Annotated in this window: 48 protein-coding genes and 1 pseudogene; 24 read left to right on the forward strand and 25 right to left on the reverse strand. The window is 73.0% G+C overall.

Going from position 1 to position 57,671, the window contains the following annotated elements:
- Positions 1-286 precede the first annotated feature (286 nt).
- The 4 genes from fbaA to IEZ07_RS22280 all read left to right on the forward strand — a co-directional run bounded on the left by fbaA (position 287) and on the right by IEZ07_RS22280 (position 4,605).
- Complete coding sequence (fbaA, locus tag IEZ07_RS22265) at positions 287-1,309, forward strand: class II fructose-bisphosphate aldolase (protein ID WP_191896493.1); 1,023 nt, start codon at positions 287-289, stop codon at positions 1,307-1,309.
- A gap of 139 nt (positions 1,310-1,448) precedes the next feature.
- Positions 1,449-1,868, forward strand: coding sequence for a DUF3151 domain-containing protein (locus tag IEZ07_RS22270; protein WP_068897981.1), 420 nt, complete (start codon positions 1,449-1,451; stop codon positions 1,866-1,868).
- Between the two features lie 291 nt (positions 1,869-2,159).
- Positions 2,160-3,443, forward strand: a complete 1,284-nt coding sequence (locus IEZ07_RS22275) for an adenylosuccinate synthase (RefSeq protein WP_191896494.1) — start codon at positions 2,160-2,162, stop codon at positions 3,441-3,443.
- A gap of 202 nt (positions 3,444-3,645) precedes the next feature.
- A complete protein-coding gene (locus IEZ07_RS22280; RefSeq protein ID WP_191896495.1) occupies positions 3,646-4,605 on the forward strand; it encodes a glycerophosphodiester phosphodiesterase family protein in 960 nt (319 codons plus the stop codon).
- Between the two features lie 44 nt (positions 4,606-4,649).
- Here IEZ07_RS22280 and corA read toward each other — a convergent pair whose 3' ends face one another.
- Positions 4,650-5,768 carry a magnesium/cobalt transporter CorA gene (gene corA, locus IEZ07_RS22285; protein WP_068897975.1) on the reverse strand — a complete coding sequence of 373 codons (1,119 nt, stop codon included), beginning with the start codon at positions 5,766-5,768 and terminating at the stop codon, positions 4,650-4,652.
- A 355-nt stretch (positions 5,769-6,123) separates the two neighbouring features.
- Between corA and purD the strand changes: the two genes are divergently transcribed.
- The 4 genes from purD (at position 6,124) to IEZ07_RS22305 (ending at position 11,163) form a co-directional block, all read left to right on the forward strand.
- Entirely contained in the window at positions 6,124-7,359 is a 1,236-nt protein-coding gene (gene purD, locus IEZ07_RS22290; RefSeq protein WP_191896496.1) for a phosphoribosylamine--glycine ligase, read from the forward strand.
- Between the two features lie 69 nt (positions 7,360-7,428).
- Positions 7,429-8,265, forward strand: a complete 837-nt coding sequence (locus IEZ07_RS22295) for a phosphoribosylaminoimidazolesuccinocarboxamide synthase (protein ID WP_191896497.1) — start codon at positions 7,429-7,431, stop codon at positions 8,263-8,265.
- Between the two features lie 116 nt (positions 8,266-8,381).
- Complete coding sequence (gene murA, locus IEZ07_RS22300; protein ID WP_191896498.1) at positions 8,382-9,650, forward strand: UDP-N-acetylglucosamine 1-carboxyvinyltransferase; 1,269 nt, start codon at positions 8,382-8,384, stop codon at positions 9,648-9,650.
- A gap of 283 nt (positions 9,651-9,933) precedes the next feature.
- Positions 9,934-11,163 (forward strand): GTP cyclohydrolase IIa, encoded by a 1,230-nt coding sequence (locus IEZ07_RS22305; protein WP_191896545.1) that lies wholly within the window; start codon positions 9,934-9,936, stop codon positions 11,161-11,163.
- 32 nt (positions 11,164-11,195) lie between these two features.
- On the opposite strand, the gene IEZ07_RS36335 is transcribed toward IEZ07_RS22305, so the two are convergent.
- The 3 genes and pseudogenes from IEZ07_RS36335 to IEZ07_RS22315 all read right to left on the reverse strand — a co-directional run bounded on the left by IEZ07_RS36335 (position 11,196) and on the right by IEZ07_RS22315 (position 13,553).
- Positions 11,196-11,960 (reverse strand): site-specific integrase, encoded by a 765-nt coding sequence (locus IEZ07_RS36335; RefSeq protein ID WP_373868875.1) that lies wholly within the window; start codon positions 11,958-11,960, stop codon positions 11,196-11,198.
- A pseudogene (locus IEZ07_RS36340) lies at positions 11,946-13,094 on the reverse strand (RNA polymerase sigma factor); the annotation flags it as partial. The pseudogene IEZ07_RS36340 and the gene IEZ07_RS36335, both read right to left, overlap by 15 nt.
- Before the next feature lie 135 nt (positions 13,095-13,229).
- Complete coding sequence (locus IEZ07_RS22315; protein ID WP_191896499.1) at positions 13,230-13,553, reverse strand: YciI family protein; 324 nt, start codon at positions 13,551-13,553, stop codon at positions 13,230-13,232.
- Positions 13,554-13,687: 134 nt separating this feature from the next.
- On the opposite strand from IEZ07_RS22315, the gene IEZ07_RS22320 reads away from it, so the two are divergent.
- Both IEZ07_RS22320 and IEZ07_RS22325 read left to right on the forward strand, forming a co-directional pair.
- Positions 13,688-14,356: a DUF998 domain-containing protein gene (locus IEZ07_RS22320; RefSeq protein WP_191896500.1), complete on the forward strand. Its 669-nt coding sequence runs from the start codon at positions 13,688-13,690 to the stop codon at positions 14,354-14,356.
- A 55-nt stretch (positions 14,357-14,411) separates the two neighbouring features.
- Positions 14,412-15,362 carry an EamA family transporter gene (locus IEZ07_RS22325; protein ID WP_191896501.1) on the forward strand — a complete coding sequence of 317 codons (951 nt, stop codon included), beginning with the start codon at positions 14,412-14,414 and terminating at the stop codon, positions 15,360-15,362.
- A 137-nt stretch (positions 15,363-15,499) separates the two neighbouring features.
- On the opposite strand, the gene hisC is transcribed toward IEZ07_RS22325, so the two are convergent.
- A complete protein-coding gene (gene hisC, locus IEZ07_RS22330; protein WP_191896502.1) occupies positions 15,500-16,561 on the reverse strand; it encodes a histidinol-phosphate transaminase in 1,062 nt (353 codons plus the stop codon).
- An 82-nt stretch (positions 16,562-16,643) separates the two neighbouring features.
- Here hisC and IEZ07_RS22335 point away from each other — a divergent pair, with 82 nt between their 5' ends.
- Positions 16,644-17,267 carry a Uma2 family endonuclease gene (locus tag IEZ07_RS22335; protein WP_239320807.1) on the forward strand — a complete coding sequence of 208 codons (624 nt, stop codon included), beginning with the start codon at positions 16,644-16,646 and terminating at the stop codon, positions 17,265-17,267.
- Between the two features lie 56 nt (positions 17,268-17,323).
- On the opposite strand, the gene IEZ07_RS22340 is transcribed toward IEZ07_RS22335, so the two are convergent.
- The 5 genes from IEZ07_RS22340 to IEZ07_RS22360 all read right to left on the reverse strand — a co-directional run bounded on the left by IEZ07_RS22340 (position 17,324) and on the right by IEZ07_RS22360 (position 24,112).
- Entirely contained in the window at positions 17,324-17,989 is a 666-nt protein-coding gene (locus IEZ07_RS22340) for an NUDIX hydrolase (RefSeq protein WP_068898346.1), read from the reverse strand.
- A gap of 22 nt (positions 17,990-18,011) precedes the next feature.
- Positions 18,012-19,880, reverse strand: a complete 1,869-nt coding sequence (locus IEZ07_RS22345) for a DUF4434 domain-containing protein (protein WP_191896504.1) — start codon at positions 19,878-19,880, stop codon at positions 18,012-18,014.
- Positions 19,881-19,934: 54 nt separating this feature from the next.
- Positions 19,935-21,023 carry a glycosyltransferase gene (locus IEZ07_RS22350; RefSeq protein ID WP_191896505.1) on the reverse strand — a complete coding sequence of 363 codons (1,089 nt, stop codon included), beginning with the start codon at positions 21,021-21,023 and terminating at the stop codon, positions 19,935-19,937.
- Between the two features lie 20 nt (positions 21,024-21,043).
- On the reverse strand, positions 21,044-22,306 hold the full coding sequence (locus IEZ07_RS22355; RefSeq protein WP_191896506.1) for a nucleotide sugar dehydrogenase: 1,263 nt from the start codon (positions 22,304-22,306) through the stop codon (positions 21,044-21,046).
- A 129-nt stretch (positions 22,307-22,435) separates the two neighbouring features.
- Positions 22,436-24,112: a glycosyltransferase family 4 protein gene (locus tag IEZ07_RS22360; protein ID WP_191896507.1), complete on the reverse strand. Its 1,677-nt coding sequence runs from the start codon at positions 24,110-24,112 to the stop codon at positions 22,436-22,438.
- Positions 24,113-24,169: 57 nt separating this feature from the next.
- Here IEZ07_RS22360 and wecB point away from each other — a divergent pair, with 57 nt between their 5' ends.
- The 3 genes from wecB (at position 24,170) to IEZ07_RS22375 (ending at position 28,918) form a co-directional block, all read left to right on the forward strand.
- Positions 24,170-25,387 carry a non-hydrolyzing UDP-N-acetylglucosamine 2-epimerase gene (wecB, locus tag IEZ07_RS22365; RefSeq protein WP_373868872.1) on the forward strand — a complete coding sequence of 406 codons (1,218 nt, stop codon included), beginning with the start codon at positions 24,170-24,172 and terminating at the stop codon, positions 25,385-25,387.
- A gap of 62 nt (positions 25,388-25,449) precedes the next feature.
- Complete coding sequence (locus IEZ07_RS22370; protein ID WP_191896508.1) at positions 25,450-27,525, forward strand: glycosyltransferase family protein; 2,076 nt, start codon at positions 25,450-25,452, stop codon at positions 27,523-27,525.
- A gap of 448 nt (positions 27,526-27,973) precedes the next feature.
- Complete coding sequence (locus tag IEZ07_RS22375) at positions 27,974-28,918, forward strand: endonuclease domain-containing protein (RefSeq protein ID WP_191896509.1); 945 nt, start codon at positions 27,974-27,976, stop codon at positions 28,916-28,918.
- A gap of 195 nt (positions 28,919-29,113) precedes the next feature.
- On the opposite strand, the gene IEZ07_RS22380 is transcribed toward IEZ07_RS22375, so the two are convergent.
- Positions 29,114-29,920, reverse strand: a complete 807-nt coding sequence (locus tag IEZ07_RS22380) for an SDR family NAD(P)-dependent oxidoreductase (protein WP_191896510.1) — start codon at positions 29,918-29,920, stop codon at positions 29,114-29,116.
- A 217-nt stretch (positions 29,921-30,137) separates the two neighbouring features.
- On the opposite strand from IEZ07_RS22380, the gene IEZ07_RS22385 reads away from it, so the two are divergent.
- Complete coding sequence (locus IEZ07_RS22385; RefSeq protein ID WP_239320795.1) at positions 30,138-31,049, forward strand: TIGR02452 family protein; 912 nt, start codon at positions 30,138-30,140, stop codon at positions 31,047-31,049.
- Between the two features lie 67 nt (positions 31,050-31,116).
- Here the strand turns inward: IEZ07_RS22385 and IEZ07_RS22390 are convergent, their stop codons facing one another.
- The 3 genes from IEZ07_RS22390 to IEZ07_RS22400 all read right to left on the reverse strand — a co-directional run bounded on the left by IEZ07_RS22390 (position 31,117) and on the right by IEZ07_RS22400 (position 34,242).
- Positions 31,117-32,622, reverse strand: coding sequence for an SPFH domain-containing protein (locus tag IEZ07_RS22390; protein WP_191896511.1), 1,506 nt, complete (start codon positions 32,620-32,622; stop codon positions 31,117-31,119).
- Between the two features lie 53 nt (positions 32,623-32,675).
- A complete protein-coding gene (locus IEZ07_RS22395; protein ID WP_068897941.1) occupies positions 32,676-32,876 on the reverse strand; it encodes an NfeD C-terminal domain-containing protein in 201 nt (66 codons plus the stop codon).
- A 337-nt stretch (positions 32,877-33,213) separates the two neighbouring features.
- Positions 33,214-34,242: an acyltransferase family protein gene (locus tag IEZ07_RS22400; protein WP_191896512.1), complete on the reverse strand. Its 1,029-nt coding sequence runs from the start codon at positions 34,240-34,242 to the stop codon at positions 33,214-33,216.
- Between the two features lie 325 nt (positions 34,243-34,567).
- Between IEZ07_RS22400 and IEZ07_RS22405 the strand changes: the two genes are divergently transcribed.
- The 4 genes from IEZ07_RS22405 to IEZ07_RS22420 all read left to right on the forward strand — a co-directional run bounded on the left by IEZ07_RS22405 (position 34,568) and on the right by IEZ07_RS22420 (position 38,426).
- Positions 34,568-37,054, forward strand: a complete 2,487-nt coding sequence (locus IEZ07_RS22405; protein ID WP_191896513.1) for a sensor histidine kinase — start codon at positions 34,568-34,570, stop codon at positions 37,052-37,054.
- Positions 37,055-37,118: 64 nt separating this feature from the next.
- Complete coding sequence (locus IEZ07_RS22410; RefSeq protein WP_068897935.1) at positions 37,119-37,526, forward strand: roadblock/LC7 domain-containing protein; 408 nt, start codon at positions 37,119-37,121, stop codon at positions 37,524-37,526.
- Entirely contained in the window at positions 37,523-37,870 is a 348-nt protein-coding gene (locus IEZ07_RS22415) for a DUF742 domain-containing protein (RefSeq protein ID WP_191896514.1), read from the forward strand. The genes IEZ07_RS22410 and IEZ07_RS22415 overlap by 4 nt, the downstream gene beginning before the upstream one ends.
- Entirely contained in the window at positions 37,851-38,426 is a 576-nt protein-coding gene (locus IEZ07_RS22420) for a GTP-binding protein (protein WP_068897931.1), read from the forward strand. Before IEZ07_RS22415 ends, IEZ07_RS22420 begins: the two co-directional genes overlap by 20 nt.
- A gap of 185 nt (positions 38,427-38,611) precedes the next feature.
- Here IEZ07_RS22420 and IEZ07_RS22425 read toward each other — a convergent pair whose 3' ends face one another.
- From IEZ07_RS22425 to xylA, 6 genes are all read right to left on the reverse strand, one after another.
- Positions 38,612-39,004, reverse strand: a complete 393-nt coding sequence (locus tag IEZ07_RS22425) for a DUF742 domain-containing protein (protein ID WP_307729035.1) — start codon at positions 39,002-39,004, stop codon at positions 38,612-38,614.
- Complete coding sequence (locus tag IEZ07_RS22430; RefSeq protein WP_189240586.1) at positions 39,001-39,390, reverse strand: roadblock/LC7 domain-containing protein; 390 nt, start codon at positions 39,388-39,390, stop codon at positions 39,001-39,003. The genes IEZ07_RS22425 and IEZ07_RS22430 overlap by 4 nt, the downstream gene beginning before the upstream one ends.
- Before the next feature lie 4 nt (positions 39,391-39,394).
- Positions 39,395-41,797 (reverse strand): sensor histidine kinase, encoded by a 2,403-nt coding sequence (locus IEZ07_RS22435; protein WP_191896515.1) that lies wholly within the window; start codon positions 41,795-41,797, stop codon positions 39,395-39,397.
- Positions 41,798-41,980: 183 nt separating this feature from the next.
- Entirely contained in the window at positions 41,981-42,634 is a 654-nt protein-coding gene (locus IEZ07_RS22440) for a DUF998 domain-containing protein (RefSeq protein ID WP_191896516.1), read from the reverse strand.
- A gap of 123 nt (positions 42,635-42,757) precedes the next feature.
- Complete coding sequence (gene xylB, locus IEZ07_RS22445) at positions 42,758-44,176, reverse strand: xylulokinase (protein ID WP_191896517.1); 1,419 nt, start codon at positions 44,174-44,176, stop codon at positions 42,758-42,760.
- On the reverse strand, positions 44,173-45,324 hold the full coding sequence (gene xylA, locus IEZ07_RS22450; RefSeq protein WP_191896518.1) for a xylose isomerase: 1,152 nt from the start codon (positions 45,322-45,324) through the stop codon (positions 44,173-44,175). Before xylA ends, xylB begins: the two co-directional genes overlap by 4 nt.
- 79 nt (positions 45,325-45,403) lie before the next feature.
- Here xylA and IEZ07_RS22455 point away from each other — a divergent pair, with 79 nt between their 5' ends.
- A complete protein-coding gene (locus tag IEZ07_RS22455; RefSeq protein ID WP_191896519.1) occupies positions 45,404-46,594 on the forward strand; it encodes an ROK family transcriptional regulator in 1,191 nt (396 codons plus the stop codon).
- 71 nt (positions 46,595-46,665) lie between these two features.
- Here the strand turns inward: IEZ07_RS22455 and IEZ07_RS22460 are convergent, their stop codons facing one another.
- Complete coding sequence (locus tag IEZ07_RS22460) at positions 46,666-47,115, reverse strand: MarR family winged helix-turn-helix transcriptional regulator (protein ID WP_191896520.1); 450 nt, start codon at positions 47,113-47,115, stop codon at positions 46,666-46,668.
- An 81-nt stretch (positions 47,116-47,196) separates the two neighbouring features.
- Here IEZ07_RS22460 and IEZ07_RS22465 point away from each other — a divergent pair, with 81 nt between their 5' ends.
- Positions 47,197-47,706: a VOC family protein gene (locus tag IEZ07_RS22465; protein WP_068897922.1), complete on the forward strand. Its 510-nt coding sequence runs from the start codon at positions 47,197-47,199 to the stop codon at positions 47,704-47,706.
- A 252-nt stretch (positions 47,707-47,958) separates the two neighbouring features.
- A complete protein-coding gene (locus IEZ07_RS22470; protein WP_191896521.1) occupies positions 47,959-48,372 on the forward strand; it encodes an anti-sigma factor antagonist in 414 nt (137 codons plus the stop codon).
- Positions 48,373-48,455: 83 nt separating this feature from the next.
- On the opposite strand, the gene IEZ07_RS22475 is transcribed toward IEZ07_RS22470, so the two are convergent.
- Both IEZ07_RS22475 and IEZ07_RS22480 read right to left on the reverse strand, forming a co-directional pair.
- The gene (locus IEZ07_RS22475) at positions 48,456-48,812 is read right to left on the reverse strand and encodes an STAS domain-containing protein (RefSeq protein WP_239320792.1); all 357 of its coding nucleotides are present in this window, start codon (positions 48,810-48,812) and stop codon (positions 48,456-48,458) included.
- Entirely contained in the window at positions 48,791-50,086 is a 1,296-nt protein-coding gene (locus tag IEZ07_RS22480; RefSeq protein WP_191896522.1) for a PP2C family protein-serine/threonine phosphatase, read from the reverse strand. Before IEZ07_RS22480 ends, IEZ07_RS22475 begins: the two co-directional genes overlap by 22 nt.
- Positions 50,087-50,343: 257 nt before the next feature.
- Between IEZ07_RS22480 and IEZ07_RS22485 the strand changes: the two genes are divergently transcribed.
- Both IEZ07_RS22485 and IEZ07_RS22490 read left to right on the forward strand, forming a co-directional pair.
- Positions 50,344-54,522: a SpoIIE family protein phosphatase gene (locus IEZ07_RS22485; protein WP_191896523.1), complete on the forward strand. Its 4,179-nt coding sequence runs from the start codon at positions 50,344-50,346 to the stop codon at positions 54,520-54,522.
- Positions 54,519-54,848, forward strand: coding sequence for an STAS domain-containing protein (locus tag IEZ07_RS22490; protein WP_191896524.1), 330 nt, complete (start codon positions 54,519-54,521; stop codon positions 54,846-54,848). The genes IEZ07_RS22485 and IEZ07_RS22490 overlap by 4 nt, the downstream gene beginning before the upstream one ends.
- Before the next feature lie 642 nt (positions 54,849-55,490).
- Here IEZ07_RS22490 and IEZ07_RS22495 read toward each other — a convergent pair.
- Together IEZ07_RS22495 and IEZ07_RS22500 are read right to left on the reverse strand one after the other, a co-directional pair.
- Positions 55,491-56,246, reverse strand: coding sequence for a response regulator transcription factor (locus IEZ07_RS22495; protein WP_191896525.1), 756 nt, complete (start codon positions 56,244-56,246; stop codon positions 55,491-55,493).
- Between the two features lies 1 nt (position 56,247).
- The gene (locus IEZ07_RS22500; protein ID WP_191896526.1) at positions 56,248-57,534 is read right to left on the reverse strand and encodes a sensor histidine kinase; all 1,287 of its coding nucleotides are present in this window, start codon (positions 57,532-57,534) and stop codon (positions 56,248-56,250) included.
- Positions 57,535-57,671 lie beyond the last annotated feature (137 nt).

Genomic DNA, 57,671 nt, shown 5'->3' on the forward strand with positions numbered 1-57,671 from the left:
CGGCGGTCCCACGAGCGGTCCCACGAGCGGTCCCACGAGCGGCCCCACGAGCGGCACCACGAGCGGCACCGTCGCCCGGGGGCGCGGACCCCGCCCCGGAGACCGCGGGCCCCGCCGCCGGAGGCGGGCGGCCCGGCGTCCGGGCGGACGGATCCGCAGGGATCAAGGAGTGGCGAAGCTACCGGGGCGGGGCGTAAACAGGAATACTGGCCGTCGGGCCGTGTCCCGCGAGGGTCCCGCCAGGCCCGGCCGATCCGCGCTTGCCGTCTTCCAGGGAGTTGAACCGATGCCTATCGCGACCCCAGATGTCTACGCCGAGATGCTCGACCGCGCCAAGGCCGGCGGTTTCGCCTATCCGGCGATCAACGTGACCTCGTCCCAGACCCTGAACGCCGCGCTCCGCGGTTTCGCCGAGGCCGAGAGCGACGGCATCGTCCAGGTCTCCACGGGCGGCGCCGAGTTCCTGTCCGGCACCACCGTCAAGGACATGGTGACGGGTGCGACGGCGCTGGCGGAGTACGCCCGCGTCGTCGCGGCGAAATACCCCGTGACGATCGCGCTGCACACCGACCACTGTCCCAAGGACAAGCTGGACGGCTTCATGCGGCCGTTGATCGACGTCTCCCTGGAGCGGGTGGCCAGGGGCCAGGACCCCCTCTTCCAGTCCCACATGTGGGACGGCTCCGCCGTACCCCTGGAGGAGAACCTGGAGATCGCCAAAGAGCTCCTCGACAAGTGCCGCCGCGCGAACATCGTCATGGAGATGGAGATCGGCGTCGTCGGCGGTGAGGAGGACGGCGTCGTCGGCGAGATCAACGAGAAGCTCTACACCACCGCCGAGGACGCGATCGCGACCGCCGAGGCGGTGGGCGTCGGCGAGCAGGGCCGCTACATGCTCGCCGCGACCTTCGGCAACGTGCACGGCGTCTACAAGCCGGGCCACGTCAAGCTCCGCCCGAGCGTCCTGAAGGACATCCAGGAGGCCGTCGGCGCCAAGTTCGGCAAGGACAAGCCGTTCGACCTGGTCTTCCACGGCGGCTCCGGCTCGCTGCTGGAGGAGATCCACGAGGCGATCTCCTACGGCGTGGTCAAGATGAACATCGACACCGACACGCAGTACGCCTTCACCCGCCCGATCGCCGCGCACATGTTCGCCAACTACGACGGCGTGCTCAAGGTGGACGGCGAGGTCGGCAACAAGAAGGCCTACGACCCCCGCGCGTACGGCAAGGCCGCCGAGGCCTCCATGGCGGCGCGCGTCGCCGAGGCCTGCCGGCACCTGAAGTCCGCCGGCACCAAGCTCACCTGATCCGCCCCACCCCCTCGGCCCGGCGGCGGGCGGGCGCCCACCGGCGCCCGCCCGCCGTTCCGGGCTGACGAGACCTCGAAGAGGAGGGACGGCGCGTCCGGCCCGCTCACCGAGCGGGCCGGACGCGCCGGAGAAACCAATGGAATCCCACGAGAACCTTCTCGCCGGTCCCCCGCCCACCCTGCTGCCGGACCTGCCCGAGGCCCGGGAGGCCCTGGCCTCGGGCGCCAAGGCGTCCGACGTCGCCGCGAGCTTCCCCGCCCATCCGGCGGCCTGGGCCGCCCTGGCCGAGGAGTACTTCGCGTCGGGGCACGCGGTGACGTCCTACGCGTTCGCCCGCACCGGCTACCACCGCGGGCTCGACCAGCTGCGCCGCGCCGGGTGGAAGGGCCACGGCCCGATCCCCTGGGAGCACGAGCCCAACCGCGGGTTCCTGCGCTGCCTGTACGCCCTGGCCCGGGCCGCGCAGAGCATCGGGGAGAAGGACGAGGCCGAGCGCTGCATGACCTTCCTGAAGGACTCCAGCGCCGAGGCGCACGCCGCGCTGACCGGCCGCTGAGGGCCCGGCCCGGCCTGCTCCGGGTCCGGCCCCGCCCGCTCCGGCGCCCGGTCCGGACCCGACGCGGCGCGGCGCGGCGCCTGACCGGACAGGGTCCGCGCCTGATCCGGACCCGGTGCGGCACCCGGCCCGGACCCGGTCCGAACGGGGTCCGCGCCCGGTCCGGACGCGGGGGATCCCCCTCCGGCGGGAGGGGAGATCCCCCTTCCGCGGCCCGTCGGGTATTCTCTCCTCGCAAGAGCCCCTGTCGCGATTGCGCCAGGGGTTTCGTTTTGTGGTGGGAGACTAACGATGCCGGCTGTCGTTCTCTTCGGCGCCCAGTGGGGCGACGAAGGCAAGGGTAAGGCCACCGACCTGCTCGGCGACAAGGTTGACTACGTCGTCAGATATCAGGGCGGGAACAACGCGGGCCACACGGTCGTCATCGGCGACCAGAAGTACGCCCTGCACCTACTGCCGACGGGGGTGCTGTCGCCGAACGTCGTCCCGGTGATCGGCAACGGCGTCGTCATCGACCCGGGCGTGCTGCTGAGCGAGATCGAGGGCCTGGAGGCCCGCGGGGTCTCCTCCGAGCGCCTGCTGATCTCCGCCAACGCGCACCTGATCATGCCCCACCACAAGGCCCTCGACAAGGTCTCCGAGCGCTACCTCGGCAAGGCCCGGATCGGCACGACCGGCCGCGGCATCGGCCCGGCCTACGGCGACAAGATCTACCGGATGGGCATCCGGGTCCAGGACCTGCTCGACCCGGGCATCCTGCAGAAGAAGATCGAGGTCGCCCTCGGCGAGAAGAACCAGATCCTCACCAAGATCTACAACCGCCGGTCGCTCGAACCGGCCAAGGTCCTGGAGGAGTACCTCGGCTACGCCGAGCGCCTCAAGCCGCACATCGCCGACACCTCGCTGATCCTGAGCCGGGCGCTGGACGACGACAAGGTCGTGCTGCTGGAGGGAGGGCAGGGCAACCTGCTCGACATCGACCACGGCACCTACCCGTTCGTCACCTCCTCCTCGCCGACCTCGGGCGGCGCCTGCGCGGGCGCGGGCATCCCGCCGACCCGCATCACCCGGGTGATCGGCATCCTGAAGGCCTACACCACCCGGGTCGGCTCGGGCCCGTTCCCGACCGAGCTCACCGACGAGATGGGCGACTGGCTGCGCACCACCGGCGGCGAGTACGGCGTGACCACCGGCCGCAACCGCCGCTGCGGCTGGTTCGACTCGGTGATCGCCCGCTACGCCACCCGGATCAACGGCGTCACCGACTTCTTCCTCACCAAGCTGGACGTGCTCTCGGGCCTGGAGAAGATCCCGGTCTGCGTGGCCTACGAGGTGGACGGCGTGCGCCACGACGAGATCCCGATGACCCAGACGGACTTCCACCACGCCAAGCCGGTCTACGAGGAGTTCCCCGGCTGGCAGGAGGACATCACGGGCGCCAAGTCCTTCGACGACCTGCCCGCCAACGCCCGGGCCTACGTCAGGGCCCTGGAGGAGATGAGCGGTGCCCCGATCTCCGCCATCGGCGTCGGCCCCGGCCGCACCGAGACCCTCCAGCTCCGCCCGCTGATCTGACCCGTCCCGTACGGCTCCGCCCGCCGATCCGGCCCCGCACCCCGTACGGCTCCGCCCGCCGGCCCGGACCCGTCCCCGTACGGCTCCGCGCCCCGGGCGGAGCCGTACGGCCACCGCGGGAGGGGCGGCCGGGGCGGAGCCGCCGGGAAGAACGCACCCCGGCGGGGAGCCATCCGGGCGCCCCGCTCGGTAGGGTCCCGGTGTGCATGCCGAGATCCACGGTCACCGCGGGGCCCGAGGGCTCCGCCCGGAGAACACGCTGCCCGGGCTCGCCCACGCTCTGGAGCTGGGCGTCGACGCGCTGGAGTTCGACGTCGCGCTGACGGCCGACCGGCGGCTGGTGCTCACCCACGACCTCACCGTCTCCCCGGTGACCAGCGCCGACACCGGCCCGGCCCGGGCGGGTGACCCGCTCTTCCCCTACGTGGGCAGGCCCGTCGGCGCGCTGACGCTGGCGCAGCTGCGCACCCTCGAATGCGGCGTACGGCTGCCGCTCCGCCCCGACGACCGCTTCGCCGCGACGCAGGTCCCGGTGCCGCACACCCGGATGCCGACGCTGGGGGCGGTGCTCGGCCTGGTGGACGCCTACGGCGCCGACGGGGTGCGGCTGCACGTGGAGCTCAAGTCCGACCCGACCCGGCCGGACCTCACCCCCGATCCGCGTGAGTTCACCGAGCTGGTGGTCGCCGAGCTCGACCGGCACGACAGGCTCGGCGGCACGGCGATCCTCAGCTTCGACTGGCGCATCCTGCGGATCGCGCGGGAGCTGGCCCCGGCGGCGCGGCGCTACGCCCTGATCGAGCTGGACACCCTGGAGAGCGTCTGGCTGGACGGCCTGCTCCTTTCGGACTTCGGCGGCGACGTCCCGGCCGCCGCCGCGGCGGCCGGGGGCACCGCGGTCTCGCCCGAGCACGTGATGGTGGACGAGGAGTTCATGCGGCGGGCGGCCGCCGCCGGACTGCCGGTGGTCCCGTGGACCGTCAACGAGCCGGACCGGGCCGCGGCCCTGCTCGACCTCGGCGCGGCCGGGCTCGTCACCGACTACCCCGACCGGATGCGCGCCCTCTGGGCCGGGCGCGGGCTCCCCCTGCCCGCCCCGGTCACCGCGTGCCGCGCCGTCCGGGAGCCGCGCGGAGGACCGTCCCCGGCCCGGACGGCCTGAGAACCGTCCGGGCCGGGAGCGGTGCGGCGGGGCCCCGCCCGGGACTACATCCAGCCGTTGCGGCGGAAACCCCGGTAGAGCAGCGTGCAGGCGATCACCATGACGCCGAGCACGACCGGGTAGCCGAAGACGGAGTCGAGCTCGGGCATGTGATCGAAGTTCATGCCGTAGATCCCGGCGATCATCGTGGGGACGGCCATGATGGCGACCCAGGCGGAGATCTTGCGCATGTCCTCGTTGGCGAGGGCGTTGGAGCGGGCGAGCGCCGCCTGCAGCACCGAGTTGCAGAGCTCGTTGGACGACTCGACCTGCTCGCAGACCCGGGCGAGGTGGTCGACGACGTCGCGGAAGTACTCGCGCATCTCGGAGGGGATCATCCGGCGCTGGGCCAGCGTGGACATCGGCGACTGGAGCGGGGTGACCGCCCGCTTGAGCTCGATCATCTCGCGCTTGAGGTTGTAGATCCGGCTGATGTCCCGGGCGCTGACGTCGGCGAAGACCATGGCCTCCACCTCCTCCAGCTCGGCCTGCATGTCGTCGGCCACGTGCAGGTAGCGGTCCACGACGTGGTCGGCGATGGCGTGCAGCACACCGGTCGGGCCGCGTCCGAGCAGTTTGGGCTTGGCCTCCAGCCGCTCGCGGACCTCCGCCAGCGGGCAGTAGCGGCCGTGCCGCACGGTCACCACGAAGTCGGGGCCGACGAAGGCCATGATCTCGCCGGTGCCGATGATCTCGCTGGTCGCGGTCAGCTCCGGGTGCTCCAGGTAGGCGACGGTCTTGAGCACCACGAAGAGCGAGTCGTCGTAGCGTTCGACCTTGGGCCGCTGGTGAGCCTTGACGGCGTCCTCGACGGCGAGGGGATGGAGGTCGAAGACCTCGGCCAGCCACTCGACCTCGGGGGCGTCGGGCTCGTGCAGCCCGACCCAGACGAAGGCGTCGGCCTTCTCCTGGGCGGCGTTGTGCGCGCGGACGAGCTCCAGGGCGTCCGGGATGCCGAGGGCCTCGATCCGCCTGCCGCCGACGTAGGCGGCGTACTCGACGAGGGAGTCGCTCGGCGGGACGCAGGTGCCGTTCAAGCGGTCACGGACCGGGACGGAGGGAGCGTGGGGCGCACGGACCGTGCGTACGTGCCGAATGCGGGGAAAAAGGAGCGAAGAACGCATGACATGCCTTTCCCGCCCGACCTGACACCATCCACGCGCGAAGCGATGTCACCTCAGTTCAAACGAAATGCGCGCGAGGCAGATCGGGCACCGATTGAAGAAATGGTCGAGATTGCGCACGACCCCGTGCGCGAGCACGTACTGCTGGGATCGCCAGAGGACATCCCGAACCACCTCCAATCGGTAAGAGACATGCAAAGCCGCCCAAATCTACCACAGGACGGGGGAACGACCTCCACCCTACCCCCGCCTTCATGAACGATCAGGCGCGACCCGGGAATCCCCGCCGCCCGCACCGCTCCGTCCACAGCCTGTGGACGGAGTGACGGGCGCCGGGGCCGATAGGCTCTCGCGCGTGCGCGTTCTTGTGATTGGATCCGGCGGGCGTGAGCATGCCCTGTGCCGGTCGTTGACAGCAGACCCCCAGGTCGCCGAGGTCCACTGTGCTCCCGGAAACGCGGGCATCGCGCAGGTCGCGACCCTGCACCCGGTGGCGCCGGCCGACCCGGCCGCCGTCGCCGGGCTGGCGGTGGAACTGGGGGCGGACCTGGTCGTGATCGGCCCCGAGGCCCCGCTGGTCGCCGGCGTCGCCGACGCGGTACGGCAGGCGGGCATCCCCTGCTTCGGCCCGTCCGCGCAGGCCGCGCGGATCGAGGGCTCCAAGGCCTTCGCCAAGGAGGTCATGGCCGCCGCGGGCGTGCCCACCGCCCGCTCCCGCACCTGCGCGACCCCCGAGGAGGCCGCCGCGGCCCTCGCGGAGTTCGGCGCGCCGTACGTGGTCAAGGACGACGGGCTGGCCGCCGGCAAGGGCGTGGTGGTCACCGGCGACCTCGACGAGGCGCTCCGGCACGCCGCCGCCTGCGGGCGGGTCGTCATCGAGGAGTTCCTCGACGGCCCCGAGGTCTCGCTCTTCGCGCTCTGCGACGGCACCACGGCCGTGCCGCTGATGCCCGCCCAGGACCACAAGCGGGCCTACGACGGCGACGCCGGTCCCAACACCGGCGGCATGGGCGCCTACACGCCGCTGCCGTGGGCCCCGCAGGACCTGGCCGAGCGGGTCATGGCCGAGACGGTCATCCCGACGGTGACCGAGCTGGCCCGGCGCGGCACGCCGTACACCGGGGTGCTCTTCGTCGGCCTGGCGCTGACCGCCGGCGGCCCGAAGGTGATCGAGTTCAACGCGCGGTTCGGCGATCCGGAGACCCAGGTCGTGCTGGACCGGCTGGAGACGCCGCTCGCCGGGCTGCTGCTCGCCTGCGCGACCGGCACGCTGGAGGCGTTCGGCCCCCTGTCCTACCGCGGCGGCGCGGCGGTGACCGTGGTGGTCGCGGCGGAGGGCTACCCGGCCGACCCGGTCAAGGGCGACGTGATCGAGGGCCTCGACGAGAAGGTCGAGGGCGCCTACGTCCTGCACGCCGGCACGGCCGCCGGCGCCGACGGCCGGGTCGTCTCGGCCGGCGGGCGCGTGCTCAGCGTGGTCGGCACCGGCCCCGACGTCGCCGCGGCCCGCGCCGCCGCCTACGAGCTGGTCGGCCGCATCCAGTTGCGCGGCTCCCACCACCGCACCGACATCGCCGCCCAGGCCCTGTAGGACCGCGGGACCCCTCTTCCGGGTTCCCCGGGCGAGGGGTCCCGCACGCCCTCCTGGCAGACTTGGGCCGTGAAGCACCTGCACTCCGGCAAGGTCCGCGACCTCTACCAGACCGAAGAGGGTCTGCTGCTGATGGTCGCCTCGGACCGCATCTCGGCCTTCGACCACGTCCTGACCCCCGACATCCCGGACAAGGGCACGATCCTCACCCGGATGTCGCTGTGGTGGTTCGAGCAGCTCGCCGACGTCGTGCCGAACCACGTCGTCGCCCCCGGCCCCGACGGGCGGAGCGTGCTGTGCCGCCCGCTGCGCATGGTGCCGGTGGAGTGCGTCGCGCGGGGCCACCTGACCGGCTCGGGCCTGATCGACTACCGGCGCGACGGCGAGGTCTCCGGGATCCGGCTGGAGCCCGGCCTGGTGGACGGGTCCCGGCTCCCCGAGCCGGTCTTCACCCCCTCCACCAAGGCGCCCGTCGGCGAGCACGACGAGCCGATCAGCTTCGAGCGGGTCGTCGCCGAGGTCGGCGCGGACGTGGCCGCCGAACTGCGCCGGATCACGCTGGAGGTCTACCGGCGCGGCGCGCAGATCGCCCTGGAGCGCGGCATCATCCTGGCCGACACGAAGATCGAGCTCGGCTGGGACGCCGACGGCGTGCTGACCCTCGGCGACGAGGTCCTGACCCCCGACTCCTCCCGCTTCTGGCCCCTCGACCAGTGGGAGCCCGGCCGCTCGCAGCCGTCCTTCGACAAGCAGTACGTCCGCGACTGGCTCACCTCCCCGGCCTCCGGCTGGGACCGCGCCTCCGGCGAGGCCCCGCCGCCGCTCCCGGAGGAGGTGGTCGAGCGGACCCGTGCCCGTTACGTGGAGGCTTACGAGAAACTGACTGGCCGACCTTTCACGGGGTAGTGCCTCGGCGAAGTGACCGGGCAAGGAGTGGCCACCGGCTACTGTTGGGCCGACACTCCGGCTGCCGTCCCCCCGGCGCACGAGTCACACCTCCCCACCTGCAAGGAGCAAGACGCATGGTCCGTTACCGTGTGCGCGGTGGCAACGCGCTGCGTGGAACCGCATTCATCCAGGGCGCGAAGAACGCCGTTCTGCCGATGATCGGCGCGGCACTGCTCGCGGCCAAGGGCCGCACGGTGCTGCGCAACGTCCCCATCATCGAAGACGTCCGCCGGGCGGTGGAGCTGGCCGAGGCCATCGGCGCCAAGGTCGAGCTGCACGAGGCCGAGCGCACGCTGGTGATCGACGCCTCCCGGCTGACCAGCCCGGTGCTGCCCGCGGAGATCGCCCGGCGCTTCCGCGGCTCGGTGCTGTTCGTCCCCGCGCTGCTGCACCGCCTCGGCGAGGCGGTCATCGAGGGCGTGGGCGGCTGCAACCTGGGCAGCCGCAACCTCGACTTCCACTACCTGGGCTACAAGCGCCTGGGTGCGGCCGTGGAGGAGGAGGACACCGTCATCCGCGTCAAGAGCGGCGGGTTCACCGGCGCCAAGCTGTATCTCGACACCCCCTCGCACACCGGCACCGAGAACCTCATCATGGCGGCCGCCCTCGGGCGCGGCACCACCGTGATCGAGAACGCCGCGCTGGAGCCCGAGGTCCTCGACGTCATCGAGATGCTGACCCGGATGGGCGCGAAGATCAGCGGCGGCGGCACCGGGTTCATCACCGTGGAGGGCGTGGAGGAGCTCCAGGCCGTCGAGCACACCGTGATGCCCGACCGGCTCGACGCGGGCGTGTTCGCCATGGCCGCGGCCATCACCGGCGGCGAGGTCAACCTGGTCGGCGCCGACCTGGACCACCTCGGCGTGGTCCGCTACAAGCTGGAGCAGATGGGGGTGGAGTTCGCCGACCACGGCGCGGTGCTCCACGTGCGCCGGGACCGCCCGCTGCGCCCGATCAACGTGATCACCGACACCTACCCGGGGTTCGCCACCGACCTGCAGTCGCCGATCATGACGGTCGCCTGCCTCGCCGACGGCGCCAGCTACATCCACGAGCGCATCTTCGACGGCCGGTTCGCGCTGGCCAGCGAGCTCAACAAGATGGGCGCGGACATCGAGGTGACGGAGAACCGCGCCGTCGTGCACGGCGCCACCCCGCTGAAGGGCACGCAGGTGACCGCGCACGACCTCCGCTCGGGAATCGCGCTCGTTCTCGCCGGCCTCGCCGCCGAGGGGGAAACGGTCATCGAGTCCGGCTATCTCATCGACCGCGGCCACTCATATCTGGCCGAGCGCATGCAGGCCCTGGGCGCGGATGTGGTGCAGGAGATTTCACCGTCATAATCGGCGGGTTTCAACCACTCTATAACCATCTTGACCTGTACGAATAGGACGAGTTAAGGCTTTAGCACCACGGGTTGTCCTCAGGCGGACACTAAATCGGGCGTGACATTACGGTCCCGACGAGCGATCGTTCCAAAAGAGAGCCGAAAACAAACGGACGGCATGATGGGAACGAACATTGGTCGAGCGGGCCGAAGAAGCTCCACGAGTGTCACGCACGGGTGCCCTGACACCGGATCTCACCATCGGTGTGGTGGGCCCCCACGACCTCGTCGAACGAGTGATGTTGATGGGCCACGCGGCGGCTCCCCTGCCCTGCCGCCTCGTGGCCGCCGCCTACCGGGACGAGCAGGAGGCGCCTGACAAGGTCACCCGTCTGGGGGCCGGGGTGGACGCCTGTCTGTTCGCCAGCCCGATCCCCTACGACCTGGCCCGGCGGTCGGGAGCGCTGACGATGCCGGCGACGTACGTCCAGCTCGGCGGGGCCGCGCTGATCGCCGCGCTGGGCCGGGCCGTGATGGACGAGCGGATCGACCCGCGCCGGGTCAGCGTGGACGTGCTGAGCCGGGCGGACGTCGAGGAGGCCTACGCCGATCTGGGCCTGCCCAGCGGCGGGGTGCAGAGCCGCGACGAGCCGGGCGCCACGGGCACGATCGCGGCCTTCCACGAGCGCCTGGCGCGGCAGGGGAGCACCACCGGGGCGCTGACCTGCCTGCCGGCCGTCGCCGAGCGCCTGCAGGCGGCGGACGTCCCGGTGGTCCGGGTCCGCCCGACCTCCGCCGCCGTCCGGACGGCGCTGCACACCGCGGCGCTGCTCGGCGCCCACCACCGGCTGGAGGAGTCGCAGCTGACCGTGGTCCTGGTCGAGGTCCCCACCCTCCGCGAGCCGGTACGGCGGGCCGCGCCCCGCCACTGGCGCGACGAACTGCGCCTGTCGCTCCACCGGCTGCTGGTGCAGGAGGCCAACCGGATCAACGCGACGGTGACGGCGATCGACGACCACAGTTACATGGTCACCGCGACCCGCGGTTCGGTGTCCGCCGCGACCGAGGGCTTCCGGGTGCTCCCGTTCGCCGCGCGGGTCCGCGACGAGCTCGGGCTGGCCGTGGAGGTCGGCGTCGGCATGGGCCGTACGACCCACGACGCCGAGGCCCACGCCCGGGCGGCGCTGGCCCGCACCCAGACGGGCAAGCAGGTCCAGGGCTTCGCGGTGGACCGCGAGGGCCGGGCGCTGGTCCCCGCCCCCAGGACGCCCCTGCACGGCGGCACGGCCAAACCCAAGGGCGTGGAGGTGCTGGCCCGGCTGGCCGCCAAGCTGGAGAACGGGGACACGGTGGTGGACGCCGAGGGCGCGGGCAAGATGCTCGGCGTCACCTCGCGTACGGCACGGCGGTTGCTGCGCACGCTGGTGGACGAGGGACTCGCGTGGCCGCTCCCGCCGAACCGCACCCCGCAGCCGGGACGGCCCCGCCAGCTCTACCGCCTGATCGTGGAGAAGCTCGGCGCCCGTTAGGAGACCCCCTCCGGGCGGCGGCTCCCGGCGGATCAGGTGGGATACCTGAGCCGCCGGAGGGTGTAGCCGTCGCCCGCCGGGTCCAGAGACCTGGTGGCCTGCTTGAAGAGATACTCGGCCCGCTCGTAGGACAGGCGGCGGCGGCCCGTCTCCGGGCACAGGTCGGCCTGCGCCGGCACCCGGGACGGCCCGGGCCGCCGGTCGGTGAGGAAGAGGGGGCCCCGGGTCCGGCCCGCCACAAGATCGGGGAGGAGCCGGGCGGTCCCGGACCGCCAGCTCACCCAGGAGCCGCCCGCGCGGGCCCGGCGGTCGTCCAGATCCAGGTCTTCGACGTTCAGGGACAGAACGGCCGTCACCCCGGCCGCGGACTCGTGCAGGAGCCGCCACAGGGTCCGTTCGCGCAGCGGCAGATCGAGGCGGTCCCAGAGCACTTCCAGCTGTGCCGGGCCGATGCCCCGCGTCCGGGGGCGGGTCTCGGCACGCCGGTCGAGACCCGCCGCGAGATGCTCCATGGACGCCCAGGCGCCGAACGACCGGACCGCCGACCGGTGCCGGTTCCACGTCGCGGCCGCCGCCTCGCCCCAGGCCGCGTTGAACGCCCGTGCCACGTGGTCGGCGGTCAGGGAGGCCAGGGGCGTCCGGTCGCCCACGGCCAGGCGGAGGCGCCGCAGCGTCTGCCCGTACGAGCGGACCGTCCCGGCGTCCAGCCCACCGCGTTCCAGGAACTCCCGGGCGGCCTGCCCGAGAGTGGGCCCGGAGGCGGCGGGAACGGGGATCTCCGCTGCCCGGCGGTGCAGGAAGGCGTGCTCGGCGACGTTCCCGGCGAGGGACGCGGCCCGCTCGAACTCCAGTCTCGCCTCCTCGAGCCGCCCCAGCCGGGCCAGGAGGTCGCCCCGGACGCTCGGCAGCAGGTGGTAGTCCCGCAGCGCGGGATCACCGGTCAGGGAGTCGACCAGAGCGAGCCCCGCCGCCGGCCCGTGCGCCATCCCGAGCGCCACGGCCCGGTTGAGCTGCACGACCGGCGTCGGCAGCAGCCGCGCCAGCGCTCCGTACAGAGCCGCGATCCGCGCCCAGTCGGTCTCCTCCGCGCTCCGCGCCTGCGCGTGGCACACGGCGATCGCCGCCTGCAGCACGTACGGGCCGGGCGGGCCGCCGATCTCCCGCGCGCGCAGCATCGCGGTGAAGCCGCGGCGGATGAGCAGCCGGTCCCAGCGCCCCCGGTTCTGCTCGTGAAGCAGGACGGGTTCGCCCGAGGGCCCGGTGCGCGCGGCGGAGCGGGACGCCTGGAGCTCCATGAGCGCGACCAGCCCGTGCACCTCCGCCTCGTGCGGCGCCAGCCCCGCCAGCAGCCGGCCCAGCCTCAGCGCCTCCAGGCAGAGCTCCGGCCGGGTCAGATCGTCCCCGGACGTCGCCGAGTATCCCTCGTTGAAGATGAGATAGACGACCTCGAGCACCGACGACAGGCGCGCGGCCAGTTCCGGGCCGCCGGGCAGCTCGAACGGCACCCGCTCCTCGGCCAGCGTCCGCTTCGCCGCGGCGATGCGCCGGACGATCTGCGACTCTCCGACGAGGAACGCCCGGGCGATCTCCTCGGTCGTCAGGCCGCCGAGGAGCCTGAGCGTCAGCGCGACCCGTGCCTCGGTCGGCAGAACCGGGTGGCAGGAGACGAACATCAGCCGCAGGACGTCGTCCTGCTCGGTGTCCCCTCCGGAGCCGTGCTCCCGGTCCTGCCGTTCCAGCTCGCAGGCGAGCCGCCCCTGCCCGTGCTCGAGCCGCCGGGAGCGCCGGATGTGGTCGACGGCGCGGCGTTTGGCGACGGCCGTCAGCCAGGCGCCGGGGTTGTCCGGAACACCCGACGCGGGCCACTGTTCGAGAGCGGAGACGAGCGCGTCCTGGGCCAGTTCCTCGGCGAGACCGACATCGTGCACCATCCGCGTGAGCCCGGCGATGATCCTGGCCGCCTGGAGCTTCCAGACCGCGTCGATCGTGCGATGGACGTCCGTCACGGCACGATGACAGCACCGCCCCGGCCCCGTCCGCAAGCCGGGGCCGCGCGGTCCGGCCGGTCAGGAGCCGAAGACCTGCTGGATCACGCTCTCCCCGTCGCCGACGATCCTGCGGAAGCGGCGGGCCACCTCGATCGCCTCCTCCCTGGAGCGGACCTCGACCAGCGCGAAGCCCGCCACGGCCTCCTTGGCCTCGGCGAACGGCCCGTCGGTCACTGTGATCCCGTCACCGGAGGACGTCACGCGGATGCCGCCCGGTTCCAGGCCGCCGGTGGCCAGCAGGACGCCCGCCGTGGTCAGTTCCTCGACGAACTCGGCCATCGCGGCGTACAGCTTCTCGTCGGGAGCGGTGCCGGACGCCTTGGTGGTCATCAGATAGCGCATGGGCTCTTCCTTCTCTCCGTTGTCGTGCCCATGCGTCGATCTCGCGATGTGACACGGAACGGCGGCATTCCCTGTCACATCGCGAGATCGACGCATGGTCGAGAACCGAAGAAGGATCCCGGAAAGGCACGACCATGACCACCGTCCAGTTCCCGTCCGCCCCGGCCGCCACCGCCACCTCTGCCACCACCCGCTCCCTGCTCGCCTGCGCGATCGCCGCCGCCCCCCTGTGGACGGTCGTCTCCCTGGCCCAGGCCGCCACCCGCGAGGGCTTCGACCTGACCCGCCACCCGCTGAGCGCGCTGAGCAACGGCTCCCTGGGCTGGTTGCAGATCCTCAACTTCCTGGTCGCCGGCGCACTGACCGTCGCCGGGGCGAGCGGCCTGCGCCGGGCCGTGCGCGGCACCCCCGGAGGCACGTGGGCGCCACGGCTGGTCCGGATCAACGGATTCGGCATGATCGCAGCGGGGATCTTCGTCATGGACCCGGGTGGCGGCTTCCCCGCCGGCGCCCCCCACGGGATGCCCGCGACGCTCACCTGGCACGGCTACGGCCACCTGGCCGCCGGCTCGGTCGCCTTCACCGCCCTGATCGCCGCCTGCTACGTCCTGGGCCGCCACTTCGGCCGTGCCGGGCACCGCGGCCACGCCGTCGCCTCCCGCATCGCCGGCACCGCCCTGCTGGTCGGCAACGGCTGGTCCATGAGCGGCGGCACGGCCGGGTCCCTGACCCTGGCCGTCGGAGCCGTCACCGCGATGCTCTGGGTCTCCACGGTCGCCGCCCGGTACCGCCGCGGCCTCTGATCCCGTCCGGCCGCCACGAGCGTTCTGTCGCCCGCTACCGGTATCGTCATGTGCCATGAGTCCAGACGCTGCTGACAAGCGCACATCACTTCTCGTCTGGGGCGCGCTGGCGATCGTCTACGTCGTCTGGGGCTCCACCTACCTGGCCATCATGATCGTCATCGAGACGGTCCCCCCGCTGCTCAGCGGCGCCATGCGGTTCACCGTGGCCGCGCTGGTCCTGGCCGCCGCGATCCTGGCCCTGCGCGGCCGGGAGGCCTTCCGGATGACCGCCCGCGAGGCGGGGGGCGCGGCGCTCGTGGGCTTCCTCCTGCTGACCGGAGGGAACGGCATGGTGGCGCTGGCCGAGCAGCACATCTCCAGCGGGCTGGCGGCCCTGCTGGTGGCCTCGGTCCCGCTCTGGCTGGTGGTCCTGCGGATCATCGCCCGGGACCGGCCGCGGGTGCTCACGCTGACCGGCGTGCTCATCGGGTTCGGCGGGGTCGCCGGGCTCTCCCTGGCCGGCGGGGACGCCGCCTCGGACGGCGCGGGCATCGTGATCATCCTGCTCGCGTCCGTCTCGTGGTCGGTCGGGTCGTTCCTGTCCGCCCGGATCCCGATGCCCGCCAACCCCTTCTCCGCGAGCGCGGTCGAGATGGCGGCGGGCGGCGCCGGGCTGCTGCTGACCGGCCTGACGCTGGGCGAGCGCCTGGACCCGGCCGCCGTCTCCGGGCGGTCCTGGACCGCGCTGGCCTACCTGGTCGTGATGGGGTCGCTGGTCGCCTTCACGTCGTACGTGTGGCTGCTGGGCAACGCGCCCATCTCCCTGGTCTCCACCTACGCCTACGTCAACCCGGTCGTGGCGGTCGCCCTGGGCGCGCTGGTGCTGAGCGAGCCGGTGACCGGTTCGATGGTCGCCGCCGGTCTGGTGATCGTCGTCGGCGTCGCGCTGGTCGTCTCCACCGAGCGGCGCGGCAGGCGGGCCGTCCCGGAGCAGGAGGCCGAGCCGGAGCCCGCGACCGCGTAGGCCTTCGGGCGGACGGATCCGAGGGGCGGACGGGTCCTGGTCACGGCGGGAAGCCGGTCCGGGAACGGCCCCTCCCGGCCAGGTCGGGCGCCGGGCCCGGAGGCGGCGTCGTCCGCCGCGCCGGGCCCGGGACGCCGTCAGGCGTTCCTGAAGGCCGCGGCGGCGGCCAGGAAGGTGTCGTTGGCCTCGGGCGTGCCGATGGAGATCCGCGCCCCCTCGCCCGCGAAGGGACGCACGGCCACCCCCTCGGCCGCGCACGCCTGCGCGAAGTCGAGCGTGCGCCCGCCCAGCCGGAGCCAGACGAAGTTGGCCTCGGTGACGGGCACCGTCCAGCCCTGCGCGAGGAGCTCATCGCGGACGCGGGTGCGCTCCTTCACCACCGCGTCGACCCGCTCCAGCAGCTCGTCCTCGGCCGCGAGGGACGCGACGGCGGCGGCCTGGGCGAGGTGGTTGACCGCGAAGGGAACCATCGTCTTGCGCACGGCAGCCGCCACCGGCTCGTTCGCGATCAGGTAGCCCACCCGCAGGCCCGCCAGGCCGTACGCCTTGGAGAAGGTGCGCAGCACGGCCACGTTGGGCCGCTCGCGGTAGACCGTGAGGCCGTCGGTCACGTCGGCGTCCCTGACGTACTCCCGGTAGGCCTCGTCCAGCACGACCAGCACGTCCTCCGGCACCCGGTCCAGGAACGCCGCCAGCTCGCCCGAGCGCACGACCGTGCCGGTGGGGTTGTTCGGGTTGCAGACGAAGACCATGCGGGTGGCGGGGGTGATCGCCTCGGCCATCGCCTCCAGGTGATGGGTCTCATCGGCCAGCGGGACCCGGACCGAGGTCGCCCCGGCCAGGTCGGCCAGGAGCGGGTAGGCCTCGAACGAGCGCCAGGCGTAGACCACCTCGGCGCCCGGCTCGCTCACCGTCTCGAAGAGCTGCTGGGCCACGGTGACCGAGCCCGCGCCGAGCGCGACGTGCTCGGGCGGCACGCCGTACCGCTCGGCGAGCGCCTCGGTGAGGGCGGTCGCCGCGGGGTCGGGATAGCGGTGGATCTCCGCCGCGGCCCGTGCGACCGCCTCGACCACCGAAGGCAGCGGGTCGTAGGGGGATTCGTTGGACGAGAGCTTGTAGGACCGGCCGTCGGGGGAGACCACGGCCTTGCCCGCCCTGTAGGGGGGCATCGTGTCCAGGATCGCGCGGAAACGAGGCATGGCCTTACCTTATGAGGAGCGGACGGATGGGGCATCATCCTGCGAGACTGGAGGCACGAGCATGCCCGACCGGGAGGACGACATGAGCGCCGCACCGCTGTCCGAGACCGGGCTCCGCCCGGAGCCTTCGGTGTGGGATCCTCTGCCCGACTGGGTCCTCCCGCCGCGGGGCGGCTTCACCGCCGACGACCTGGACCGGCTTCCCGGGATCCCCCCGCACACCGAGCTCATCGATGGCACTCTCGTCTTCGTGAGCCCCCAGACCAACTTCCACATGTCGACGCTCTTCCTCCTGGAGAGCGGCTTGCGGCGTGCGGTCCCCCGCGACCTGGCGGTCCGCCGCGAGATGACCGTGACGCTGGGGCGGCGGCAGCGGCCCGAGCCCGACCTCCTGGTCGTGCGCGCCGACGCCGTCCGGGGGGCGCGGCAGACCACATATGAGCCGCAGGACGTCGTGCTCGCCGTCGAGGTCGTCTCCGCCGAGTCGGAGATCCGCGACCGCGAGCGCAAGCCCCGGCTCTACGCGGAGAGCGGCATCCCCCACTTCTGGCTCGTGGAGAACGACGGCGACCGGCCCGTGGTGCACGTCTACGAGCTGGACGCCGCGACCAGGGTCTACGTCGCCACCGGGATCCATCGCAGCAGGCTCAAGCTCGACGCGCCCTTCCCCATCGACGTCGACCTGACGGAGATCGACCGGTTCTGACTCCGGCGGCGGCCGGGTGCGGCCGCGGACGCCGCCCGGCTCCCCCGGGCTCCGGGTCAGTCCTTGAGCGAGCGGAGCATCGGCGGGTGGAGGTTCTCCGCCGGGCCCCGGCGGTAGAGCTTGGCGGGGCGGCCGCCGTCGCGGGTGGTGGTCCGGCCGGTGGGGATCAGGAAGCCCTCGGCCTTGGTGACCTTGCGATGGAAGTTGCGCGGGTCCAGCGGCCGGCCCCAGACGATCTCGTAGACCCGGCGCAGGTCCGCGACCGTGAACTCCGGCGGGCAGAAGGCCGCCCCCAGCGAGCTGTACTCCAGCTTGGCGCGGGCCCGCTCGACGCCGTCGACCATGATGCGCCGGTGGTCGAAGGCCATCGAGGTCAGCGCGGCGACCGGCTGCCAGCTCATGTGCGCCTCGGTGGAGGCGGGCAGGTCGGGGGCGAGCCCGAGGTAGGCGACGCTCAGCACCCGCTGGCGAGGGTCGCGGTCGGGATAGCCGTAGGTCTGCAGCTGCTCCAGGTGGACCGGGGCGCCCGGCAGGCCGGCCCGTTCGGCGAGCACGCGGGCCGCGGCGGCGGGCAGGTCCTCGTCGAGCTGGATGAAGCCGCCCGACAGCGCCCAGTGCCCCTCGTACGGCGGCCGGTCCCGCCGCCAGACGAGCGCGCTCAGCGCCTGGCAGCGCACCGTGAGCACGACCAGGTCCACGCTGACGGGAATGCGGGGCACCACCACGGCAGGCACGTTACACCGCTCAGACGTCGATGCGGACGTGCAGCGGCTCGGCCGCCGTGCGCCCGTCGGGAGCGGCCACCTCGATCCGCACCCACGTGCCGGCGGGCACCTGCGTCCAGTCGAAGGGGACCCAGGCGGTCATCAGCCTGTCGGGGGTGTCGGGGGGCGGCGCCGCCAGGTTCACCCCGGCGACCTCGGCGGTCCTGGGCGCGTCCTGCCCCTCCCAGGTGATCGTCACCTTGCCGCCCAGCTGCAGATCGTAGCCGCGGAGCTCGATGCCGTCGCGGATGTCGTGCCCCGCGCGCACGGCCTCCACCGGGATCGGCCGCCCCGCGTCACCGGCCATCTCCTCCGACAGCGACGGGGAGCCGCAGGTGAAGAAGTCGCTCCACATGTAGGAGACGACCTTGGACACGTAGCGGCCGACCTGCGTGACGGCCTGGTCCAGGCGGTCCTTGTCGGTGCGGCCCCGGGAGCCGGTCCTGGTGCCGCACGCCTCGGTCCCGGACGGCTCGAACGCCTCCACGTTGGCCCAGAGCTGCACGTCGTGGCCCTGTTCGACCATCCGCGTCCGCGCCGCGGCCATCTCCCGGTAGTAGTCGCGGGTCGAGCCGTGGTAGGCCTCCCCGTTGGTCTTCTCGCCGACCACCGGGCGGAGCCGCTCGTCCACCGGCTCGTCCCGCTCGTCCGGCCAGAACAGCCCGACCTTGCCGGTCCCCCGGCTGTCCTGCGGCGCGATGATCCCGACGCCGGTCCTGGCCATGGCCTCGAAGCCCGCCGCCACCTCCTTGGGCGTGGCGCTGAACCCCTTCTCCTTGCGCGCCTCCAGGTAAGGGCTGACCAGGACGGGCTTGTCCGGCATCACCTGCTCCACGATCCGGTGCTGGGAGGCGTAGACCCTGAGCGTCGGGTGGTCCCGCGCGGCCTCCTCGGCGCCCTCCGGCGCACCCGTGTAGACCATGTCCCTCATCTGGAGCTCGAACGGCTGGTAGAAGCCGCCGAGCGAGGCCCGGCCGGCGAAGCGGTCACCGTAGTCCGTCAGGATGCGCCGGGTCAGCGTGGTGAGCGTGTCGATCCCCCGCGCCGAGGCCCGGGTGGCCTGCGCCGGGTCCCGGGGGGCGAGCGGCAGCGCGGGGAAGACCTTCACGCCGAACCGGTCCCCCAGGTCGAGCAGTTCGGCGAGGCTGTCCTGGCGCGCCGCGGCGACCAGGATCACGTGGTAACCGCGTCCCCGGGCGGAGAGGTTCGTGCAGTCGCCGTCGTCGCTGCCGTCCTCGGGCGCGACGATCCGGTAGAAGACCCGCCCGTCCACCTCGATCTTCTTCTCGACCTCGGGGCAGCGGAACAGCTTCGGCCCGAACGCCTCGTCGGTCCGGTAGACGAACGTCCAGCTCACCCGGTTGCCCGGGTTCAGCGCCCGCAGGTCGCGCTCGGCCGCGGCCACGCACGACAGTCCGTCCTCCCGGCACCGCTCGTAGCGGGGATCGGCCGCCTCCCCCCCGGAGTCCAGGATCCGGCCGTCCTCGTCGGTCGCGCGGGCCTGCAGGCCCCAGCCGATCCGGATCACGGTGTCGCCGCCGACGCCGTGGATGGCGGCGAGCTGGCTGCGCCAGGTGCAGTGGTCGGCCGTCGGGATGAGCCAGTACCCGGTCACCGCGTACGGCGCGCGCATCGCGGTGTCGAACGTTCCACACGGGTCGGTGAAGGGAGTGGAGGTGGGAGTCGGGGACGGCGAGGAGGAGGGCGGCGCGGCCGCGGACGACGTCGCCGAGGCGGCCTGTGACCGGTCTGCGGCCGGGCCGCCGGGGTCGCCGGAACGCAGGACGATCACGACCGCCGCCACCGCCGCGAGGATCGCCACGCCGAGGAGAGCCGTGAGCCAGCGCACGTTCAGGACACTACCGTTCTCGTGATCAAGCGGGCATAAACGGCACCGGAGATCTCAGTCCTTGACTCCCGCCCAGGCTTCCAGCTGGGCGACGAAACGGCGGGCCGAGTTCGGCCAGTGGTGGTTCGCACGGGCCGCCGCATACCCCCGGGCGCCCTGGGCATGCCGCTCGGCGACGTCGTCCCGGAGCATGAGGACCGCCTGCGCCACCGCCTTGGGGTCCTGCCAGGGCACGACCATGCCGCTGTTGTAGCGTTCTACCAGCTCCACCGCGCGCGGCGACGGAGTCGTGATCACCGGGATCCCGTGGGCCATGTACTCCACGATCTTCGTGGGCATGGAGTGCCGGTAGTTGGGCTCGTCCCGCAGCAGCGAGAGGCCGGCCAGCGCGCCGTCGAGCCGCTTGAGCGCCTCGTCGTTCGGCATGAAGTCGCGCCACTCCAGCAGGCCCTCGGTCACGGCCTGGTTCAGCACCGGCCGCGACTGCGGGTCGGCGTAGCCGATCAGCTCGACCGCCACCCGGTACGGCTGGAGCAGCCGGGCCACCTCGACGGCCTCCTTCACGCCCCGCGCCTCCGACAGCCAGCCGAGGTAGACGATCCGGTCGTCGCCCGGCGGGGTCACGTCGTCCGGCACCCACGTCTCGTTCGGCACCACCAGGTGGGTCCGGCTGAACCGCCCGGCGTAGGCCGACTCGGCGAGGAGCAGGTGCAGGTGGCGCTCGGCCGTGCCCTCCAGGAGGCGGGCCAGGAAGCGCACCGGCGGCCGCAGGAACGCCGGCAGCCAGGGCTTGAGCGACAGGGTCGCCGGGGTGTCCTCGTGGACGTCCCAGACCACCGGCGGGCGCCCGCGGACCCCCGCGACCGCGAGCAGCAGCTCGGGGTCGTGGATGACGGCCAGGTCGACCTGACCGCGCATGCGCTTGAACACCTTGCGGGCGGCGCGCACCGCGGACAGCCGCCGGCGCTCCGCCGCCCGGGGGAGGTCGACGCCGTTCACCCAGGACCGGGCCATGACCCCGCGGGCGGTGTACGGCGCGGCATACGTGACCTCATGACCGGCGTCCACGAGCGCCCGGATCTGCCGGTGCAGGATCCGGGCGTCCTCGGGGTGATGTACCACCGTCATGACGAGCACGTGCACTGCGCGCAGCCCCTTCGTGCCTAGAGCCGCTCGACGCGTTCACCCTCGGCGAGCACGCCTCGGGTGTCGAGCACGAGCTTGCCGTGGTCCTCGACGATCGCCAGGTCGAAGGCGCCGTGCTGCTGCAGCAGCAGCGTCACGTCGGCTTCGGCGACCGCCTTCGCGAGGTTCTCCTCGCGGGGCACCGGAGTGCCGTCGACCTGCCACTGCTTGACGTGCGGGTCGACGAAGACCAGCTCGGCGCCCAGTTCCAGCAGGCCGCGCGCGACCGGCAGGGCCGGGGTCTCGCGCTCGTCGGCGATGTCGGGCTTGTAGGTGACGCCGAGCAGCGCGACCCTGGAGCCGTTCACCGCCTTCTTGTGGCGGTTGAGCAGCCGCTGCACGCGGGTGACCACGTAGGACGGCATCCGCTCGTTGATCTCCTGGGCCAGCTCCACGAACCGGAACGGGTAGCCCAGCTTGCGCACGGTGTAGGACAGGTAGGACGGGTCCACCGGGATGCAGTGGCCGCCGACGCCCGGTCCGGGCAGGAACTTCTGGAAGCCGAACGGCTTGGTCGCCGCCGCCTCGATGGACTCCCAGAGGTTGATGCCGAGCTCGTCGCAGAAGATCGCCATCTCGTTGACGAGGGCGATGTTGACGTGCCGGTAGGTGTTCTCCAGGAGCTTGGCCATCTCGGCCTCGCGGGTGCCGCTGACCGGCACCACCTGCTCGATGAACTGCGCGTAGAACGCGGCCGCCACGTCGCGGCAGGCGTCGGTGTAGCCGCCGACGACCTTCGGCGTGTTGCGCAGGCCGAACTTGGGGTTGCCCGGGTCGATGCGCTCGGGCGAGAAGGCGAGGTGGAAGTCGCGGCCCGCGACGAGCCCGGAGGACTCCAGCAGGGGGCGGGCCACCTCGTCGGTCGTGCCGGGCCACGTGGTGGACTCCAGCACCACCAGGGAGCCGGCGGTGAGGTTCTTGGCGACCGTCGCGGTGGCGCCCTCCACCGCGGACAGGTCGGGACGGTGGTCGTCGTCCAGGGGAGTGGGGACGCAGATGACGATGGTGCGGCTCTGGGCCAGCACGCTCTCGTCCAGCGTCGCTCGGAAGCCGCCGGCCAGCATGTGCTCGAGGTCGGCGTCGGTCAGGTCGTCGATGTAGGACCGCCCGCCGTTGAGGGCGTCCACCTTGCGGGGGTCGACCTCGTAACCGACGACGCGCAGCCCTGCTGCCGTGGCCTCCTTGGCCAGCGGCATGCCGACGTAACCCAGACCGATCACGGCCAGGTCGTAGCCGGTCACTGGGAGACCCTGGGGAGCCGGAAACAACACTTCATGGTCGCAAAGGTTATCTCAACTCCGCACACCCCACGCCTGATGCGATTAAACGCATCACAAATGCGGTGGCCACGGGTTATCTCCATCGGATCATCAACCGCTGATCGTCCGGTAGAGGTCGCGGTAGGTCTCCGCGACCCGGCTCCAGGTGCGCTTCGCCGCCACCTCGGCCCGTCCGGCCTCGCCCATCAGGGCCCGCCGCGCCGGGTCTTCGCGCAGTCCGGCGACGGCGTCGGCGAACGCCTCGGGGTCGCCCGGGGGGACCAGGAGACCGGCGCCCTCCGAGCCCACGAGCTCCGACAGGGCGGGCAGATCGCTGAGCACGACGGGCTTGCCGAGGGCCATCGCCTCGACGGGTTTCAATGGCGTAACAAGTCGGCAAACCCGCAGGTCCTCGCGGGGGCAGGCGAAGATGTCGATGGCCGCCTGGGCCTGCAGCGCCTCGTCCGGGCCGACCCGGCCGGGCAGGATCGCGAGGTCTCCGAGGCCGAGCTCCTCGACCTGCTCCAGCAGCGCGGGGCGCTCGGCTCCGTCGCCCACGAGCAGCACCCGGACCGGGGTCCCCCGGTCGCGCAGCAGCGCCGCGGCGCTGATCATGGTCCGGAAGCCCTCGTAGGCCACGATGCTGGAGACCGATCCCATGACGATCTCGTCGTCGGCGATGCCGTGGGCCGCGCGGAAGGCCGCCCCGTCGTACTCGGCGGTCAGCAGCGAGTCGTCCACCGCGTTGGGCGCCAGGTAGATCTTCTCCCGGGGCACCCCCCGCTCGACGATCTCGGCGGCCATGGTCTCGGCGAGGGTCACCACGGCGTCGGCCGAGCGCATGATGAACGCCTCGCGGTCGCGCTGGAGCACGTGCCGCTGGCTGCCGATCCGCTTGGGGTCGCGCGAGGCCCAGGTCTCCTCCAGGAACCCCCGGACCTCGTAGACCATCGGCGTGCCGGTCCGCTCCCGCACGGCCAGCGCGACCGACCCGTTGCGGTGGTCGGTGGCGGCGTGGAGCACCTGCGGCCGGAGCGTCCTGACCAGCTCGGTCACCTCTCCGGCCCCGCGGATCATCCGCCCGCGGCTCTCGAACGGCACCTCGCCGCTCGGCAGCAGCCGGTGGTAGGGGATGCCGTCGATCTCCTCGTACGGCGTCGCGTCGGCGTGGCCCTGCATCATCGGCCAGCCCCAGCTGGTGACGACGTGCGGGTCGAGGCCCGCCTCCTTCTGCGCCGTGACGATCCGGTGCGTGCGCACGGTGTAGCCGGCCTGGGTGTACGGCAGGGCGTTGGTGACGCAGTGCAGCACCCGGCCCGTGACCCGCTCGCCCACGATCACCTTGGACTTGGGCGGGATGGGGTTCGGCTGGATGGCGGCCAGCTCGCCGGCGTAGTAGGCGGCCCTGCGCTTGATGAAGGGGTACTTCGCGTGGCCCTCCAGCACCGCGACGGCCTCGGTCATCCGGCCCGCGTCGAAGTGCTCCTTCGCCTCGTTCCAGGGTCCCCGGACCACGCGCATGCCGAACTTGCGCACGGCGACCCGGGCGCGCCGGGCCAGCGGCCAGGCGACCCGGCCCACGACGGGGCGCAGGCTCGGCGGGAGGGTCTCCGCGGCGGCCTGGGCGACGCGCACGGGGTCACTCTTGACCTTGGTCGCGACGACTCGGGAAACGATGATCGGGTGCTGGGCGAAACCCTTGAGGAGTCCGCGCAGGCCGGCACGCGCCGACTTCGCGGAAACCGTCGAGGGCGCCGAGGACTCCGGCCGACTGGCGTCAGGTACCACGGTCGTGACCGTACCATAGGCAACGTTTGCCCCACTCCCACATGAAAGGCGAGGTCAATGAGGGACTCCGCCCCTTCGCCGGCGGCTCCGGCCGGCGAGCAGGCCCCCGGGAAGGCCTCAGAGCAGGCCGCTGAGAAGGCTCCCGGCGACCCCCTCGTCCTGCACGTGCTGGGCGCCCGCCCCAACTTCGTGAAGGCCGCCCCCGTCGTGCGCGCGCTGGACGGGCTGGGAGTGCGCCAGGGCATCGTCCACACCGGTCAGCACTACGACGCGCTGATGTCCGACGTGTTCTTCGCCGATCTCGGACTGCCCGAGCCGGTCGCGAACCTGGGCGTCGGATCCGGCTCGCACGCCCGCCAGACGGCGGCCCTGCTCACCGGTCTGGAGGAGGTCGTGCTGGAGCACGGCCCCGCGCTGGTCGTCGTCTACGGCGACGTGAACTCCACGCTGGCCGCGATCCTGGTCTGCGCCAAGCTGCAGATCCCGACCGCGCACGTCGAGGCGGGCCTGCGCTCCTTCGACCGCGGCATGCCCGAGGAGGTCAACCGGGTCGTCACCGACGCCCTGTCCGACATCCTCTTCGCCACCTCGCCGGACGCGCTGTCGCACCTGTCGAACGAGGGCGTGGACCCGGCCCGCGTCCACCTCGTCGGCAACCCGATGATCGACAGCCTCTTCTCCGCGCTGGACCGCCTCGACCCGGCACCGGTCCGCGCGCGGCTCGGCCTGCCCGAGCGGTACGGCGTGGCCACCCTGCACCGGCCCGCCAACGTCGACGACCCGGCCGCCGCCAAGGAGCTGGTCGACGCCGTCCTGCAGGTGAGCGAGCGGTTGCCGATCGTGGTCCCGATCCACCCGCGCGGGCGCGAGCGCCTGGCCGCGGCGGGGCTGGTGACCGGCGGGAACCTGCTGATCGTCGACCCGCTGGGCTACGTGGACTTCCTCTCCCTGGTCCGGGGCGCGTCCCTGGTCGTCACCGACTCCGGCGGCGTGCAGGAGGAGACGACCATGCTCGGCGTGCCCTGCCTGACCGTCCGGCCCAACACCGAGCGGCCGGTCACCGTCACCCACGGCACCAACCGCCTGGTCACCCCGGACCTGCTCCCGGCCGCCGCCGACAAGGCCCTGGCCGACGGCGCGGCGACGCCCTCGGGCGAGCTGCCCCCGCTCTGGGACGGCAAGGCGGGCCCGCGCATCGCCCGGGTGATCGTCTCCTGGCTGAAGGGGGAGAACCTCTCTCCGGCCTCGCAGGCCGTACCGCCCAAATCCCTCTAAAAGCACCGTTCCGGTACGGCGAAAGCCGTACCCTGGCACGACCCCGGACGAAGGCGACTCCCATGAGCTCCACCTCCCCCCTGAGTGACGAGACCCCCGAAGAGCCGAGGTTCCAGCGGCTGGGACCGGTCAACTGGCTGCCCGAGGAGCGCAAGGTCGTCGAGCGCTTCGAGGAGCGGGTGCGGGACCTGGAGCGGCGCCTGGCCATCGCGGAGGCGCGCGCGGATTACGCCCAGTGGAAGCTGGAGTCGACCCGGGTCCAGCGGCCGTACCGGGTGGCCGAGGCGCTCACCGGGGCCAAGGGGCCGGGGGTGGTGCGGCTGCCGGGCAAGCTCCGCATGGCGCTCAAGCCGCGCAAGGGGCCGGAGGCTCCGCGCCCGGTGGCCGAGGTGGTCGCCGAGCTGGACGAGCGCGGGCCGTCGGTGGACGTGCCGGTGGTGAAGTGGCCCGCCGGGCCGGTCGTCCGGCCGGACCTGAAGGTCGCGGTCATCCTCGACGACTTCTCCCGGATGGCGTTCAAATACGAGTGGGACCAGATCGAGTTCGGGCTGCGCGACTGGCCGGAGGTCTTCGCCGAGCGCCGGCCCGAGCTGCTCTTCGTGGAGTCGGCCTGGCACGGCAACCAGGGGCGCTGGCGCTACCAGATGACGGGGACGAACGCCCCCAAGCCGGAGCTGCGCGCGCTGATCGACTGGTGCCGCGAGGAAGGCATCCCGACGGTCTTCTGGAACAAGGAGGACCCGCCGAACTTCGACTTCTTCATCGACACGGCCAAGCTGTTCGACTACGTGTTCACCTGCGACGGCGACATGGTGCCGAAATATCGCGAAATCCTGGGACACGACCGGGTGGACGTGCTGCAGTTCGCGGCGCAGCCGCGGGTGCACAACCCGATCCAGGAGAAGCAGGGCCGCGTCCACGACGTCGTCTTCGCCGGCATGTACTTCCGGGACAAGCACCCCGAGCGCCGCGAGCAGATGGAGACCGTGCTCGACCCGATCCGCGAGCTGGGCCTGCACATCTTCGCCCGGAACGGGACCGTGGACGAGAAGTACGCCTGGCCGGAGAAGTACGTCCCGCACATCGTGGGCGAGCTGCCGTACGACCGGATGCTGGCCGCGTACAAGATGTACAAGGTCTTCCTCAACGTGAACTCGGTGCTCGACTCGCCGACCATGTGCGCCCGCCGGGTCTTCGAGCTGTCCGCCTGCTCCACCCCCGTGGTGACCGGCTGGTCCCGGGCGATCGAGGAGACGTTCGGCTCCCTGGTGCCGATCGCCCACGACCGGCTGGAGTCCTACAACACGGTCCTGCACCTGCTCAACAGCCCGGAGCTGCGCGCCCGCCAGGGCCACCTGGCCATGCGCGAGGTCTTCGACAAGCACCTGTTCTCGCACCGCGTGGACCAGATCCTGGGCTTCCTCGGCCGGCCCGTCGAGCCCCGGACCCGCTCGGTCTCCGTGGTGCTGCCGACCAACCGCGCCGCCCAGATCGAGCACGCCATCTCCTCGGTGGCCAAGCAGGTCCACCGCCCGCTCCAGCTGGTGATGGTCCTGCACGGCCTGGACATCGACCCGGTGGTCGTCGCCGACAAGGCCAGGATGGCCGGGATCACCGACGTCGTGGTGCTGGCCGCCGACCCGTCGATGTCGCTGGGCGCCTGCATGAACACGGGCATCGCCGCGGCCGAGGGCGAGCTGGTCGCCAAGATGGACGACGACAACCTGTACGGCGAGCACTACCTGTCGGACCTGGTCCGCGCCTTCGACTACTCCGACGCCGAACTGGTCGGCAAGGGCGCGCACTACGCCTACTTCGAGTCCACCAACACCACGATGCTCCGCATGCCGGGCCTGGAGCACCGCTACGCCTGGCTGGTGCAGGGCGGCACCTTCCTCGGCAAGACCGACATGTTCCGCCACTACGCCTTCGAGGACGTCACCCGCGGCGAGGACACCCGGCTGGTCAAGCGGCTGCGCGAGGACCGGGTCAAGATCTACTCCGCCGACCGGTTCAACTTCGTCTACTGGCGCAGCGGCGACCCGGCCATGCACACCTGGCAGCCCGACGACCACAAGCTCACCCGCGGCGCCCAGTTCTCCTTCGTCGGCCGCCCCGACGACCACGTCATGATCTGACCTCTCCTCTCGGCCGGGTTCCGTGCTCGTGCGGGTCCCGTTCACGCGGTGGCCGGGCTCGGTACGCACTGCGGCGGGTCCCGTCCCTGCGGTGGCCGGTGTCGGTGCGCACTGCGGTGGGCCGGTGGTCCTGCCGGCCGTCGCAGCTGATGCCTGGTGGGGTCAGGCCTCCGGCCTGGCGGGCGCGCGGGGTTCGGGCCTTTATACACCGGCAGGACCACCGGCCCGCCTCCGCGCACCGCTGCTCCGCCGTACTCATGCGGGCCGTAGCGTCTCGCTCTCCGGCCGCCCATCGTCCCCGCCGCCGCTGAAGCGACCCGTGCGGGGGCGTTCAGGGCGGATCGCCGTCGCCTGCGGCCATCCTGTCGGAAAGGAGCTCAGGGCCCGGCGCCGTAGGGGGCCCCGGATTCCGGGCACCCACCGTCCCTCGGGGTGCGAGACTCCCGGGGTGCCGCGCCGTCCTCGCATTCCCGAAGGGCTCCGCACCGGTCCGTTCCAGGGAACACAGGCCGTACGCGCCGGGCTGCTCACCCCCAGCGAGCTGCGCAACCCTTGCTGGGTCCGGATATATCGCGACGTCTACGTCCATGAGGGTGTGGAGATCACGCTTGACGTCCGCATAGCCGCCGCCGCGCTGCTCCTGCCCCGAGGCGGTGCGATCGGCGGCCACGCGGGCGCGTGGTTGCACGGCGCCGACCTGCTGCCGTACGCCCGCCCGGCCGGCATGTCGGCACCGTACTCCGACCCCGCCGGCACCGTCATCGAGGCGGTCGTCCCACCGGATGCGGCCCTCCACTCCCGGGCCGGAGTGACCGTACGGCGGGCCGTCCTGGCTCCGGGCGAGGTCACCGCGGTCCGGGGCGTCCCCGTCCTCACCCCGCTGCGGCTCGCCTTCGACCTGGCCCGGACCGCACCCGACATCACCGAGGCGGTCGTGGCCGTCGACGCGCTGGCCCGTACTCCCCGGCGCCGCCACTTCGCCCCCGCCGCCCTCCTCGAGACAGCCGCCCGCCACCCCGGGCAGCGCGGCGTACGGCGACTGCCCGAAGTCGTCGAGCTGAGCGACCCGCTGGCCGAATCCCCCATGGAGACCCGCCTGCGGCTGCTGCTCGTCCGCGCGGGCCTGCCCCGGCCCGTCTCCCAGTTCGAGATCTGCGAGGAGACCGGCCTGCGTCTGGCCCGCGTCGATCTGGCCTACCCCGACGCGAAACTCGCCATCGAGTACGACGGCGACAACCACAACGGGCGGTGGATGAAGGACGTCCTGCGCCAGAACCAGATCTTCAGCGAGGGCTGGCGGCTGCGCCGCTACACCAAGCAGGCGATGTACGGCGCACCCGAACTGATCGTCCAGGAGGTCGCCCGTCTTCTGGCGGATCCCCGTTCCCCCTGACCCCGGCATCCCGTCGTCCGCTCCGGTCCTCCTCCTGGCACGGCCGCTCCGGCGAAGCCGGCCGGTTCCCCGAATCCCGCGCGGAGGTCACTCGGTGGTGACGGGCCGACCCAGTGGTGACGGGTCGGCAGAGCGTGTCCGACGGAGTTCCGACGGCGGACCGCCGAGACCCCGTCGCGGGAATCGGCCCGGCACTCAGACGGCCTTGAGGAAGCCGCCGTCGACGGCGAACTCCGTGCCGGTGGTGCTGCCCGACCTCGGGGAGGCCAGCAGGGCGACCACGTCGGCGATCTCCTGCGGGTCCACCAGGCGCCCGGTGGTCAGGCCCATCATCTGCGGCGCCACGGTCGTGATCACACTCTCCCGGTCGGTGCCCGCCTGGCCGGCGATGATGTCGGCGGCGCCGCCCTCCTCGGTCCACCACGCGGTGAGGACGGGCCCCGGCGAGACCGTGTTCACCCGGATGCCCTGCGGGCCGTACTCCTCCGAGAGCGCCTTGGTGAGGTTGTTCAGGCCGGCCTTGGCGGCGCTGTAGTCGACGTTCATCGCGGCGGGCTGCCGGGCGACGCCGGAGGAGACGTTGACGATCGCCCCGCCGCCGCGCCCGAGCATCACCGGGACGGCCGCCCGGATCGCGCGGACGGCGGAGAAGAGGTTGAACTCGAACATCTCCCGCCAGTCGGCGTCGGTGGGGGTCAGGAACCCGAAGCGCGGCAGCTTCGCGCCGGGCGGCGGGCCTCCGGCGTTGTTCACCAGGACGTCCAGCCCGCCGAACTCCTCCACCGCGCGCGCCACGACCTGACCGGGGGCCTCGGGGTCCGTCAGGTCGACCGGGACGTGCACCAGGTCCGTTCCGGCCAGTGCGTCCAACTCGGCGCTGCTCTTGCGGGAGGCCGCCACCACGCGCGCGCCCTCCTCCAGGAAGGTGCGCACGACGGCCAGCCCGATGCCCTTGGACGCCCCGGTGACGACGGCGACACGGCCGGAAAGTTGCAGATCCATGAGGTTCTCCTCCGCTCGACTCCTGGCCCCGGCGGGGGCCACGGCCATGAAGGTAGTCCGATCACCGGACCGGCCACCGGCGGCGATCGGACGTGCAACTCCAGCGGAATCCGGACATCACAGCAGGTCAGCCGCGATCCAGTTTTTATCTGATTGAGAATGTCTCTCTATGAGATTAACCTCCCGGCGAGAAAGCGACGACGACGCCGGAGAGACGATGATGAGAAGAGACGAGCGCCGGGCTCTGGCCGCGGAGACCGTGGAGATCCTGGAACGCGGCTGGTACGCCGACGGCTCCGGGCGGCGGGTCTCCGTCGCCGGTGAGCTCGACGCCGCCGTCGCCGGCACGCGCCTGTGGACGCCCGACGAGCTGACCGGGTTGCTGACGGTCCATGGGGAGCGGTCCGGCGGCCGGACTCCGGGGGCGGCGAACCCCGTCCCCTCCGGTCGGGTGGAGGTCGTCAACGAGACGTCCCTGTCCGCCGCCCGCCGGTTGACGGACACGGGCGACCCCGTGGGCGACCCGGTGGGCGACCCCGTGGGTGACCCGGTGGGCTGCCTCAACTTCGCCTCGGCGAAGAACCCCGGAGGCGGGTTCCTGAACGGTTCCGAGGCGCAGGAGGAGAGCCTGGCCCGCTCCTCCGGGCTGTACCGCTGCCTGGTCGGGGTGCGGGACTTCTACGACTTCCACCGGGGTCAGGGCGACCCGCTCTACAGCCACCGCGCGGTCTTCTCCCCTGCCGTCCCGGTGTTCCGGGACGATCGGGGCGGGCTGCTCGCGCAGCCGTACCCCGTCTCCTTCGTGACCGCCGCCGCGCCGAATGCGGGCGCCATGCGCGGGGACGGCCCGCGGCTGGAGCGCCTTCCCGAGGTCCTGTCCGAGCGGGCGGCGCGGGTCCTCGCACTCTTCGCCGCGTCGGGGGTGCGCAGGGTCGTGCTGGGCGCCTGGGGCTGCGGCGTGTTCCGCAACCCGCCCGAGTCGGTGGCGTCCGTCTTCGCCGGGCACCTCGGCCCCGGGGGCGCCTTCCACGGGACGTTCGACCGCGTGGTCTTCGCCGTGCTCGACCGCGCTCCCGGCACGCCCACCCATGACGCCTTCGCCCGGGCGTTCCGGTCCCGGGCCGGATAGCCCTCGTCCCGCCGAGGAGGGACCCGGCCGGGCCGCCGCGCGGGGGCCCGGCCGGGTGGTGTCGGGGTCAGGGGACGGGGTCGGGATCCTTCGGGGGGACGGGGGTGCCGTTCGCGGCGGGGACGACCCCGTTGGAGGCGGGAGCACCGCCGGCCAGCAGGGTGCGGGCGAGGCCGAGGCCGGTGCCGCCGAGGGTCAGCGCCTTGGCGAGCATCTCCTCGATGCCCTGGGCGCCGTTCAGCACGACCATGTGGTCGACGTTGCCGAAGGCCTTCGCGCCGGACTCGACGATCTTCGGCCAGTTCTCGGCGAGCTGCTGGGCGATGACCGCCTCCTGGTTCTCGGCGAGGGCCTCGGACCGGGCGCGGATCGCCTCGGCCTCGGCCAGGCCCTTGGCCCTGGCCGCCTCGGCCTCCGCGAGACCCTGCGCCTTCGCCGCCTCCGCGGCGGCCAGACCGCGGGCCTTGGCGGCCTCCGCCTCACCGAGACCGGTGGCCTTGGTCGCCGCGGCGGCGGCCTCACCGCGCAGCCGTACGGACTCCGCCTCGGCCGCGGCGGCCTGCTTGACCTGCGAGGCCTGCGCCGTGGCGCGGAGCTCGGTCTCGCGGGCCTCGGCCTCGGCCTGGGCGATGCGGGCGTCGCGCTCGGCCTGGGAGAGCTTCACCGTCTCGTAGGCCTTCGCGTCGGCGGGCTTGCGGACCTGCGCCTGGAGCCGCTGCTCGGCCAGGGCCGCCTCCAGCTCGGCGGCCCTGGTCTCCTGGACCACGACCTCCTGGCGGGCCGAGGCCTCCGAGAGGGGACCGGCCTGGCGGGAGCGGGCCTGGGCCTCGTCGATCTCCGCCTGGTAGGAGGCCTGCTTGATCTGCGCGTCGCGCCAGGCGGCGGCCTTGTTCGCGGCGGCGATCTGCTCGGCCTCGGTGGCCTCCTGGTCGCGCTGGGCCTCGGCGATGCGCGCGGAGGCGGCGATCTTGGCGGCGTGCGGCTTGCCGAGGTTGGTGATGTAGCCGGTCTCGTCGTCGATCTCCTGGATCTGCAGGGAGTCGACGATCAGGCCCAGCTTGATCATCTCGTCGGCGGCCGAGGCGCGGGTCTCACCGGTCAGCCGCTCGCGGTTGAGGATGAGGTCCTCTACGGTCAGGTTGCCGATGATCGAGCGCAGGTGACCGGTGAACAGCTCGTGGATCGCGCCGTTCATGGAGTCCTGCTGGTCGAGGAAGCGGCGGGCGGCGTTGGCGATGGAGTGCAGGTCGTCGCCGACCTTGTAGATCACCACGCCCCGCACCACGACCGGGATGCCCTGCTGGGTGACGCAGGAGACCTGGAGGTTGGCGGCGCGGCTGTCCAGGCGGAGCCGCCGCGCCGTCTGGAAGCCGGGGAACACCGCGGTGCCCTTGCCCGTGACGATCTTGAATCCGAGGCTGTCGGCGAGTTCGGAGTTCCCGCGCGCCCCGAGGCCGGAGATGATCAGCGCCTCGTTGGGCTCGGCCACCCGCCAGACGGCCTTGAACAGCAGGATGAGGATGAGGAGGGCGGCGAGGGCCGCGCCTCCGATGATGAGGTATTGCGTCGGCATCCGGACCTCCGCGGTGGGGGAGTTGGGAGGGAGGGGGGAACGAAAGGAGAGGGTCAGACGAGCGCGCGGGCGACGTAGACCGTGCGCGGTGGGAAGTATTCGACGACGACGACGATCGAACCGACGGAGATCTCCTCGTCGGGCACGGTGGGGTGCGCGTAGAACGCCTCGACGCCCCCGCGCACCGCCACCAGGACCTCCCCGACCAGGCCGGGGCCGATCCTGCCGGTGACCCTGCCCTGCTTGCCGATCACACGCGGCTCCCCGTCACGTCATGGAACAGTCATGGAACGAAAACCCCGGATCCGGACGCTACTCCGGCACGGCCGTCTCCACCACTCGCCGCGGGACGACAGGGGCGTTCTCGGCCGTGTCGGAGGAGTGCCGCCGATCCGTGTTCTCCATCCCCGTCCTGGCAACGAGCGGGGCTCCCGCGGCGTTCCGGATCCCGCGAGTGCTCAAGACCCGCGGGTGCTCAAGGCCCGCAGGTGCTCAAGGCCCGCGGGTGCTCAAGGCCCGCGGGTGCTCAGGACCCGCGGGCTCCTCGCGCGTTCGGCGGGCGCTCAGGAACCGGAGCCGCGGCTTGCCGGGTCAGGCCGGGCGCCGCAGCCGGGTGAAGGCCCAGCTCATCCGCGGCTCGACCGCCCAGCGGGCCGCCCTGCGCACCGGCGGGGTGCACAGCAGCGCGGCCAGGCCGGCGCCGCAGAGCGCCACCGCCGCCACCCCGGGCACCGTGGCGGCCCAGTCGCCGTAGTACCGCTCCGCGGCCTTCACCACGAACCCGTGGAGCAGGTAGGCGTACATGGTCGCCGCGCCGAGCCCGGAGTACCAGGTCCGCCCGGACGGGGTGACCGCCAGGAAGGCGGCGACCAGCAGCGCCCCGGCGGCCAGCAGGCCCAGCCGGACGAGGCTCCCGGTGAGGTCGTCCACCCCGATCGCCTCGTTGGCGTGCCGCCAGCGGATCCACTCCGTCCGCACCTCCGTGTGCAGGACCAGCGCCGCCGCGGCTCCCGCGGCCAGCACGGCCGCCCCCGCGACCCGCATCCCGCGCCGCCGGAGCAGCGCGAAGTGCTCGGGGCGGAGCATCAGGCCGAGCACGTAGAACGGCAGGAGCGCGAGCGTGCGGTTCATCGAGAGCTCGTCGGGCAGGGAGCTCGTCCCCGAGAGCAGCGAGAGGCCCACCGCGACCGCCAGCGGCCACCTGAGCTGCTGCCAGACCGGGGTGGACAGCCGCCACAGGAACAGCGACATCAGGAACCAGGTCAGGTAGTACGGGTCGAGGAGGCTGATCTCCAGCTTGCCGTGCATGACCAGCCGCGGGAGCGAGTAGGCCAGTTCGAAGAGCACGTACGGCACGGCGAGCGTGCTGATCAGTTTGCGCGCCTTGCCGGAGGAGAAGGTGAAGTTCCGCGACAGGTAACCGCTGAGCACGATGAACAGCGGCATGTGGAAGACGTACACGTAGAAATAGGCCGCGTGCGCGACCGCCACGTCCCGGAGGTCCTCGATCAGATGGCCGGAGACCACCAGTGCGATCGCCAGGAACTTGGCGTTGTCGAAGAACGGGTCACGACCGGTCTCGCCTGGGGGGTCCGTCCGGACGGGGGTTGCGACGCTCACAGCCTCCGGACCCTAACGAGGCGGCCCCGGGTCCTCGCCCAACACCGGGTGAAGGCCCGGAGAACTCTCCCGCCGGACGCCTCCGGCGCCCCGGCCGCGCACTTCGGGGCGCGGATCCCGTTCTCCGGGACGGGAAGGCCCTCGCACGACCGCCCCCATGGAAAATCATTACAATTCCAACATTTGCCCCATTAATCACACCAATCAGCAGGCCCTCCACTGCACACGAACCGTATCGGTGCTAGTCTCCTGTCCGATCTTTCGGAGGCGCATTCACCCCCAAACCGCCGCAAGCCTCCGCGCACTGAGGTTGGGACGAGTGGGCATGGGCTCTGGAAACCGCTCGATTCGGTTCAAGATCTTCTTGCTGCTGCTCCTGCCCCTGCTCTCGCTCAGCGCCCTGTGGGGCTTCGTGCTCAACCTGACCGTCGGCGAAGGGGCCGCGCTGCTCCGGGCGGACAGGCTCTACGAGACGGTCGGCGTGACCTCCACCGAGCTGGGACGGCAGCTCCAGTCCGAGCGCACCCGCACCTCCACCGCGATCAGCTCGCGGGAGCTCACCAGCGGCTTCGGCGAGCAGCGCGCCCGCACCGACCGGGCGCTCGCCGAGTTCCTCAGCGCCGAGCGGACCATCGGCCCGGACGACCCCGAGCTGCGCGCCTCCCTGAACGGGCTCACCGACCGCCTCGCGAAGCTGCCGGACATCCGCTCGGCGATCGACGGCGGCCGGTACACCCGTCTCGAGGCGCTGTCGCACTACAACGACATCCTGGACGCGGTCTTCCTCCTGTACGACCAGCTCGTCTCGGTCCCCGACCTGTCGATCTTCCAGCAGGCCACGGCCATGCAGGCGATGGGCAACGCCCGCGAGATGCTCGCCAGGGAGGACGCGCTGATCAGCGGCGCGCTGATCGACGGCCGGTTCTCCGACGACGAGCGCGCCGCCTTCGCCGAGCACGCCGCCGCCCGCCGGTTCCTGCACGCGCGCGGCCTGTCCGGGCTGGACGCCACGCTCAGCAGGCCGTACCGGGAGGTCTTCACCTCCCCCGCCTTCGAGAGGTTCCTCGTCGCCGAGACGGCCGTCGTCTCCGGTGAGGGCGTCGCGCCGCCCGCCGAGGCCCGGCTCTGGAGGGAGATGGTCGCCCCCCTCGCCGACCGGCTCGACCGGCTCGGCGCCGCCTCCTCCGACGCCCTGGCCGAGCAGTCCCGGTCGCTGTCCTTCGGCGTGGTGACCCGCATCGCCCTGGCGGGCGGGGTCGGCATGGCCGCCGTGGTCGTCTCGATCGTCATCTCGGTCCGCTTCGGCCGCCGCCTCGCCGGCGAGCTGGCCGGGCTCCGCGCCGCCGCGCTCGACCTGGCGGACGTGCGCCTCCCCCGCCTCGTGGCGCGCCTGCGGCGCGGCGAGGACGTCGACGCGGCGGCCGAGGCCCCGCCGATCGAGGCGCGCGCCGCGGGCGGCTCGGCGGAGGTCATCGACGTGGCGCACGCCTTCGGCTCGGTGCAGCGCACCGCGGTCGAGGCCGCCGTCGGCCAGGCCGACCTGCGCCGCGGCGTCAGCCAGGTCTTCGTCAACCTGGCCCGCCGCAAGCAGGCCCTGCTGCACCGGCAGCTCTCCCTGCTCGACAGCATGCAGCGCCGGGCGACCGACCCCGACGGCCTCGACGACCTGTTCCGCCTGGACCACCTCACCACGCGCATGCGCCGCCACGCCGAGAGCCTGATCATCCTGTCCGGCGCGGCCCCCGGGCGCGCCTGGCGCAACCCGGTGCCGGTGGTCGACGTCGTCAGGGCGGCGATCGCCGAGGTCGAGGACTACAAGCGCGTCACCGTGTCGCCGCTGCCCGACGCCCTGTTCGACGGGGCCGCGGTCGCCGACGTCACCCACCTGATCGCCGAGCTCATCGAGAACGCCACGATCTACTCGCCGCCGCAGACCACGGTCACCGTGCGCGGCGACGTGGTGGCCAACGGGTTCGCCGTCGAGGTGGAGGACCGGGGCCTGGGCCTGGGCGCCCTGGAGTACGAGGAGATCAACGCCCGGCTCGCCGACCCGCCGGAGTTCGACCTGGCCGACAGCGACCGGCTGGGCCTGTTCGTGGTGGGCCAGCTCGCCGCCCGGCACGGGATCCAGGTCGTGCTGCGCGCCTCGCCGTTCGGCGGCACCACGGCCATCGTGCTGGTCCCGCGCGCGGTGCTCGCCGAGCTCCCCTCCCCGCTCTCCGTCACCGCCGAGCGGATCCCGAGACGGCCCGCCGGGCCCCGGCTCGCGGACGGCGCCGGGAACGCGGCCCGGCTCGCGGACGGCGCCGGGAACGCGACCGCGGTCGGCGGCTCCGCTCCGGCCGCGCTGGGACCGGCCCCCGCCCGGAGCGGCACGACGTCGTCCTCCCCGCGCGGCGCGGGACTGCCGCGCCGTACGCGCACGGTCCCTCCCGCCTCCCCTGCTCGCGACGCCTCCGGCCGGCCCCTGGCCGCGCCGACGCTCACCGTGGTGAACGGCCTGCCGGACGGCGGGGCGAAGGACCCCGGCGGCCCGCCCGTCCGGGAGACCACGGGCCCCGGTAGCCTGCCCAGGCGTGTACGGCAGGCGAACCTCGCCCCGCAGCTGCGCCAGGACGCCCCGGAGCAGGAGGAGCGGGCGCCGGAGCCCCCGGCCGCCGGGCGCTCGCCGGAGGAGGCCCGGGCGCTGTTCTCCGCCTTCCAGGCGGGCGCGCGGCGCGGGCGCGAGGAGCAGGAGGACGACGCCGGCGGGCGGGAAGACCGCGCCGGTGATCTCGCACACCAGAAGACAGGCGAAAAGGAGGACAAGTGACCGAGCACAGCGAGGGTGCCGGCCGGCGGGAAGCCGTGGTCATGCGTCCGACGGAGGAGGTCACATGGCCGGAAAACTGAGCGGCACCGGCGAACTGAACTGGCTCCTCGACGACCTGACCAGCCGGGTGGCCGCGGTGCGGCAGGCGGTGATCCTGTCCACGGACGGACTCGCCGTCGGTTTCTCCAAGGGGCTCAGCCGCGAGGACGCCGAGCACCTGTCCGCCGTCGCGGCCGGCTTCCAGAGCCTGGCGCGCGGGGCCGGACGCCACTTCGGCGGCGGCGAGGTCCGCCAGACCATCGTGGAGATGGAGTCGGCGTTCCTGTTCGTCACGGCCGCCGGGCAGGGGACCTGCCTGGCCGTGCTGAGCAGCTCGGACGCCGACGTCGGCCACGTCGCCTACGAGATGGCGATGCTGGTCAAGCGGGTCGGCCAGCACATCTCCGCGAATCCGCGCCAAGGCCTGTCATGACCCGCTGGATGGATGAGGAGGCCGGGCCCGTGGTCCGGCCGTACGCCCTCATCGGAGGCCGCACCAGGTCCTCCGGTGACGCGCTGGACCTGGTCGCCATGGTCACCGCGACCGGCGGCACCCCCTCCGGCGGGTTCGTGCCCGGCCCGGAGCAGGAGCGCATCCTCACCCTGGTCACCACCGCGACCTCGGTCGCCGACATCGCCTCGGAGCTCGACCTGCCCCTGGGCGTGGTCCGGGTCCTCCTCGGCGACCTGCAGGACCACGGTCTCATCTCGATCGGACGCGCCTCGGCGAGTGAGCGCATTCTCAAGGAAGTGATCAATGGACTTCGAGCCCTCTGACGAGCCGGTCGCGCTCAAGATCCTCATTGCGGGCGGCTTCGGCGTGGGCAAGACCACGCTCGTCGGCGCGATCAGTGAGATCCGCCCCCTCCGCACGGAGGAGGTGCTCTCCGACCGGGGCATCGGCATCGACGACACCGACGGCGTGGAGGGCAAGACCACCACGACCGTCGCCATGGACTTCGGCCGCATCACGATCCGCGAAGGGCTGGTCGTCTACCTGTTCGGCACGCCCGGCCAGGAGCGGTTCTGGTTCATGTGGGACGAGCTGTCCTACGGCGCGCTGGGCGCGGTCGTGCTGGCCGACACCCGGCGGCTCACCGACTGCTTCCCCTCGATCGACTACTTCGAGCAGCGCGGCACGCCGTTCATCGTGGCGGTCAACTGCTTCGACGACGCCGACCAGTACGACGTCGAGGAGGTCAGGTCGGCCCTCGACCTGGACCCGGACGTCCCGGTGCTGATGTGCGACGTACGGCGCCGCGCCTCGGCCAAGACCGTGCTGGTCACCCTGGTGGAGCACTCCCTGCGGGTGCTCACCGCGAGCCAGGCCTGACCCTCCCGCACCGCGGACCGGCCGCCTCGCGGTTCCCTCTTCGCCGAGGGAGCCGCGGGGCGGCCGGTCCGTTCTCCGGCGCTCTTCGCGCCCTGCCCGTGCCTTCCGGCGGCCTGCCCGTGCCTGCCCGTGCCTGCCCGTGCCCTCCTCGCGCCGCTTCCCGGTCCGTCTGCGGGACGGCCGGGTCAGAGCGCCCGGATGCCGTTGATCACTTCCAGGAGCAGGCTCTGCGCGGGCGACGTGGCCGCGGGGATCGGCTGGCGGACGAGGATCAGCCCGTGGTCCAGCAGGTCGCCCAGCAGCACCTTGACCACGCCCAGCGGCAGCCCCGCGTCCGAGGCCACCTCGACGATCGGGCGGGCCCGCCCGACCAGGCCGAGCAGCCGCCGGTGCTCCGAGCTCAGGTGCGCCCGCGGCGAGGGCGTCGCGCCCGTCGCCACCACCATCGACATCAGGTCGAAGGCCGTGGAGGACGGGATGGTCCGCCCGCCGGTCATGGCGTAGGGGCGGACGACCGGGCCGGCCTCCTCGTCGATCCATTCCATGTCGTTCACCATGTCGTTCACCTGGTCGCTCACTGGCCCGCCGTCCTCGGGCCGGTGGCCAGGTGCTGGCCGACGCGGGTGACCAGCCGCGCCATCTCGTAGGCGATGAGGCCGACGTCCGCGGCCCCCGTCGTCATGACGCACAGGCAGCTGCCCTGGCCCGCGGAGGTGACGAACAGGAAGGCGGAGTCCATCTCCACCATGGTCTGGCGCACGGACCCGCCGCCGAACTGCAGGCTCGTCCCCTTGGCCAGGCTCTGGAAGCCGGAGGCCACGGCCGACAGGTGGTCGGCGTCCTCCTTGCTCAGGTCCCGCGACGAGGCCATCATCAGCCCGTCGTTGGACAGGATCAGCGCGTGCGAGACGTCCGCCACACTCGTGACGAAATCATCCAGAAGCCAATAAAGCTCACCCGGCACGTGGTCAAGCCCCTTCCCCACCGTTGTGTTCGCTCTCCGACCGCCCGCGCCGCCACCCCGCCTGGAGCGAGTTCAGCAACGCCCTCGCCTCCTCCGGCGACCTCTCCTCCACTTCGGCGACCCTGGTCTCGGCCTCGGGGATCGCTTCGGTCTCCTGACGCAGCTGCGGCGTCAGATTCGCCTGACGTACCCGGCGGGGCAGCCCGCCACTCCGCCGCTGCGGTGTCCTGCGCGCGTCCATCACCGGATGCGCCCGTGCGGCCGGGACCCGCACCGCCTCTCCGGCCGGGCCGAGGAGGCCCGGCTCTCCGGCTCCGGCGGACCCGGGGGCGCCCGCGAGTCCGGCGGGCTCGCCGTACCCGGCGGGCACCGCGGTCTCGGCGGCCTCGGCGGTCTCAGCGGCCCCGACGAGCCGGACCCGATCGGTCCCCGAGGCCGCCGAGGGTGCTGAGGGCACCTGGTGCACCGAGAACGCCTGGGACGCCTGGTGCGCCGCCGTGGAGGGCTCCGACGGTCCGGGGTCCGGCTCGGGCGCGCCCAGCAGGTTCGCGGGGATCAGCACCGTCACCGCGGTCCCGCCGTACGGCGAGGGCCGCAACGTCACGCCGACTCCGTACCGGGCCGCCAGCAGGCCGACCACCGCGAAGCCCAGCCGGTCGGTCTCCGCCGGGTCGAACTCCGGCGGGCTGGCCAGCCGCGCGTTGATCGCGTCGCGCCGCTCCTTCGTCAGGCCCAGGCCCCGGTCCTCGATCTCGACCGCGAAGCCGCGGGGGACGAGCGCCCCCCGGATCGAGACCTCGCCCCCGGGCGGGGAGAAGACCGTCGCGTTCTCGATGATCTCGGCGAACAGGTGCATCATGTCCGCCACCGCGTCACCGGGCAGCGTGCCGCCCGGCATCGGGTAGATCCGCACCCGCGCGTAGTCCTCGACCTGGGCGGCCGCGCCGCGCAGCACGTCCTCCATGGGAACGGCCGACCGCCACCTGCGGCCCGCCGCCCCGCCGGACAGGATCACCAGGCCCTCGGCGTGGCGGCGCATGCGGGTGGTCAGGTGGTCGAGGGTGAAGAGCTTCTCCAGCGTCTCGGCGTCCTCGGCCTGCCGCTGCATCCCGTCGAGCAGCTTGAGTTGCCGTTGGAGCAGGCCCTGCTTGCGCCGGGCGAGGTTGCGGAAGGCGTGCGCCACGCCCTCGCGCAGCCTGGCCTGCTCCACGGCCGCGTCCAGGGCGCGGTGCTGGACGCTGTCGAAGGCGGCGGCGACGGCGTGGACCTCGGAGGTGCTGCCCAGCGCCTCCAGTGGCGGCGCCTCCGCCGCCGCGTCCACCCGTTCGCCCCGCCGCAGTCTCTCCATGACGTCGGGGAGCCGCACCTCGGCCAGTTCCACGGCGGCCCGCCGCAGGCCCGCCAGCTCGCGGGTGAGCCCGCGGCCCACCCGGTAGGAGACGACCAGGGAGACGATGACCGCGACGAGGCCGAGTGCCCCGGCGACCCCGGCCCTGACGTACGTCGCGGTGACCGCCGGGCCCGCCTTGTCGGCCAGGGCTGCGGAGGACCTGGTGACGGCGATCTGGAAGGCTGCGTCCAGCTGGTCGGTGACGGACCGCCAGTCGACGCCTGAGACGGTGGCGCCGTCCAGCAGCCGTTTCTCCATCGCGCTGAAGCGGTCGTGCAGCGGGGAGGACGCCACCTCGGCGACGGAGCCGCGCAGCTCCGGTCCCAGCTCCGCCAGCCCCTGCTCCAGCAGGAAGACGCGCTTGGCGGACAGCTGGGTGAACAGGCTCAGCTCCCCGCTCGACAACGGGCGCTCCAGCGCCAGCGCCCCGGTGCCGAGCGCCCGCTCGCGGCTGAGGAAGTCCTTGGCCTGGTCGATCGCGGCCAGCGCGCGGGCCTGCTGGTAGACCTCGGGGTCGTCGCCGGAGCCGAGGCTGTTGCCGAAACGCCGCACCGCGTCGGGCACCAGCCCGAACTCGCGGGAGAGGGCGATGAAGCCGATCCGGCCCTGGTCGATCCGGACGCGCAGCTCGTCGATCCGCCCGGCGCGGAGCATCAGCTCGTCGTAGTGGGCCTTCGTGCGCGGGCTCATGATCGACTGGGCGGCGTCCACGGCGGACTCCGCGCGGAGCCGGGCGCGGGCCTGGTCGGTGATCATCCGCTGGGCGTCGAGCCCGCCGCGGTCGGCGGGCGAGCGGGTCACCATGTACTCGGTCGAGAGCAGGTGTTCGCGCTGCAGGGCGAGGACCAGGTCGTCGGCGGGCTCGGCGACGGTCTCCTGGAGGGTGCCGGCGTTGAGCAGGCCCACCGAGTCGCCCACGGTCACGACGGCGCCGAAGCCCCACAGGGCCACCAGCGAGGCGAGGGGGGTCACCAGCAGCACCGAGAGCTTGAACCGGATGGACCTGCTCGATGCCATGTCACCTCGACGGTTCAGCCTGGGCGCACCGGCGGGGAGGACCCCGCAGGGCGATCACTGGATCGGCGATGAGGATAGCACTGTCAGTTCCCGGTATCTGTGTCCTATTTGTGATAAGTCAGGAAATAGTCATGGAGTGTGACAAGTCGCACCAGTGTGACGAGTTATCCCAAGAGCGGCATGTCATCCCAGAACGGCCCGTGAGGCGTGGGTGCTCGTGCTCCGGATCCAGGTCAGCTGGAGCAGCCGCACCGCCAGCACCGCGACCAGCGCGACCTCGGCGCCGAGCAGCACCCGCTCGACCAGGCCGATCAGCACCCGGTCCCCCGGAAGCGCCACGTAGGTGATCGCCAGGAGGCCGAACCCCCCGGCCAGCGAGAGCCACTCCACCGGTCTGGCCGCCGCCCGCCACCGCTCGTCCTCCGACAGGCTCGTCACCATGAGCATCCCCGCCACCGGCATCGCGGCGAACGCGCCGACCGAGACGTAGCGGTGCACCTGGGCGCCGAGGTCCAGTACCGCCCCCGGCACGACGGTCGGCGCCACCGCGATGAGCACCAGCGCCGCGCTCCACACCAGCATCAGCCGCTCCGCCGCCGTCCCCACCGGCGCCCGCACCGCCCGCAACCCGGCGACCAGCGCGAACGACGCCACCCCCAGCGACATCATGGCGAACTCGGTCGCCCCGCCCCGGTCCAGCACGGCGTACTCGCTGATCGTCAGGTTGAGCGGGTCCAGGTACGGATCAGGGTCGATCTGCCCGACCACGGCCGCGACGGCCGCGATCAGGATCCCCGCGCAGGCGATCAGCGGATAGAGCATCTTCAACCGGAGCATGATGCCCAGACTGCCCTCCGGGCGTGCCGGCGGACATCGGGATCGACCCCTGATCCGACCCTGACCCGCCCCTGAGACGCGGCCCCCGATCTACGGGAGGCGGCGTCCCGGGGACGCGGAAGGTCAGCCGAGCGGACGGGCCTCGGCGTAGCGGGCCCGGATCTCCGGGAGCGGGTCGGCCTCGTAGCGGGCCGACGCACCGCCCTCCCAGACCGGGGGTTCGTCGGTGCCGCCCAGCAGCCAGGCGGCCTGCCGCGCCGCGCCGTCGGCGACGTACTCTCCCGGCTCGGGCACGACCACCGGTCGTCCGAAGACCGCCGGGGCGATCCGCCGTACGGCCTCCGACCGGGCTCCGCCGCCCACGAGCAGCACCCGGGCCGGGTCCAGCCCGAGGGCGTCGAAGGCGTCGGCCAGGTGGCAGAGCATGCCCTCGACCGCCGCCCTGGCCAGGTGGCCGGGGGTGGAGGTCTCCAGGGTCAGCCCGTGCAGCGACCCGGTCGCGTCCGGCAGGTTCGGGGTCCGCTCCCCTTCGAGGTACGGCACGCAGACCAGCCCACCGGCCCCAGGGGGAGCCGCCAGGGCCAGCTCGCCCAGCCGGTCGAGGCCGACCCCGAGCATCCGGGCGGCCGCGTCGAGGACCCGCGCCGCGTTGAGCGTGCACACCAGCGGCAGGAACCGGCCGGTCGCGTCGGCGAACCCGGCCACGGCCCCGCTCGGGTCCGCGCTCGGCGCCTCGGCCACCGCGAACGCCGTCCCCGACGTGCCGATGGACACCACCACGTCGCCCGGCCGCGCGCCCACCCCGAGGGCGGCGGCCATGTTGTCCCCGGTCCCGGGGGCGAGCAGCGCCCCGTCCTGGACCGGGGCACTCCCCCACGCCCGCGCGCGGGGATCACGGGCGAGGCGGACCTCGCCCGCGCCGTCCCGGGGGCCCAGCACCCGGGGGAGCTGCGGGACGGAGCCGAGGGCCGCCTTGAGCAGGTCGGTGCGGTAGGACCCGGTCGCGGGCGACCAGTAACCGGTCCCGGAGGCGTCACCGCGGTCGGTGACGGGCGCCCCCGTCCTCCCGGCCAGCCGCCAGGTCAGCCAGTCGTGCGGCAGGCAGACCGAGACCGTGCGGCGGGCGCTGTCCGGCTCGTGCTCGGCCAGCCAGCGCAGCTTGCTCACGGTGAACGACGCGACCGGCACGCTGCCGACCGCCGCCGCCCACGCCGCCGGTCCGCCCAGCTCCGCGACCAGGTCGGCCGCGGCCTGCGCCGAACGGGTGTCGTTCCACAGCAGGGCGTCGCGCACGACCTGCCCGGACTCGTCCAGGCAGACCATGCCGTGCTGCTGCGCCGCCACGCCGACGGCCGCGACGTCGTCCAGCCCGCCCGCCTGGTCCACGGCCTCGCCCAGGGCCGTCCACCAGGCCTCGGGGTCGACCTCGGTCCCGTCGGGGTGGGCGGCCCGGCCCTGGCGGACCAGGGCGCCGGTCTCGGCGTCCCTGATCACCACCTTGCAGCTCTGGGTGGAGGAGTCCACCCCGGCCACGAGGGTCATCCGCGCACTCCGAGGAGGTGCTCCAGCGCGAGCTGGTTGAGCCGGGTGAAGTGGAAGCCGCGCTCGGCGGCGGCGTCCAGGTCGAAGTCGTCGCGGGCCAGGTCGTCGAGGGTCTCGCCGGGGGCCAGCGTGGGCTGCGACAGCTCGCCGACCCGGCTGGCGGCCAGCGCCTCCTGCACCTCGGGGTCGGCGCGGAAGGCCGCGGACTTCTCCTTGAGGATCAGGTAGGTGCGCATGTTGGCGGCGGCCGACTCCCACACGTCGGAGGCGTCGTCGGTGCGCAGCGGCTTGTAGTCGAAGTGGCGGGGGCCCTCGTAGCCCTCGTTCTCCAGCAGGTCGACCAGGAAGAACGCGCTCTTCACGTCGCCGTGGCCGAAGATCAGGTCCTGGTCGTACTTGGGACCGTGCTGGCCGTTCAGGTCGATGTGGAAGAGCTTGCCGTGCCAGAGCGCCTGGGCGATGCCGTGCACGAAGTTCAGCCCGGCCATCTGCTCGTGGCCGACCTCCGGGTTGAGGCCCACCCGCTCGGAGTGCTCCAGCTCGTTGATGAAGGCCAGCGCGTGGCCGATCGTCGGGAGCAGGATGTCGCCGCGCGGCTCGTTCGGCTTGGGCTCGAGGGCGAACCGGATGTCGTAGCCCTTGTCGATCACGTAGGAGGTCAGCAGGTCGAGCCCCTCCTTGTAGCGGCTGAGCGCGGCCTTGACGTCCTTGGCGGCGTCGGACTCGGCGCCCTCGCGGCCGCCCCACAGGACGTAGGTGGTCGCGCCCAGCTCGGCGGCCAGGTCGATGTTGCGGATGACCTTGCGCAGGGCGTGGCGCCGGACGTCTCGGTCGTTGCTGGTGAACCCGCCGTCCTTGAAGACCGGGTGGGTGAACAGGTTGGTGGTGGCCATCGGGACCTTCAGGCCGGTCTCGGCCAAGGCGCCCTTGAAGCGCTCGATCGCCTTGTCCCGGTCGGGCTCGACGGCGAGCAGGTCGTCGTCGTGGAAGGTCACGCCGTAGGCGCCGAGCTCGCTGAGCCGGTGCACGGTCTCCACCGGGTCGAGAGCCGCCCGGGTGGCGTCGCCGAACGGGTCGCGCGCCGACCATCCGACCGTCCACAGGCCGAAGGTGAAGCGGTCCTGCGGGGTGGGCGTATAGGCGTTCATGGGCCGGTCCTCCGATTTAGTCCACTTAATGGATTTAATATGCGTCCTGGAAGTGGGATCGTCAAGAGGTGGGTGTTCCATGACGCAGGCCGTACGCCACGACTCGATGCGCGCCCGCAACCTGGGGGTGGTCCTGGGCGAGGTCCGGCGGAGCGGGCCGGTCACCCGGGCCGCGCTGGCCGAGATGACCGGGCTGACCAAGACCACCGTCTCCAAGATGGTCGCCGACCTGCTCGCCGCGGGCATGGTCACCGAGACCGGGGTCCCGTCCCGGGGCGAGCGCGGCCGGCCCGGCACCGCGGTCGCGCTCAGCGGCGGACGGGTCGCGGCGCTCGGCCTGGAGATCAACGTCGACTACCTCTCCGCCTGCGTCGTGGACCTGACCCTGGAGGTACGGCTGCGCCGTGCACGGGCTGTGGACAATCGGGCCGCCTCGCCTGTCGAAACCCTGAGCCACCTGCGAGAAATCGCCCGTGAGGCGGTGGAGGAAGCCCGCTCGCTGGGTCTGGTGGTCGCCGGATCGACCCTCGCCGTCCCCGGCCCCGTGGACGACGGCCTGGTGCACAGCGCCCCCAACCTCGGCTGGCGGGACGTGCACGTCGGCGAGCTCCTGGACGGCCTCCTGACCCCGCTGCCGACCGTGGACAACGAGGCCAACCTGGCCGCCCTGGGCGAGCTCTGGTTCGGTTCCGGCCACCGCGACTTCCTCCACGTCTCCGGGGAGATCGGCATCGGCGCCGGCCTCGTCGTCGACGGCGCGCTCTTCCGGGGCTCCCACGGGCTCGCCGGCGAGCTCGGCCACGTGGTCGTCTTCCCCGACGGCCCGCCCTGCCGCTGCGGCGGCCGGGGCTGCCTGGAGCAGTACGCCGGGCAGGAGGCGCTGCTCCGCGCCGCCGGGGCCGGCACCGTCGAGGAGCTGGCCGGCCGCCTCCGCGAGGGGGACGCGGCGGCGCTGGCCGCCTGCGAGCGCGCCGGGCACGCGCTCGGCCTGGCGCTGACCTCCGCCGTCCACCTGTTCGACCCCGGCACGATCGTGCTGGGAGGCGTCTTCGCCCCGCTCTTCCCGTGGATCTCCGGCGCCGTGCTCGAGACCACGGCCGCCCGGCTGTCGGCGATCCGCGACGCCGTACCCGACCTGGCCGTCTCCCGCCTCGGCGGCGACGCGACGGCCCTGGGCGCGGCGGGGCAGGTGATCCACCGGATCATCGCCGATCCGGTGGCCTACGTGACCGCGTCGAGGACCGCCCCGGCGGGCTCCAAGCCACGCTGACCGCCACCGCGCAGGGGTCCCGCTCCACTCGGGGACGGCGGCACCACCGGCCTCCCGGCCACGCCGGCCGCTCAGGAGCGCCGCTCGCCCAGCACAGCCGCGCAGATCGCGGCGAGCTGCCCGGTCTGCTCGGGGGTGAGCCGGTCGAACAGGCAGCGCCGTACGGCCTCGACGTGTCCGGGCGCGGCGGCGGCGAGCACGTCGTGGCCGGCGTCGGTGAGCGACGCCCAGCTCACCCGCCGGTCCGCCGGGCAGGGCAGGCGGCGCACCCAGCCGCGCTCCTCCAGCCTCGCGATCGCGTGGGAGAGCCTGCTCTGCGATGAGTTGACCCCGGCGGCCAGCTCGCTCATCCGCATCCGGCGCTCCGGCGCCTCCGACAGCCGCACCAGCACCGCGTAGTAGGCGTGCGGCATACCGGAGTCCCGCTGCAACTGGCGGTCCAGCTCCTCCTGGATCACCTGGGAGGCCGCCAGGAAGGACCGCCACGCGTGCTGCTCGTCGTCGTCCAGCCATCTCGTCACGGAATCAGTTTAGTTGAACTCTCAAGTTCTTGGGGTTAAAGTACTTGAGAGTTCAACTTTTGAGGCATCCAGGGGGTCACCATGCCGGTCCAGCGGCTCAACCACGCGGTCCTGTACGTGCGCGACGTCGAGCGCAGCGTCGCCTTCTACCAGGAGGCCCTCGGCTTCCGGGTCGTCATGGGCATGCCGGGCGCGGCGTTCCTCCAGGCCGAGGGGTCCGGCAACGACCACGACCTCGGTCTCTTCCAGATCGGCGCCCAGGCGGGCCCCTCGGGCGCCGGGCGCTCCACCGTCGGCCTCTACCACCTGGCCTGGGAGGTGGACACCCTGGCGGAGCTGGAGCGGATCGCCGTCAGGCTGAGCGGGCTCGACGCCCTGGTCGGCGCCTCCGACCACTCCACCACCAAGGCGCTGTACGCCAAGGACCCCGACGGCCTGGAGTTCGAGGTCTCCTGGCTGCTCCCGGCCGACCTGGTCACCGAGGAGGTCCTGGCGGGCCGGTCCCGGATCCGGCCGCTGGACATCGCCCGCGAGAAGGAGCGGTACGGCGCGCACACCCGCGGCGGCGTCGGCGTCTCGATCCCCGCCTGACCCGGAGGGGCCCGTCCCGGTGCCCCCTCCGGATCCGCGCGACGGCGCGCCGTGCCCTCAGCCGCGCGGACCGACGCACGGACCGGCGGGTGGACCGGCGCACGGATCAACGCACGGACCGACGTGCAGCTCGACGGCCGCCCCGGCCGTTCGGCGTGTCCCCGGCCGTGGACGGGCCTTAGACTGAACATCGTTCGGGTATCCGGACCGTGTCAGGGATCGCTGTCGACCCCGGGTGAGGGAAGTGACGTCGTGACCCGTGGTCCGGAGGCCGTGCTGGAGGTACAGGGCTGGCGCGTAGGCCCCACGCGGGTCCTGCGCCTGGTGGGCGAGCTGGACGCCTACACCGCGCCCGTCGCCCGGGCGCGCCTGGACGCCGCGCTGCTCGAGTCCGACACACCGTCACTGATCGTCGATCTGACACCGCTGAGGTTCATGGCGACGGCGGGGATCTCCCTCATGCTGAAGTTGCGCGCCGAGATCACCGCCCGCCAGGGCAGCCTGATGCTGGTCCTCCCTGCCGAGAGCCCGCCGCGGCGCCTGTTCGAGGTGACCGGCCTGGCGCACCGCTTCGCCATCCGCGAGACCCTCGAAGAGGGCGTGGCGGCCTTCCGCCGGGAACCGCCCGACCGGGATCCGGGCGCGCCGGCCGACGGGCCGCCGTAGGCATTCGGGGCCGAGGGACCAGCGCCGCCGTAGGCATTCGGGGCCGAGGGACCCGGTCCGCGCCCCGTCGTCCCCCGCGGGGCTCACTGCAGCGCGGCCACGGCCTTCTCCCTGCTCTCGTAGGAGGAGAACAACCGGTCCAGGCCCATGATCCGGAAGACGTTGGCGATGTCGGGGTCGAGACCGGCCAGAGCCGGCGCGGCGCCCGCGTCCTGCGCGCGCTGGTGCGCGGCGACCAGCAGGGAGATGCCGGTGGAGTCGCAGAACGTCAGCCCCGACAGATCGATCACCAGCCCGGCGCCGGAGGCGAGCGTGAGCTCGTCCAGGGCCGCACGCAGGCGGGGAGCGGTGTGGTGGTCCAGATCACCGGCCACGACCAGCACCTGGAGGCGCGGCGAATGCGGCTGGAGGGTGACGGTCAGACCGTGGTCATGCTGCACCAGGGCTCCTGAGAGGGGACGGCCGCCGGGCGGCCGGGTACGGACAGGGCGAGCACCGCGGTGTCGTCGGACACACCGCCGCCCAGGTCATCGATGAGTTTACGCACGGCGGCCAGCAGACCGTCGGCGCCGGAGGGGGAGACGGCGGCGAGATAGGCGGTCAGGCCCTCCTCGTCCAGCATGGAGCCGGTCTCGGTGCGGGCCTCGGTCAGGCCGTCGGTGTACAGCAGCAGCGCGTCCCCGGCGTCCAGGCGGGTGCTCACCTGCGCGAAGTGGGGGTCGCGCAGGATGCCGATCAGCTGTCCCCCCTCCGGGTGGACGGCCTCGACACCGCCGTCCGCACGCACGATCAGGGCCGGGGGGTGTCCGCCGCCGGCCAGCGTGACGGTGAACCCGTCGCCGTCGGGTTCCAGGACGCCGAAGACGGCGGTGCAGTACGGCGGGGGCGCGGCGCTGCCGGCGTGCTCCTGCTGCAGGACCGCGTCCAGGTTGGCCAGCGCCGCCCGCGGGTCGGGATCGTAGACGGCGGCGGCGCGCAGGGTGTAGCGGACCAGCGAGGTCAGGGCGGCGGCGCCGGCGCCCTTGCCGCAGACGTCGCCGAGGAAGAACCCCCAGCGGTCGCCGTCGAGGGGGAACAGGTCGTAGAAGTCGCCGCCGACCTCGTCGGCGGACACGGGGTGGTAGGCGGCGGCCGCGCGCAGTCCGGGCACCTGCGGCAGGACCGGAGGCAGCAGCGTGCGCTGCAGCGTGCGGGCCAGGCGCTCGGCGTCGGCACGCAGCTCGCGTTCGGCGGCGACGGTGCGCGAGGCGGCCAGCCGCAGCTCGAACTCGCCCGCGACCAGGGCGGCCAGGTCCCGCAGGGAGGCCAGCTGCTCGGCGGTCGCCTGCCGGGAGCGGGTGTCCATGACGTTGACGCTGCCCAGGCGCCGGCCGTCGGAGGTGACGATCGGGGCCGCCGCGCAGAACCGGACGCCGGGCACGCCCCGGACCAGCGGATCGGCGGCCGCGCGGGGGTCGGCCGCGGCGTCGGGGACTACGTACACGTCGTCACGGGTGACGGCCGAGGCGTACAGGCCCGCCGCGCGGCGGCTCCGGCGCGGCTGCGGCGGCAGCCCGCGGGCGGCTTTGCACCAGACCCACTCGTCGTCGACGAGCGTCACGGTGGCGATGGGCGCACCGAAGATCCGCGCGGCCAGCGACGTCACCCGGTCGAAGGCGTCGTCACCGAGGGCGTCGAGGAAGGCGTGGCGGCGCACGGCCTCCAGGCGGCGCACCCCGTCGGCGGTGCTGACGTCGGTCTCCTTTCCCGCCGGGCTCCTCGCGGTGTGCGGGGCGCGCGTAGGGCTCCGGAGCGGTTTGCCCTATCCTACGTAACCGTTGGGCTGATCCTTACGTATCCACCGGGCCGGGCCGGCGAGGCCGTCGACCAGCGCATACGGCGGGGCCCGCGGCGGAGGCGGGCGGGGCGGCGAGCGGCACGGTGACGGATCCGGCGTGGGGCGGGTGCTCGGCGTGAACGAAAGGATGTCCGATGACGCGCTGCGACGACGCTGAGCGTGGATCACCCGGAGCGGCCGGAGCCGCGGTGTTCGCCGCCGACGAGGAGGTCGGCCGGGACCTGGCCGGAGTCGACTGGCGGAAGACCCCGCTCGGGCCGCCGGACGGGTGGCCGCAGAGCCTGCGGACCGCGGTGAGCATCCTGCTGTCGTCCCGGTTCCCCATGTGGATGGCGTGGGGGCCGGAGCTGACGTTCTTCTGCAACGCCGCCTACCGCCGCGACACCCTGGGGCAGAAGTACCCGTGGGCGCTGGGCCGGCCGGCCGATGAGGTGTGGGCGGAGATCTGGGACGACATCGGCCCGCGGATCGGCACCGTGCTGGCCACGGGGGAGGCGACCTGGGACGAGGCGCTGCTGCTGTTCCTGGAGCGGGCCGGCTACCCGGAGGAGACCTACCACACGTTCTCCTACAGTCCCCTCCGCGACGACGACGGCGCCGTGGTCGGCATGCTGTGCGTCGTCAGCGAGGACACCGAGCGGGTCATCGGCGAGCGGCGGATGGCGACGCTGCGGGATCTCGGCTCCGATCCCAGCGTGGTCCGCACCGAGCAGGAGATGCTCGCCTTCGCCTGCCGCCAGCTCGGCCGCAACCGGCACGACCTCCCGTTCACGCTGACCTACCTGTTCGACGACGACGGCCGCGCGCGGCTGGCCGGGACGACGGGGATCCCCGCCGGGCATCCGGCCGCCCCCGCCGACCTGGCGTTCGACGATCCGGACGGGGTGTGGCCCGCGGCGGCGCTGGCCCGGGGGGAGTCGGTGCTCGTGTCGCTCGGCGGCGCCCGGTTCACCGGGCTGCCGTCCGGGAACTGGCCGGAGCCGCCCGCGCAGGCGGTGGTGGTGCCGCTGCTGCAGCAGGGCAGCGCGCCGTACGGGTTCCTGGTGGCCGCGCTCAACCGGTACCGGCCCCTGGACCGCGGTTACCAGGGGTTCATCGAACTGGCCGCGGGACACGTCGCGGCGGGGATCGCCAGCGCCCGCAGTTACCAGGCCCAGCAGCGGCGGGCCGAGGAGCTGGCCGAGCTGGACCGCGCCAAGACCGTCTTCTTCTCCAACATCAGCCACGAGTTCCGCACCCCCCTGACCCTGATCATGGGACCGGTGCAGGAGCTGCGCAGCCGCCTGCGGGACGCCGACGCGCAGGTGCACGAGGAACTGGAGATCGTCCACCGCAACGGACTGCGCCTGGGCAAGCTGGTCAACACCCTGCTCGACTTCTCCCGCATCGAAGCCGGCCGTATGCAGGCCCGCTACGAGCCGGTGGACCTGGCCGCCGTGACCGCCGAGCTGGCCAGTGTCTTCCGCTCCGCGATCGACAAGGCCGGCCTGGCCTTCGAGGTGGACTGCCCGCCGCTGGCCGAACCGGCCTACATCGACCGGAACATGTGGGAGAAGGTGGTGCTCAACCTGCTGAGCAACGCCTTGAAGTTCACCTTCGACGGCTCCATCGGCGTCCGCCTGCGCCACCGTGACGGCCACGCCGTCGTCACGGTCGCCGACACCGGCATCGGGGTGCCCGCCGACGAGCTGCCGCGCCTGTTCGAGCGCTTCCACCGCATCGAGAGCGCCCGCTCCCGCTCCAACGAGGGCAGCGGCATCGGACTGGCGCTGGTGAAGGAGCTGGTCGGCCTGCACGGCGGCACCATCACCGCCGACAGCGTCGAGGGCAAGGGCACGACCTTCACCATCCGGCTGCCCCTGGGGTCCGGCCATCTGCCGGCCGACGGCCTGGTCCCGACCGGAGCCGCGGAGCCGGGCTCGGCCACCGCCGACCCGTTCGTCGAGGAAGCCCTGCGCTGGCTCCCCGCGGACGGCACGGCGCCCCGGGAGACGGCCGCCCTCGGCGTCTCCGCCACCGCGTCCTCCCCGGCGCCGGACGGCGGCGCCCCGGCCCGGGTGCTGATCGCCGACGACAACGCCGACATGCGTGACTACCTGGCGCGGCTGCTGCGGCAGTCCTACCAGGTCACCCTGGTGAACGACGGCCAGGCCGCGCTGGAGGCGGTGCGCGCCGACCCGCCGGACCTGCTCGTCAGCGACGTGATGATGCCGCGTCTGGACGGCCTGCAGCTGGTGGCCGCGCTCCGTGCCGACCCGCGGACCGCCGGGGTGCCGGTCCTGCTCCTGTCGGCCCGCGCCGGGCAGGAGGCCTCCATCGAAGGACTGGAGGCGGGCGCGGACGACTACCTGGTCAAGCCGTTCTCCGCCGCCGAGCTGCTGGCCCGGGTACGGGCGAACATCGAGCTGGCGCGGATGCGCAACCACCACGCCCGGTGGCGCAGCGCCATGATCGAATCACTGCAGGAGGCGTTCTTCGTCGCCGACGAGAGCGGCGCCGTCGTCGAGATCAACGCGGCGTTCGCCGACATCCTCGGCTACGGACCCGAAGGACTGCCCTACACCCCGCTGCACCCGTGGTGGCCGGACGAGGCCGAGGACCCCCAGGCCCACGCGATGGTGGGCGAGGCCTTCGCCCAGCTGGTCAGCGAGGGCAGGGGCAGCTGCGTCATCCCCGTCACCCACCGCGACGGCCACCAGGTCTGGGTCGCGGTCACCTTCAACGACGTCACCGATCCCGACACCGGCCGCCGCCGGGTCGTGGGCACCATGCGCGACGTCACCGCCGAGCACTACCTGGTGCAGCGCGAGAGCGCGCTGGCCGCGCTGAGCATGCGCATCTCCCAGGCCGGCAGCCTGTCCGACACCCTGTCCGGGGCGCTGGAGGAACTGCGGGACGTCTGGCACGCCCGGCGGGTCCTGGCCGTCCTGTGGCAGGAGGACGCCGAGCGGCCGGTCCTGACGGTCCCCGGCTCGGCCGGCCTCCGCTGGCAGGACCTGCCGGAGGACCTCCGCGAGAGGATCACGGAGCTGCGCGGTCATCCGCCGCTGCGTCCGCTCGCCGACGAGGCCGGTGGCGCCGGCATCACCCTGGAGCACCCCGGCGGACTGCTGGCCGTCTGGATCGACCTGGACCAGATGCGGCCCTTCACCGCCGAGGACCAGACCCTGCTGGCGCTGCTGACCGGCCGCCTCGGCCAGGGCCTGCACCGGGCCCACCAGCTCGACCAGCAGCGCGAGGCCGCCGTCGCCCTCCAGCGCGCCATCCTCGGCCCGTCCCGGCTGCCCGACGGCTTCGCCGTCCGCTACGAGCCGGCCACCCGCCCGCTGGAGGTCGGCGGCGACTGGTACGACATCGTGCCGTTGTCCGGCGACCGCATCGCCGTCGTGGTCGGCGACTGCGTGGGACGGGGCCTGGAAGCCGCGGCCGTCATGGGACAGCTGCGCAGCGCCTGCCGCGCCCTGCTGCTGCAGGACGCCGGTCCCGCCCAGGTGCTCGGCGCCCTCGACCGGTTCGCCGCCCTCGTCCCGGGCGCCAAGTGCACCACCGTGTTCTGCGGTGTCCTGGACACCGCCACCGGTGAGCTCGTCTACTCCAGCGCCGGTCATCCCCCCGGCATCCTGGCCCATCCCGACGGCACCACGCTGCTGCTGGAGGGCGGCCGCTCCACCCCGCTGGCCGTACGCCCCGGCCATCCCCGGCCCGAGGCGGAGTGCACCATGCCGGCCCGCTCCACCCTGCTGCTGTACACCGACGGCCTGGTCGAGCGCCGCCGGCGTCCGCTGACCGCCGGGATCGACCAGGCCGGCGCCGCCGTCCAGGACGGCCGGTCCACCCCCATCGAGGACCTGGCGACCCACGTCATGACCCGCCTGGCACCGGACAGCGGCTTCAACGACGATGTCGCCCTGGTGCTGTACCGCCAGCCCGCGCCGCTGGAAGTGGCCTTCCCCGCCGAGTCCGGCCAGCTCGCGCCGGTGCGCACCGCCCTGCGCGACTGGCTGAGCCGCTGCGAGCTCAACCCGTCGATGATCCAGAACGTTCTCGTCGCGGCCGGGGAGGCCTGCGCCAACGCGATCGAGCACGGCCACCGGCACGCCCCCGGCCACATGATCCGCCTGCGGGCGGTGGCCACCGCCCGCGACCTGCGCCTGACCGTCGCCGACACCGGCCGCTGGAAGCCCCCGCAACCCGAGGCCAATCCCCATCGCGGCCGGGGCGTCGCGCTGATGCGCGCCCTGATGCACCACGTCACCATCGAACCCGGTGCCGCCGGGACCACCGTCGACATGCATGCGAGGATCACTCGATGAACACCCCGCTGACCCTGGTCACCTCGGAGCGGTCCGACGGTCGCCCGGTACTCGCCGTCACCGGTGAGATCGACATGAGCAACGCGGGCACCCTGGACGCCGCCCTGGCCCGGTCCGCCGACGACAGCACGCTGGTCGTCGACCTCAGCGCTGTCGACTATCTCGACAGCGCCGGTCTGACCGTCCTGTTCGCCCACGCGCCGCGTATCCGGCTCATCGCCAACCCGCTGCTCGTCCCCGTCCTGACGATCTCCGGGCTCGCCGACGTCACCGTGGTCGAGGAGACCTCGGGCGACGGGAGGACCGGAGGAGGGGCCGTCTCGTGACGCGACGCGCCCGGGCGGCCGCCGCGGCACCGTCCGGCGCGGACGACGAGGTGCTCGCCGGCGCGTAGGGCGGCCTCGCCGAAGACGTGGCGGAGACCCGGCTCCCGAGGGCTCGGGCCGGCCGGGCCGATCACCCTCCGGGCGGTGCTCCCGGTGCTCCCGGTGTTCCCGGTGCTTCTGATGCTCCCGGTGCTTCTGATGCTCCCGGCACTCCCGGTGATCACGTGCTCGCCGTCGATGCCGCCTGGGTCGCCGAGCCCGCCGCGGCCGGGTCCGGGCGGGTCGCAGCAGATCACGGTGATCCGGACATCCGCCGCGACCGCGGCCCGGGCGGCGAGAGGGACGAGTGCCATCGGGGCGGCGAGAACGGCGGAGATGAAGACGCGTCTACGCAATGGAGCGCTCCAGACATGAGGGGGTCGTAGCCCTTGGACGCGACTCGGTAACACATGGTTGTCAAGAAGGGCGGCTCCGTCGGGACTCCAGGGGCTGCCGCCTGCTCGACCCGGTCAAGGTGACGGTCGCCTGCCCAGGCGCCGACGCCGCCACGGGCCGCTGGACCGGGATCCCTGCCCGCGTCGTGGCCGCCCACCCGGAACGGCGCGGCATCATCCACGGCGCCCACCGCGACAGTGACGGGCGCTACCGGGGGGAAGTCCTCGTGGAGGTCCTCAAGGAGGGGGGAGACCCCTGCTCCGTGGTCCCCGGTCCGCCGGGAGGGAAGCCGGCATCACGGGCGAGCAGGGCGGCCTGGACCCGGTTGGCACAGCGGAGCCTGGTCAGGACGCGGCTCACGTAGGTCTTGACGGTCGCCTCGCTCATGTTCAGCCGCAGGCCGATCGCGGCGTTGGACAGGCCTTCGGCGACCAGGCCCAGCACCTCCGCCTCACGGGGCGCCAGCGTCGCCAGCCGTTCGGCCGCCTCCCTGCGGCGCCGGGCCTCCACCGGTGTGACCATGCCCAGCACCATCCGGGTCACCGCCGGGGAGAGGTAGGCGTCACCGCGGTGCGCCGCGCGGACCGCGTGGATCAGCTCCTCCGGGGTGCAGTTCTTCAGCACGAACCCCGACGTGCCGTGCTGCAGCGCGCGCAGCACGTTCGGCTCGGCGCCGAAGGCGGTGAGCACCACGGTCCGCAGTCCGGGCAGTCTCCTGCGCAGTTCGCCGACCGCGCTCAGCCCGTCCAGCACCGGCATGTCGATGTCCACCAGCGCCACGTCGACGCGGTGCCTGAGCGCCTCCTCCACGGCCGCCCTGCCGTCGCCCGCCTGCGCGACGACCTCGATGCCGCCCGCCGACTCCAGCACAGTGCGGATCCCGGCCGTGATCAGCGGCTCGTCGTCGGCGACCAGCACCCTGATCGCCCCGCCGGTCCCCCCGCCCACCACTCCTCCGGTCATCTCAGCCCACTCCCAGTAGCATGATCGCGGGCAGTAGCACGAACATCAGGACCGCGGTGGCCGCCCCGGCGGCGACCGTGCGGACGCGGCCGGGCGGTCCCCCGCCCTCCTCGGCGCCCTCCGGCACAGTCCCGGCCTCCCCTGCGGCGTCGGTGCCCAGCACGGGCAGCATCGCGAAGAGCCGGAACCCTCCGCCGGGACGGGGCCCGTGGTCCAGGAACCCCCCGGCCGACCGTGCCCGCTCGTCCAGCCCGGTCAGGCCGTACCCGGCGCCGGAGACCGGGAGCCCTGAGGGCCCCGGGAGATTCAGCAGGTCCGGGGCGTCGTGCCGGTCCGGGGGTCCAGGGAGGGCGTCGGCGACGGTGAGCAGCAGCGCGTCCGGTTCCCATTCGACGCTCACCGTGACCGGCCGTCCCGGGGCGTGCTTGGCCGCGTTGGTCAGCCCCTCCTCGACCACCCGGTACGCCGCCTCCCCGGCCGCAGGGGAGAGCGGCCGGGGCTCCCCGCGCCGTCGCAGCTCCACCGCCGCCCCGGCCGCCCGGAACTCCGCCACCACCGCGCCGATCCCCTCCACTCCGGGCGAGGAACGCCCGTGCGCCTCGTCCTCCGTGCGCAGTTCCCCGACCAGTCCGTGGAGCTCGTCCATGGCGCCGCGTGCCGCCTCCGCCAGTCGCAGCACGGCCCGGCGCTGCTCCGGCGGGAGCGGTGAGACCTCCAGCGCCGCCGCCTGGACCGAGACCAGGCTGAGCCTGCGGCCGAGGGAGTCGTGCATCTCCCGGGCGATCCGCAGCCGCTCGCGCAGCCGCTCCCGCTGCGCGAGCAGTTCCCGGTTGCCCCGGAGCTCGCGGTTGTGCCGGTCGAGCGCCGACAGCAGCCGCTCGTGCTGGGCGAGGTACCGCCCGGCCAGCAGCGGCAGCGCCACGAACACGAGGCAGGTGGCCGCGAGGTGGGGGAGCATCCGGGGGTCCGGCTGCCGGACCGCGAACTGCACGCCGAAGCCGCCGAAGCCGGCGCCGGCGGCCACGGCCGTGCCCCACCGGGAGAGCATCACGCGCCCGGCCTGGTAGGAGGCCCACAGCAGCAGGGCGTACCCTCCTCCGGACAGGGTGGCGAGCACCGTCGCGGCCACGAGGGCGGCGAGCGGGGACCGGCGGCGGAGCACGGTCACCAGAGCCGCGGCCGATGCGTACACCGGCACCGCCCACGGGAGCGGGTCGCCTCTGTGGACGGCCGTCAGCAGCACGGTGTCGGTCAGGACCACAGCGGCGGCGAGGAGATGTCGGCCCATGAGGAGCAGGGTACGTTCCCGGCACTTCCCGTGTTCCCGGCGTCTCCGATATCCCGGCGCTCCCGTTCTCCCCCGCGGGAGGCGGCCCGCGAGGGGTGGTGATCACCGGGCTCCGGCCGGGAAACGGCCCCCGCCGG

It is taken from the genome of Planomonospora parontospora, assembly GCA_014647935.1.
Lineage (GTDB): Bacteria > Actinomycetota > Actinomycetes > Streptosporangiales > Streptosporangiaceae > Planomonospora > Planomonospora parontospora.

Coding starts and splice junctions, on each gene's coding strand:
- corA (WP_068897975.1), bottom strand. CDS start 5,768: ATGCGTTCTTCGCTCCTTTTTCCCCGCATTCGGCACGTACGCACGGTC.
- IEZ07_RS22275 (WP_191896494.1), top strand. CDS start 2,160: ATGCCGGCTGTCGTTCTCTTCGGCGCCCAGTGGGGCGACGAAGGCAAG.
- IEZ07_RS22335 (WP_239320807.1), top strand. CDS start 16,644: ATGAGCGCCGCACCGCTGTCCGAGACCGGGCTCCGCCCGGAGCCTTCG.
- IEZ07_RS22325 (WP_191896501.1), top strand. CDS start 14,412: ATGAGTCCAGACGCTGCTGACAAGCGCACATCACTTCTCGTCTGGGGC.
- IEZ07_RS22440 (WP_191896516.1), bottom strand. CDS start 42,634: ATGCTCCGGTTGAAGATGCTCTATCCGCTGATCGCCTGCGCGGGGATC.
- IEZ07_RS22370 (WP_191896508.1), top strand. CDS start 25,450: ATGAGCTCCACCTCCCCCCTGAGTGACGAGACCCCCGAAGAGCCGAGG.
- xylB (WP_191896517.1), bottom strand. CDS start 44,176: ATGACCCTCGTGGCCGGGGTGGACTCCTCCACCCAGAGCTGCAAGGTG.
- IEZ07_RS22270 (WP_068897981.1), top strand. CDS start 1,449: ATGGAATCCCACGAGAACCTTCTCGCCGGTCCCCCGCCCACCCTGCTG.
- IEZ07_RS22415 (WP_191896514.1), top strand. CDS start 37,523: ATGACCCGCTGGATGGATGAGGAGGCCGGGCCCGTGGTCCGGCCGTAC.
- IEZ07_RS22420 (WP_068897931.1), top strand. CDS start 37,851: ATGGACTTCGAGCCCTCTGACGAGCCGGTCGCGCTCAAGATCCTCATT.
- IEZ07_RS22485 (WP_191896523.1), top strand. CDS start 50,344: ATGACGCGCTGCGACGACGCTGAGCGTGGATCACCCGGAGCGGCCGGA.
- hisC (WP_191896502.1), bottom strand. CDS start 16,561: ATGCCTCGTTTCCGCGCGATCCTGGACACGATGCCCCCCTACAGGGCG.
- IEZ07_RS22305 (WP_191896545.1), top strand. CDS start 9,934: ATGTTGATGGGCCACGCGGCGGCTCCCCTGCCCTGCCGCCTCGTGGCC.
- IEZ07_RS22390 (WP_191896511.1), bottom strand. CDS start 32,622: ATGCCGACGCAATACCTCATCATCGGAGGCGCGGCCCTCGCCGCCCTC.
- IEZ07_RS22490 (WP_191896524.1), top strand. CDS start 54,519: ATGAACACCCCGCTGACCCTGGTCACCTCGGAGCGGTCCGACGGTCGC.
- IEZ07_RS22410 (WP_068897935.1), top strand. CDS start 37,119: ATGGCCGGAAAACTGAGCGGCACCGGCGAACTGAACTGGCTCCTCGAC.
- IEZ07_RS22500 (WP_191896526.1), bottom strand. CDS start 57,534: ATGGGCCGACATCTCCTCGCCGCCGCTGTGGTCCTGACCGACACCGTG.
- IEZ07_RS22495 (WP_191896525.1), bottom strand. CDS start 56,246: ATGACCGGAGGAGTGGTGGGCGGGGGGACCGGCGGGGCGATCAGGGTG.
- IEZ07_RS22385 (WP_239320795.1), top strand. CDS start 30,138: ATGATGAGAAGAGACGAGCGCCGGGCTCTGGCCGCGGAGACCGTGGAG.
- IEZ07_RS22315 (WP_191896499.1), bottom strand. CDS start 13,553: ATGCGCTATCTGATGACCACCAAGGCGTCCGGCACCGCTCCCGACGAG.
- IEZ07_RS22380 (WP_191896510.1), bottom strand. CDS start 29,920: ATGGATCTGCAACTTTCCGGCCGTGTCGCCGTCGTCACCGGGGCGTCC.
- IEZ07_RS22320 (WP_191896500.1), top strand. CDS start 13,688: ATGACCACCGTCCAGTTCCCGTCCGCCCCGGCCGCCACCGCCACCTCT.
- murA (WP_191896498.1), top strand. CDS start 8,382: ATGGTCCGTTACCGTGTGCGCGGTGGCAACGCGCTGCGTGGAACCGCA.
- fbaA (WP_191896493.1), top strand. CDS start 287: ATGCCTATCGCGACCCCAGATGTCTACGCCGAGATGCTCGACCGCGCC.
- IEZ07_RS22465 (WP_068897922.1), top strand. CDS start 47,197: ATGCCGGTCCAGCGGCTCAACCACGCGGTCCTGTACGTGCGCGACGTC.
- IEZ07_RS22435 (WP_191896515.1), bottom strand. CDS start 41,797: ATGGCATCGAGCAGGTCCATCCGGTTCAAGCTCTCGGTGCTGCTGGTG.
- xylA (WP_191896518.1), bottom strand. CDS start 45,324: ATGAACGCCTATACGCCCACCCCGCAGGACCGCTTCACCTTCGGCCTG.
- wecB (WP_373868872.1), top strand. CDS start 24,170: ATGAGGGACTCCGCCCCTTCGCCGGCGGCTCCGGCCGGCGAGCAGGCC.
- IEZ07_RS22405 (WP_191896513.1), top strand. CDS start 34,568: ATGGGCTCTGGAAACCGCTCGATTCGGTTCAAGATCTTCTTGCTGCTG.
- IEZ07_RS22455 (WP_191896519.1), top strand. CDS start 45,404: ATGACGCAGGCCGTACGCCACGACTCGATGCGCGCCCGCAACCTGGGG.